The organism is Staphylococcus sp. HMSC62A08 (assembly GCF_001839105.1).
Lineage (GTDB): Bacteria > Bacillota > Bacilli > Staphylococcales > Staphylococcaceae > Staphylococcus > Staphylococcus caprae.
In genome coordinates this window covers 253259-299730 of sequence record NZ_KV840027.1, presented here as the reverse complement: position 1 = coordinate 299730, position 46472 = coordinate 253259, and the positions used below count along the sequence as shown (strand labels likewise).

Below are 46472 nucleotides of genomic sequence, written 5' to 3'. Positions count from 1 at the left end.
AAAAAAAGGACATTACAATAAAGCAACTACTCGGTCATACTAGTGGTATACCTAGCGATATCACTGAAGAAGATCATTATTCTGAAGACTATAATAGTATTAAAAATATAGTAGACTATGCGAAAGGTAAAGAACTGAATGAAACGCCTGGAGATGCCTTTGAATATTCTAATATGAACTACGATATTTTGGGTCTCATTGTTCAGAACGTTTCACACCAATCATACCAATCTTATATTAAGGAACATATATTATCACCTTTAAACATGAAAGATACGACGTTCAAAACTACAAGTAAAAAAGGTAAAAATGAGGCTTCTGGTTATGAATTAATCAGTGGTGACACTGAAAAAACCACACCAGAATTCAATATTGGGGATACACCTTCAGCGTTTATGATGTCTAGCACAAAAGATTTGGAAAATTGGATTAAAATGCAATTGGAACCTTCCGACAAAACACGATCTATTGTTGAACAATCCCATCAGTCCATTTCTAAATCTGAGGGTATAGCAGATGCAAATGGTTATGGTGCAGGTTGGTTTATTAATTCGAATGACCATACTATTTATCACACAGGCACTTTAGACAATTTCTCATCTGAAATTTTATTAAATCCGAAAAAATCATATGGCATTGTCGTATTAGCGAATATGAATTCTTCACAAGTTACAAATTTAACTGACAATTTAAATTCGCAAATTTTAAATAATGAGCATTATACAACTATTGAGCAAAAAATTGATCAATCAGCAAATTTTAATCACACAATTACAATTCTTTCATGTATTGGCACATTTATATTTCTGATACTGAGTCTAAGTCGCTTAAATAAATTGAAACTTAAACGAATCGTATATGATAAAAGAAAAATTGCGTTTATCAGTTTTTTACTCCTACTGACACTCTTTGTTTTATTTAGTATCGCCATTTACTTGCTTCCATTATTTATTTTAGGTAATGCTAGCTGGACATTCGTATTATCATGGTTACCGATACATGCTAAGTGGCTCATCGCTAGTTTTTATATTTTCATGCTCATGATTATGATATGGCTTTCTGTTGTTATTTTGACACGTCAGCCAAAAACATAGATTGCATTTTATTGCATCTAAGCAAAGATTTTTAACATTTAGGAACGATTGCACATTCAAAAGTACGTATTTTGTTACTTTTAGGATGTGCAATTTTTTGCTTTTTTTAATACTTTGTATGTAATTTTTTGATAAAATTTAGTTACCCAAATAGAGATAGAAAGAAGAAGGAAGATGACGATGCATAAACGACTCACTCTAGTATTGTTAAGTTTGATTATATTTTTAACTGGTTGTGATTATTCTAAGAAAGAAAATCAGACCGGCATTTTCTACAATACATTTGTTAAACCTATGGATGGTTTACTTCACTTTTTAGGGAGACTTTTTCATGATAATTATGGTTTAGCCATTATTGTGATTGTACTCATCGTTCGGTTTATCTTACTTCCTTTAATGCTGATTCAAGTGAAAAATATGCATATGATGCGCGAAAAAACAAAAGTAGTAAAACCTGAATTAGATGCAATTAGAGAGAAAATTAAAAATGCTGATTCACAAGAAGAACGTAACACTGCAAACCAATTACTAATGAAGAAATATAAATCATATGGTATTAATCCATTTAAAAATATGATCGGATGCTTGCCTGTCATAATTCAAATCCCTATTCTTATGGGACTATATATGAGCTTAAAATACCCTACTAGTGATGGTATTACAAAATATCCTCATTTCTTATGGTTTAATTTAACAGAACCTAACTTAATTATGACTATTATCGCAGCGAGTATGTATTTTATTCAGCCGTTAGTCAATTCAATACATTATCCTAAAGATCAACGAACAACGTATTATGTCATCATGGTTGTGTCGCCCATCTTTATTACATATGCTTCATTGACTTCAGCTTCAGCTTTAGGGTTATACTGGAGTATAAGTGCTGGTTTCTTAATTATTCAGATGCATTTTGCCCACTCTTATTATGGTAAGCTGGCACGTCAAGAAGCTGCTAATCTTAAAAAGCATTTAAATCAGAATCAAGAAAAGGAAATAGAATAAATAAAAAATTAAAAAAGCACGATTTAAAGTGAAACGTAAACGCAATCAATGATTGCGATGTTTTACTTTAAATCGTGCCTTTATTTTATTCTATAGGGTCCATACCATCTTTCCAACTTGGATAGATTAAAGTACCACCTTGTGCTTTAAATTTATCATTTGCTACGCCTCTTTCAAATGGTTGCGCAGGTTGAATATTGATTTTTGGATCAACTTGCAATTGATTTTTATACCATTCTGCAAAATCAGATCCTTTAACTGGCTCATCATCAGCAACATTATAAATACCACTATCAAAATGAATCGCTTGAATTGATGTTTCTACAGCATCATCAAGATGAACGAATGATGTTACACCATCACTTAAAGTAACATCTCCATCAATAAATTGATTATAAATCATACCATCTTTACCGTACCAAGTTCCAGGCCCATATAACCAACCGAAACGTAGTACCACATATTCATCAATACGTGCAGTTTCTTTTTCAAGGCCCTCAACACCGTCTACAGTAATCTTTCTGTCACCTGTTGAATTATAATCTAAAGGCGTCTCCTCAGTCGCTAAACCTTCCCCAGGTTCATACGTAAATGCAATACTTTGAGCAATGACTTTTTTCACATTATGTTTAAGTGCGGCATCCATAAGATTTTTAGAGCCTTCAATTCTCACTTTAGTATTAGCACTCATATCTACATTTTTTAAATCAGTAATTTGATTAATGATGATTTCAGGCTTGAATGCTTCAATCGCTGCATCAATCGTTTCAGCCTTTAAGATGTCTCCTACATAGGGTTGAACTCCAGCACTTTCTAATTTTTGTTTGCCATGTTCAGATGTTGTGAAACCAGCAACTTCATGTCCTTCCTCTTTGAGACGTTTTGTTAATCTTGTTCCAATTAATCCAGTTGCACCTGTTACGAATATTTTACTCAATTTATTCACCTTCTCTTTCTATTTTTCTGAAAATGAATTCCCAAATCTACTCTACTTTTGAGCAGATCTGACATAATCAATGGCATTCATCCAAACGATATGTCCTAATAATTCTGAAATACGTTCTTCTTTCGGTAATTCCTCAACTTTTGGAGTTAATCCCATTTGCGGTAAAAGATATTCATGGAAAAAGGTATTAACAGCAATTCCAAATAAACCACCTCTTAATGCAGTTACTTTGGAACACTTTTCAGCTAAGACGGCATACGCAAACGCATGCACAATTGAGAAACCATAATGAATACCCATGACCGTCAGAGGAATTTCATTCTGATTGTAAGTATACGAGGCATTTTTAATTTTTTCAGGTAATCCGACTTGATTTAATAATGTCAAAGGCGGTGGTTCTTCTTCACGTTCAGGTGTTCTCGGGGGCATAAGCGCTTCCCAGCCTATTTTCACAGCTCCACCAATAAAACCACCGACAATTCCTGTAACTATGATACGTCGACATGTACTGGACATGATTTCATCTCCTTTTTATCTTACGTGTATTTGTTTACCCTTTTGTAAAATACTAAAGCATGAGATAGCGTTTAAATTAATAAAAAAGAAACAGCATACGTTCAACCTTATATCTGAAATCATTAATTAGGCTATAACTTGTAAGCTGTTTCTTTAATTTTATTGTGTATTCAATTGATTTTCCTTTGAATGAATAAGATTTGTTACAAATGTATTAACTGGCGCTGGTATATTATTTTCCTTACCTAATTGAGCCACAGCACCATTAATATAATCAATTTCTGTTTTACGGTGATCTTTAATTAAATCTTGATACATAGATGGATAATGTGGTCCTACCTTCTCATTTAAATTAATCAGATACTCAAATACTTCATCTACATTAAGATAAACATTATCTGTTGTAGCCACATGAACAATTTCTTGTGTCAGTTGATAAATTAAATTTTTAGCATAACTACTATCATTTAATGTTGCTAAATTACATTCCAAGATACTACATAACGCGTTGGCTGTTCCATTGACGCAAATCTTTTTCCATATGGATTGATGCAAATTATCACTCTCAACCCCATTTAATTCAGCTTTATTTAAAATATCCACCACAACTTTAACATTATCTTTTCCTTCAGGAACGAGACTTCCTATTTCAACAGGGCCACTTCCCATGAGGTGCGTATGTCCTGGTTTGTCTATTCCTGCTGTCCATGTTGTTACGCCACGTACAATTCTATATTCTTCAACATAATTTCGAATAAGACGTTCATGCTTTAAACCATTCATTGTACACACAATAATTGTTTGATTGTGTATATGAGGTTGTATGTCTTCCAAAACATGCTTGAGTTGCATTGATTTAGGAAATAGGAAGACAATATCGTAGACTTCAGTTTGTGGAATTTGAGAGAAACGATACATAGGAATATTAAAATGATACATTGAACCGTTGATATCGATGTGTAACCCTTCTTGTTGAATTGACGTGACTTGTGGTTCCCATCCATCAATAAGTGACACATCATAACCATGTTGGAATAATTTAGCTCCGAATCCACTACCGAGTGCGCCTGAACCAGCAATTGCTATTTTCATGCAAGCCATCCCCCTTTAATTGAGTGATTTTGTTTTTAAAGTACAACTTTTGTTACTGCGCGTCAATGCATCATAAGTATTTTTTCTAAATTTTCTGTTAATTTTATCTAAAAATAAGACTAGGAGATTCAATATAGTTTCACAGTTCCTAAAAGGCTCATGCTATTCAGCAGGCAACTTGCCTTCAATGCTTTGTTTACCTTTTAGAAACAAAACTATTTTTCCTAGTCTTAAATCACTTATAAATTTGATTGTTTTTTCGGTACTAAAATTAAAATCGACACTAGAGCAATGAATGCAACAATGGCATTGAAAATAACGCCGGTAAAACCGCCTAATGATAAGTTTAATTGAGAAGCAAGCACACTATAAACTGTACTTGAAATTGCGACACCAAAGGCATTACCTAAAGAGGAAGCCATTTTATATACACCTGAAGCAACACCAACTTTATCGTCTGGTGCTTGAGCTACTGCAGTATCTGTTGATGGCGTGGCATAAATTCCTAAACCTGCACCAAATAGTAAATATCCTACAACGCTTGCTGTGATATACCAGAAATCCGGGAGAAATGTTAACGATAGTAAAATTAACCCTAACACCGTTAGACCGCTTCCCATGAGTAACGGGCGCTTAGGTCCTAACTCTTGCAAAATTTTCTCGCCCACACGAATCATAATTAAGACGGCGATTAAATATGTAAGTGAAATATAACCCGTTTGTTGAGAATTAAAATCTAATTCTTGTTGGTAGTAAGTATTAACTACTATTAAAGCACCGCCAGCTACACCATTTAACATAAAGTTAGAAATCGTCGCGCCGGTATAGCCTTTATTTTTAAATATCTCGAAATCAACAAGTGGATGTTTAACTCTATTTTCATATATCACAAAGGCAATTAAAGAAATGATAAACACGGCGATTAAACCCAAGATGATTGGAGAAAATAGACCATAATTCGATGTTTGCGTAATAATAACATTAATACTTAACATACAAACGACAAGAATGACTAAGCCTATGACATCAAACTTCTTAGACTTGGATGGTTGGTTTCCAATAGGTTCTGCTTTCGTTTCAGGTGTGTGTTTAATTAAAAACATAGCAAGTATAGTCAATACAATTGAAACGATAAAGATAGAACGCCAACCTAAATTGGTAGCCATCATACCACCAAATAAAGTACAAACGCCACTACCGCCCCATGATCCAATTGACCAATAACTTAAAGCACGTTGTCTAGCAGTACCAATATAATATTCATTGATAATTGCTAAGGTTGCCGGCATAATACAAGCTGCTGACAAACCTTGAACGGCGCGACCAATGATTAATAGACTTGGTAAAGGCGTGATGATAATAAGAACTGAACCAATGATATTTAAGGCCAAACCAATATATGTGAGTTTGACACGCCCAAATTTATCCGCAAAGTCTCCGGCCCCAACAATAAATAAACCTGAAAATAGCGCTGATAAACTTACGGCGATATTTATCGTACCAATATCACTGTTATAAGATGATTGCAACGGCACAACCAAATTAACCAACGACTGTGCAAATAACCAAAATGTAATAACTCCTAATATGATACCTAATAATAAGCGGTTATCTCCCCTAAATGCTCTTGAAGTATCCATCAATCACTTTTCCTCCTATTGAATTAGAAACCCTATTCATGAAAGACTAACTCATCTTAATATAATTTCCCGAAACAACTTTCTAAAAGTTTCCCCTGCTTTTTTAGAAATAATACATTAAGAAACTTTATCACACATCAATTCTCTTTTTAAATCATATAATACTTAATAATAATTAGCTTAAATAATGATGTGTCACGTGAGTTATCTTAATTTGTACATTAATTTCTTATAATTTTTAGAAAATTTGTAAATATAGAAACATATTCTACACTATCTACTTTGATTTTTCCATACTCTACTGAATACGTATGCCGACATATTTAATCATCCATACCAGTCTTTATAGGAATGTAAGTGCTTTATTCAACGATCTTGAAAATTTTTCCACGTCACTATACATGATGAAATAAGTCTAAAAAATATATTTTTTATGGCGATTTATTAACGTTTTGAATATTTGTATAAATTAAACACCACTTAAAAAATAATAAGTATTACAATGTGTTTTATAGAAAGTAAAGGAGGAATTATTGTTTTGATAAACTCTAATTCGAATAATGAAGATACGAAAGTTCAACAAGGAAAAACATATCATTTTTTCCAACAAGCTTTAACATTAGCTGCCGTCTTACTTATTGCTAAAATTATCGAATCATTTATTCCGATTCCAATGCCAGCTTCAGTGATAGGTCTCGTCTTGCTATTTATCGCATTATGTACTGGCATCGTCAAACTAGAACAAGTTGAAACAGTAGGAACAGCACTAACGAATAATATCAGTTTCTTATTCGTTCCAGCTGGTATTTCAGTAATCAATTCTTTGCCTATTTTAAGCAAGAGCCCAATATTAATTATATTATTGATTATTATTTCTACTATCTTGTTACTCGTCTGCACTGGTTTCGCCTCTCAACTCTTAGTGACGAAATCATTATTCCCTTCTAGAGAGAAAAATAAAGAAACGAGTCAAATCGGAGGTTAAACAATGATTGAACATTTAGGAATCAATACACCCTACTTTGGAATTTTACTGTCCTTAATTCCATTTGTGATTGCTACATATTTCTATAAAAAGACGAACGGATTCTTTTTATTAGCACCTTTATTTGTCAGTATGGTTGTAGGGATTGTATTTTTAAAAGTAACTGGCATCAGCTATCAACAATATAAAGTTGGTGGTGACGTTATTTTCTTCTTCTTAGAGCCGGCTACAATTAGTTTCGCTATTCCGTTATATAAAAAACGTGAAGTATTGAAAAAATACTGGCTTGAAATCTTTGGTGGCATTGCAATAGGAACAGTGAGTGCACTGATGCTCATCTACCTAGTAGCTAAAATATTCCAATTTGGTTCACAAATTATTGCATCAATGTTACCTCAAGCTGCAACAACAGCTATCGCCTTACCTGTATCTGAAGGTATCGGTGGGGTTAAAGAATTAACGTCATTAGCCGTTATTCTTAATGCGGTTGTGATTTCTGCGCTAGGTATTAAAATAGTTGAACTATTTAAAATTTCTAATCCTATAGCGAGAGGTTTAGCATTAGGGACAAGTGGTCATACGTTAGGTGTCGCTGCTGCTAAAGATTTAGGAGAAACGGAAGAATCAATGGGGAGTATTGCCGTAGTTATCGTAGGTGTTATTGTGGTAGCTGTTGTGCCTATACTCGCACCCATCTTACTATAAAAAAATTCATATCATTTCTTATATAACATCTTAAGATATTAATCACATGATAATAGCTCCTAAAATGAAGTTTTGTAATCACTTCTTTTAGGAGCTATATTTTGTATTAAGTATTCATTTTTTGATATTAGCTTAATTTTTGAACTTGGTGTTCTTGTCCTTTATTTTTACGGGTTGGGTCTAAACGTTTTTCTAAGAAACGTAAGCCAATATCTATAATAATTGCTATTAATGCGATTGGAATGGCGCCAGCTAAAATGAATGTTGTACCATCAGTTGAATTCGTACCGCGAATAATAATATCTCCGAGTGTAGGTGCCCCGATAAATGAACCGATCGCTACAATACCAATGGCTACGACAAGCGCAATTCTAATACCTCCAATAATTACCGATAATGAGAGTGGTAATTCAATCATACGGAGTACTTGGTTACCTGTCATCCCCATTCCTTTGCCAGCATCTTTAATATTGTCATCTACTTCAACAATACCTGTGTACGTATTTTTAATAATAGGAAGTAATGAATATAGGAAAACGGTCACTACCACTGTCGTTGGTCCAAGACCCATTGCTAACATTAAAATGGCTAACATCGCAATGGCTGGTACAGTTTGAATAACATTTGCAATTGTTATGACGATCCATGATAAACGTTTATATTTCGCTATAAAAATACCAACCGGTATACCAATAATACATGCAAATAAGACGCCATACACTGACATCAATAAATGCTTAAAGAATAACTCTAAAAGGAAGGCCCAGTTGAGAGAATAATACTCTAATATTGAATGTAATAAATTACCTTTCATTATTTTTGACCTCCTTTTTCATCATCAAAATAATGATGTTTCTTCAGATACTCTTCTGCAATCACTGCTGGTTCTTTCCCTTTACCATCTGCTTCATAATTTAATTTCTGCATTTCTTTCGTCGTAATTCTACCTTGTAATTTTTCCAAAGCTTTATCAATTTTTGGATTATCTTTCACAAGTTTTTCTGTAGCTAACGGACTGCCGTCATATGGTGGGAAGAATTTACGATCATCTTTTAAGATTTTCAAATCATAAGCAGCGATACGACCATCAGTAGAATAACCAACGGCTACATCTAACTTTTTATTTTTGAGTGCATCATATACAAGTCCGATTTGCATAGGACGTGCACTATCAAATTTAAATCCATAATCTTTAACGAAAGCAGGATAACCATCACCAGCACGGTTCATCCATTGTGTGTCCATACCTAAACGTAATTTGTCTTTATACTTTTCTAAATCGGACACTTTTTCTAAATGATACTTTTTAGCAGTTTCTTTTGTGACCATAAATGCATAAGTATTCGCAAAACCTAAAGAATTGTAATATTTTTGGTCATATTTCTTTTTAAACAAACGTTGTGTTTCTGACATCGCTTTTTTAGGATCTTTAGTCGGTTTCGCATCAAGTACACTCGTAAGTTCTGTGCCAGTATAACGAACCGCTGACATATTAACATCTCCACGTTGCAACGCATTATGTTGGATAATACTAGATCCTAAGTTACCTATTAAAGTTGGCTTAATTTTACCTTTTGTTTCATGTTCAATCATTAACTTTTCCATATTAGCTATAATCTTTGTTTCACTTGTTTCAGTTGTTGTAATTTTGACATCATCTTTTGCATTGCCATCACCAAGGCCTGGTAAACTACATCCAGATAATACTAAGAGAGACAATGCAATGAGAATAACTGTATATTTCAAATGTTTCATCAATGACGTTTCCTCCCTTTTTAATTATCTAGATACTTTAAGACCTTTAGGCACTACCCACTTTTCAACTAATGAAAGTAAAAAGTCGACGATTAATGCTAAAAGTGTAACCAAAATTGCTGCACTAATAATCATAGGTGGTTGATACAGATTTAAACCATTAAATACAAGATCACCTAAGCCACCTGCACCAACGTAACTTGCAAGTGTAGCCCAACTAATGACATACACACTTGAGAGACGTATACCACTGATAATTAAAGGCAACGCAAGTGGTAACTCCACATCTTTCATTAACTGCATTTTAGTCATTCCCATACTTTGACCTGCTTGAATGACGTTTTTATCAATATTTTTCACACCTAATACTGTATTATTTAAAATCGGTAATAATACATAGATAAATAAAGCTACAATTGCGGGTGTTTTACCTACACCGAAAATCGGAATCATAATAGCTAACACTGCGAGCGTAGGAATCGTTTGAAGCACCCCTGCGATTGTTAACACGACATTAGCTGTACGTGTCGTTTTAGATAACAAGATGCCTATAGGTACTGCTACAACAATTGCGATGAGTAACGCAATAATAGAAATATAGAAATGTTCTATCGTTTTTGATACTAGTTGACCGCCATACTCATGGAAGAATGCACCCATTATTGATCAACTCCCGTTTTCTGAGTATCGTCAGGCTCGTTGGCTCCTTTATGTTGTAACTCCGATTCTTTCGCAATATTCTCTTCTTGCTCTTGTTGTACACGATTGTGGGAACCATTTTCAGAAGAGGTCTCAGCCTTAGCAGTCTCACTTTCGTCTTCACCCCAGATAGAATCGTAAACGATATCTACTAAGTTGGCGCGGGTAATCAAGCCAATGAGTTGGTTATGATCATCGACGACTGGCACATTTCTTACATTACGTTTAAGAATGGTACGCACAGAGTCTTGCAATTTCGAATCAATATGTACTTTATATACGTCACGTTGCATTGTATCGATAAGTTCTTTACCTGTTCTTAAACCTTGATTAATGTCTTCGATATCTAAGAACCCTAGCAACGTGTTGTGATTATTCACAACGAAAATCGTATCTACACGACGTTGTCTCATCACATTGACCGCATCATTTAATGAATCATCTGCATGAACAGTTACCGGCTTAATCATGGCACCTTCTACTGTCTTCATGTTCGGACGATCTTGAATAAGACGATTTTGACCAATGAAATCTTTAACGAAATCATTAGCTGGATTTCTTAAAATATTATCTGGCGTATCGTATTGAACGACTTGCCCTTTTGACATGATACAAATTTTATCTGCCAATTTGATGGCTTCATCCATATCATGTGTGACGAAAATAAATGTTTTACCTAATTTTTGTTGCAATTCTTTAACTAAATCTTGTAACGTGTCACGAGTAATTGGATCCAGTGCTCCGAACGGTTCATCCATTAAAATGATGTCTTGTTCAGCAGCCAGTGCACGTACGACACCGATACGTTGTTGTTGACCTCCTGATAATTGTGCAGGATAACGATCCAAATATTCCTCAGGTAAATCTACTAATTTAATTAATTCTTTCGCTTTAGCATCTTTCTTTTCTTTAGACCATTTTAAGAGTTTAGGTACTAAAACAATGTTCTCTCTAATAGTCATATGTGGCATTAATCCAATTTGTTGAATGACATAACCAATACTTCTACGCAATTCAACAGGATTCATATTACGCACATCTTTCCCATTCATCGTAATTTGGCCGTCAGTTGCCTCAATCATACGATTAATCATACGTAAGGCAGTCGTCTTACCACTACCACTTGTCCCAATATATGCGATAAATTCTCCTGATTCAATATCCAAAGTGATACTATCAACCGCTTTTTTATTCCCTGAATAAATTTTGGTTAAGTTTTTGATACTTAACATAGTTGTGTTCCCCTTTCTTGTGGTTAAAGTAACGAAGCTCATTTTCAAAAATAAAAGACCTCAAGAGCAGTTGTTAAACAAATAGTTTCATAAGTTAAACAAGAGCGCAGAGGCCTTTGCTTTTAAAATTTTAAATATGTAATCATACACGAGTAATAACAAAGCTTGCTCAAAACTGTATACTCATGGGCTAGCTTGAACTTCGACCGTTACATAACTATATACCCTATATTATTTTATTAAACATTGCTCACGGGCACATAGTAACAATTTTTTAAGTTAAAGTTTTTATAAAAAAGCAATGATATCTACATTTATAACATTGGAAAATTAATTTTCAGTGAGAAAAAATAGGAAATTAAAATTTAGTGAATTATTTCACATAATTTTGTCATAAACTATTGAAATCCCATAATAATAGTATTATTCTCAAAGTGTAATAAGAATTATTACGCTAATCAAAAGACTGAAGAAGTTTCGGATGTCAAATTTACAATTGAGGGGTTGTTAAATATGAAGGCAGCAGTCTGGTATGGACAAAAAGATGTACGTGTAGAGGATCGCGAACCTAAAGCATTAAAAGATAATGAAGTTCAAGTGAAAGTATCATGGACAGGTATTTGTGGCACAGACTTACATGAATATTTAGAAGGACCTATTTTCATTTCAACAGACAAACCCGACCCACTATTAGGTCAAAAAGCACCTGTGACGTTAGGTCACGAATTTTCAGGTGTGGTAGAAAATGTCGGTAAAGACGTTACGCGTTTCAAAAAAGGTGACCGTGTTGTTGTAAATCCTACAGTTTCTAAACGTGAAAAAGAAGAAAACATCGATTTATATGATGGTTATTCATTTATTGGTTTAGGCTCAGACGGTGGATTTGCTGAATTCACTAATGCACCTGAAACAAATGTATATCATTTACCTGATAATGTAACAGCACGTGAAGGCGCACTTGTAGAACCAACTGCCGTTGCAGTACAAGCAGTTAAGGAAGGCGAATTATTATTCGGTGACACTGTCGCAGTATTTGGAGCAGGACCAATTGGTTTATTAACTGTTATCGCAGCGAAAGCGGCTGGCGCAAGTAAAATCTTTGTCTTCGATTTATCTGAAGAACGTTTAGAGAAAGCGAGAAGCGTTGGTGCAACACATACCTTCAATTCTGCAAATGTAGACCCAGTGAAAGCAGTTTACGAACATACTGACAATGGTGTAGATGTATCATTTGAAGTCGCTGGCGTAGGTATTACATTACAACAATCTATCGAAGTGACACGTCCTCGAGGCACATCAGTGATTGTGGCTATTTTCGGTCATCCGGTAGAATTTAACCCACTACTACAAATGAATAAAGGTGTTAAATTAACAACTACAATTGCTTACATACCTACAACGTTCCAACAAACTATCGACTTAATCGCAAACGGTAGCTTAAATGTTAAAGATGTAGTTACTGATGAAATTGAATTAGATAATATCGTTGAAAGTGGATTTAATCAACTTGTAAATGACAAATCTCAAGCTAAAATTTTAGTACGTTTGAATGGCGACCAAAAATAATTCTATACGAATTTAGAGTGAAATAAAAAGAGTGAACAAGTTGGAATCTGTTCACTTAGAACTGTCGATAAAGTCTTTGGCTTTATCGGCAGTTTATTTTGATTCGGGTTGAGTCGATGTGATTTTGTCGTGCTGTCGTGCTATAGATAAATTCCGTTTTATTTATCTTGCATACCTTTTCCATTTAAAATATGTTCCACATACTTTTCAATGCGATTAATACGTGTTTGACTGCGTTTTGCTTGTGAGAAATGGTACAGGTATTGATGTTGTCGTCCAGGTGTTAGCTGATAAAAAGCTTCTTTAAGTTGTGGATTTTCTGCAAATTTCTGTTCTAATTCTTCAGGTACTTCATAGTCTTCATTTTTCTTCATCTCAACTTTTTTACCTGCTTTTTCAGTTTTAGTTGCTTCATTTAAATAATATTTAATTTCTTCTTCGCGATTTTTAATTTCATCTAAACTTTCGAATCGTAGTTGACGTGCTGCTTGTACTTTTTCAGTTTGTTGAATTAATGTCCCATATTTGTCTTCTAGTATGGCACCTTTATGGAAAAGAAGCGCTACATAATGTTTAAAGCCATGAATGAGAACCACGTTCTTTCCATTTAATGTATAACACGGGTGCATCCATTTATAAGTTTCTTCAAGTTCTGTATCTTGAAAAATTAAATCTCTAAGAAATTGATAACATTCTTGCCATTGACTATCTTTATTTAAAAATTCTTCTACTTTTTCATTTTTTTGTTTATTCACCATTATTTAATCTTTCCAATCCTTTTATTTAGTATTAAAGCCTATTATATAATTAATTTTCAGAAAAATCGAATTATGCAAAGTTTATTAAATTTATACAAATACACAATTTGACTATTAAATAATCTAGCGTATAATTGTAGCGTAGTAATTTGTTGAATTTTTCAGCATATAAAAAGGAGTAATTATGGAAAAAAATAATAAATCGAAAAGTAGTAAGATTAACCTCTCGCAACTCGTCTTACTAGGACTTGGTTCTCTTATCGGTTCTGGTTGGTTATTCGGTGCATGGGAGGCTTCATCTATCGCGGGTCCAGCCGCCATCATTTCTTGGATTATTGGTTTCGTAGTTATTGGTACGATAGCTTACAACTATATCGAAATCGGAACAATGTTCCCTCAATCAGGCGGTATGAGTAACTATGCACAGTATACTCACGGATCACTACTTGGATTCATTGCAGCATGGGCCAATTGGGTTTCACTCGTAACAATTATCCCAATTGAAGCTGTTTCTGCTGTACAGTATATGAGTTCTTGGCCTTGGGACTGGGCTAAACCTATGGGAGCTTTAATGAAAGACGGTTCCATCAGTACGATTGGTTTATTTGCCGTTTACATCATTATCGCAATCTTCTCACTTTTAAACTACTGGTCAGTTAAATTATTAACTTCATTTACAAGTTTAATTTCAGTATTTAAATTGGGAGTACCTTTATTAACAATCATTATGTTAATGATTTCAGGATTTGATACAAACAACTATGGTCACTCAGCAAGTACGTTCATGCCATATGGTAGTGCACCAATCTTTGCTGCGACAACAACTTCAGGTATCATTTTCTCATTTAATGCATTCCAAACAATCATTAATATGGGTTCTGAAATTAAAAATCCTGAGAAAAATATTGCACGTGGTATTGCGATTTCGCTTACATTAAGTGCAGTATTATATATCATTCTTCAAAGTACATTTATTACTTCAATGCCAAGTTCTATGATTCATGAACATGGTTGGAATGGTATCAACTTCAATTCACCATTCGCAGATATGGCGATCTTATTAGGAATTAACTGGCTTGCTATTTTATTATATGTTGAAGCCGTAGTATCTCCTTTTGGTACTGGCGTATCATTCGTCGCAGTTACTGGTCGTGTATTACGCGCTATGGAAAAGAATGGTCATATTCCTAAATTCTTAGGAAAAATGAATGAAAAATATAATATTCCGCGTGTTGCCATTGCATTTAACGCGATTGTAAGTATGATTATGGTTACATTATTCCGTGATTGGGGTACATTGGCAGCTGTTATTTCCACTGCAACACTCGTTGCTTACTTAACAGGTCCAACAACAGTTATTTCATTACGTAAAATGGCACCTAAGATGACACGTCCATTCAAAGCGAACATCTTGAAATTTATGGCACCATTGTCATTCGTTCTTGCGTCACTTGCAATTTATTGGGCAATGTGGCCGACAACTGCAGAAGTTATTTTCATTATTATTTTAGGTTTACCAATTTATTTCTTCTATGAATATAAGATGAATTGGAAAAATACTAAAAAACAAATCGGCGGTAGTTTATGGATTATCATTTATCTTATCGTTCTAGCCTTCTTATCATTCATAGGAAGTAAAGAATTCAAAGGTATGAACTGGATTCATTATCCATGGGATTTCTTAGTGATTGCAATCGTCGCATTAATCTTCTATCAATTAGGTACGACAAGTTATTTCGAAAGTATCTACTTCAAACGTGCTAATAAATTGAACAAGAAGATGGGCGATAAATTAAGAAAACGCCGTAGAAAAGCAAGACATAAAGATTGGAAAGAAAGAGACCGCCAAGAACAAAACAACTAAATCACATGACCTAACGCTCGAGATCAATGTCTCGAGCGTTAAGTTTGTCAACAAAGTAAAATAAATTAAGCAGACTGATAGAAAACCCTTGTCAATGGAGGATTCGTACTTACTTAAAGGAACGTCTGAATTTTTAATTCATACGTAAGTTTCACTAACTTCTATAGAAGTAGTGAAGCTTTAGATTCTACTACTAGTAAATGAGCTAGGCATGCATAAGACGACGATGAGTGAAAGGGTTTCTCTACAGTTTGCCGCTCGAGATCAATGTCTCGAGCGTTTTTTAATGTTACTATTTAAAATAAGATCATTAAGGAGATGAAGAGATGGTAGAAGTTAACGTTAAGGGTGGAACGATTAATGGAATCAGTGATGGTCAAATTGATAGATTCTTAGGTATCCCCTATGCGCAACCATTCAATGCAACTTCACGTTTTAAACATTCTCAATTGAACCATGGAATCAGCAACTCATATATTGATGCAAGGAAGGTCCAACCTATTCCACCTCAACCTTATAATGCGCTTGAAGATTTCTTTTCAACTCAACAAAATGGTTTTAACAGTTTTATACAAAATGAAAATTGTCTGTATCTCAATATATGGAGAAAAAGTCATAGCAATAAGATAAAACCCGTAGTTGTTTATTTTTACGGGGGTGGATTTACACAGGGACATGGAACAGCAGAGTTATATAATCCTTACCATATCGTTGAAAAAGAAGATATCATTGTCATTACATTTAATTATCGCCTAGGTGCATTAGGCTTTCTAGATTGGTCAGCGCTAAACCCTCAATTTGATTATAACAACGGGCTTTCTGATCAGATGAATGCTTTAAAATGGGTGCATCATTATATTGAATACTTTGGTGGTGATCCTAACAATGTCACTTTAATGGGACAATCTGCAGGGAGTATGAGCATCCATGCTTTAATGCAAGTACCTGAATTAGATACGTATTATCATAAAGTCATGTTGTTGAGTGGTGCGTTATTTAATGAAACTAAAGAGAACGCTCAATTAAAGGCGAATCATTTTTCAACGTTGATTAATACCTATTACCCAGGAAAATCTCTTGAATCTCTTACTCACGAAGACATCTTACGCCTTATGGATTTACATGAATCAGAACGAGGTAAATCGAGAAGTCTAGATTTAATTTATCGTCCTATTCAAAGCTCTATAATGACAAGAACGATAGATGACTTTCCGAAACCAGTATTCATGAGTTTTACAAGTTCTGAAGGTGACATTTATATTGAAAATGAATCAAGAACACTCTCACCTTCACGTTTTGTCGAAGTAATGAAATTGTATGATATTGAAATCTCTGAAAATCATGCACGAACTGCACAACAACAAAGAGAGCTCATCACTCAATACTACTTTAAAGAACCAGCCATCCACCTTTTACAACACATCCAAATACCTCATAAATGGCTCGCACGTTTTGATTGGTGCCGTCCGAATAGTACACATTTTAAAACTGCTTATCATATTCTCGATATCGTGTTTTGGTTTGGCCATTTAGATATTTTAACTACAAATCAATATGACATCATTAAAAGTGATATAGACTTAAGTCAGCGCATGATATCAGATTTAGCATATTTTGCAAGATATAGTGAAATGCCTTGGTCTCCGTATCAACGTGATACGCAATCTACTTTTATATACAAATAAAACTGGTACGCTCATCTTCTCTATTCATGAGCGTACCAGTTTTTAATTTTTAGCATAATGAATATTCTTTAAAGTTAAAACAACAATCAGGCCTAATAATCCAATAATTGCACTTGTATACGTCACAGCTTGAACGGATAAATGTGACATGACTAATCCACCAACGATGCCACCAAATCCAATTCCTGCGTTAAGACTGGACATATTCCAACTCATAACCTGACTCGTATCACCTTCAACATGTTCAATGATACCGCTTTGAATAGCTGGATTCGTACTCCACTGCATAATATTCCAAATGAATAACCCAATCAGTAATATCACAGTTCCAGCTAGAATTTGATTTAATATAAGCATCATGATGATAAATATCGATACTGAGATGATTAACCATCGCTTACTTGTAATCTTATCTGAAAAAACACCACCAAGTGATGTGCCAATGACACCCGCAACACCGTTAACGAGTAATGCGAGAGAAACAAATGACAATTCATGTCCCTTAGATAATATCAATGGATTGATATACACAAATGTCACTGAATTTGCTACAAGTACGAGAAATGTGATAATGAGATATTTTACTATTTCAGCAGGTCGTAAAATACGTGATGGTGTTTGCGTTTCATTTTCAGAAGAAGGATTGGCATGTGCTAATTCATGATCTTTAGGAAGATACATCATCATTAATAAACCAACTACAACGCTGACCAACATAATAAATAAGAACGTGAAACGCCAACCAACCCAGTCACCTATCATCGTTCCAATAGGTACACCAAAGACATTCGCACCACTAAATCCAGTATAAACCACGCCTATCATCTTACCTCTATTCTTAGGTTTAGTCAGCATGGCTGTAAGTGCTAAGACTTTTACGATGATTAGCGACGCTGCTGCTGAAGATAAAATTCGTCCAACCACTAGAATTGGAAAATTTGGCGCAATCGCAATCATACCATTACCAATAATAAAGACGAATAACGTCCACAATAAAACCGGTCGTACTGAAAATCGGTTTGTCAGCTTCACTAAAATTGGACCACAAATTGCGAACGTGAGGGCGTACATCGTAACGAGCTGTCCAATGACCGCCTCTGAAACATGAAGATCTTGACTCATCAAATTCATAATTCCAGCAACCATCATTTCGACCATTCCCACAATAAAAACACTCAATATAAAAGTTGCAATTCGCACAATAGACATAATTAATCTCCTTTCACAAAAAATAGATTGTCTTAGAAAGATTTGTAGCCAAAAATAAAAACAGCTACAAACTATTTTAAAGATTCGTAACTGTTTCATTATATAATATAAAATTCATTTTTGGTGTCTATTACGTTAATTTTTATTTTCATCTTCATTTAAAAAGTGATGTCTTATATACTCTTCGATAATAATGCATAATACCATACTTATCATCAGTGTGTACATTAGATAATCATTGTAAATGAGATCTTTATATACAATATTTAAATGATAATATTGATTTAGTAATATACAAATAAATCTTGTAAATAAAACGACTCCAAATAGTGTCGCTATAATACTTAATACATTTGCAAGTCCTCTCATCTTATTACCTCTCTTTTAATTATTAATGCCAGTATAGAGAGGTAAACTTAAAATCATTTTATACTTACCTTAATTCTTCCTTAAATCTTGTAATATTCATAGTTTATTTAAGTATTTAGAATTAAACTAAAGTTGAGGTGTCTATATATGAGTAGAATTTTAATTATAGAAGATGATAGAGATATCCAAGAACTAATAAAGCTATCTTTAAGCAATCAGGGTATTACAAATATTGATTGTGCATCAGAAATTAGTAAAGCAAAAGAAATGATTGAACAAGCACATTACCAAGTTATTTTGTTGGACTTAAATTTAAACTCTGAAGATGGTTACCAACTTATTAAATACGTGAATTTAAATGAAACTGCCATCATAGTAGTTACAGCCAAAAACACTTCAATTGATGTGTATAGAGGGTTTGAAAATGGAGCAGTAGATTACATAAAAAAACCATTTGATCCAATGGAATTATACTATAGAGTAGCACTACATTTAAATAATGATAAAACGAGTTATTGTTATAAAAATCTTAAAATTGATTTTAATTCTACAGAAGTTAAGGTAAAAGATAAAACTATAAATTTAACTTCAAGAGAATATGATTTATTGCTTTTTCTTGTAAATAATAGAAATCAAGTTCTTTCTAAAGACCAAATTTATGAGAAAGTTTGGGGATTTCACACGAGTGTGGATGATAATACTTTAATGGTTCATATTAGAACGCTTAGAAAAAAGATTGAGTCCGATGCCAATCATCCTCAATTAATAAAAACAGTGAGAGGCAAAGGATATATGTATAAGGAAGTTAAAGATGAATAAGAGATTTACACTTAAGTTCTTTAAATACTTGGCGATATTTTTATCAATCAATTTAATATTAACCCTTACTACTATTATATTCGTTATATTTTTTTCATTTAAATATATTTACGGTGATTTTAGAAATTTAGATCCTGATTACTTCAATTTGTTTTCAAACAAAACTGAACCAGATAACCACTTAAAAAGCTTAGCTAGTAAAACCAATACTAAGATTTATATAATTAATAATAAAGAAAAAGTAATATATCCAAAAAATAAATCAAATATATCCATAAAAAATGAAATATCAAAAAATATCAATTACGCTCATTCTATCCCCTTCTATAAAGGTGGTTACTTCGTATTTATTTATAAGAATAAATCTCATACTTCAATAAAAAATATTGATGATGTTAGTACAAGTAAATTATTAGATAGCATTGCAACTCAAGACTTTAATAAATATCGTTATAATCTAAATAACAATCAACAAATAAGTTTTTATAAAAATACCAATCAAAGACCTGTACTAGGTCCTGATGAAGTTTCAACTTCAAATGATATTAAAGGCTATGAGCTTTATATCGTATTAGCTATATTTATCATATTAGATATCATCTTAGCATTAATTACAGCCTATTTTGTATCTAAGCGACTAACTAAACCTTTATTTTTCTATACAGACTGGATAAAAAATTTATCCAATGGAAAGCTGTTCAAGCCTGAAGAAGGTAAAATCAAGAAAAGATCAAAAAAATTATACACGGAACTTAATGAATCTTTGTCTAATCTCAATGATCAACTTTTGAATGACAGAATCTATCAAAATCAAATCAATTATTATAAAGAAAAATGGTTAAACCAGATATCTCATGACTTAAAATCTCCTTTAACTTCGATATATGGATACTCTAAATTAATTAAAGTAGCAGATACCCAAAAGCATTATCAGAATTTAATTATTGAAAAAGCTCAATATATGAATAAATTAATTGAGTCTTTAAGTACCAATTTTGATGTGGAAACTTCTCAAATGAAAAGTGACAAACAATCGTTTAATATACAACAAACTATTAATAAACTTATTTCTTCCTTGAATTACTCAAAAATTCATGTGGGCTATTTATTCGAAGCTAAAACAAATTTTTATGGAAATAAACTATATTTTGAAAGGTTGTTCATGAACTTAATAGATAATAGTATTCAACATAATAAATTTAATCCTTCAATTGAAATAGAACTAGAGAAAAGTGAGTCTCAGTTAATCATAAATTATAAAGATAACGGAGAGGGATTTGATAAAAATATTAATCTAGAGGATGTTTTGGAACGAAGTGTTACAACAAAAAGAGATAAAAAGAATCATGGCGTAGGATTCTCAGTTATCAAAGAAGCAATTAATTATCATGAAGGAGAAATTCAAATTTTACAATGTTATGATGCTATTCATTTTAAAATAACACTTAAAGAAAATATCTAAATAAGGCAAAAAATGGAACGCTTAAATGCAAATTCAAATCATTATATAAGGCGTTCCATTTTTATTTATTAATCATCTTCTTTAACATCTGCGGTTCTTGCGATGAGTTGGTGTCGTGCATTAAAGAATTGTCCGTAACTCATGTAAGTTGCGATTAATGCTGACATAATCGTTGCAGTTGTATGTATAAATACAACTAACAATTGGAATTTTATAGCCTGTAAAGGTGGTACACCCCCTATAATCAATCCAGTCATCATACCAGGAATTGAAACAAGACCATACGTTTTAACTGAATCAATCGTAGGAACAATAGCTAAACGTATACTTTCTCTAATAGAAGATTTCGATGCCAACTTAGGTGTAGCAGCAAGGGTTAACTTCGATTCTATACCTGAAATATCCTGAACAAATGCCCTATCTAAATTCTGATAAGCTAGGTTAATCGCAATTAAGCCATTATTCGCCAACATTCCTCCGATTGGAATGACTTCGTTAGCTGTAAACTTAATCGCGCCAGTAGCAATCGTGCCCGCTAATGGTAATGCAGTACCTACAAAGATGGCTACGAATGAAATCCAAAACACATGATGCATCACTGGTGAAGCACGACTAATTGTGTTCCATGATGCATTAATAATAATCACTAACACACAAATCATTAATAACCATTTTTCATTAATTTTGAAAATATAATGTAGTAAGAAGCCTAAAATTATTAATTGTATAGCAGCTCTTATAGTAGCTATAACTAAATCTTTAATAATATGTAAGCCTTCCTTGTACGAAATAAATATTGGAATTAATAATAACAGTGCTGTTAAACACAATGCTGTACTACTCATACCCGCTCAACTCCTCATCATTCGAAATTTTACCATCAGTGATTGTAATCCTTCTTTGAAAATGACGCATACTTTGGTCATCACTATGAGTAATCCAAAGAATCGCTATCCCTTTTTTAGCGAATTTAAAAATAATCTTTTCGATGTTTTCTTTATTTTTAGTGTCTAAAGCACTTGTTGACTCATCTAACAGTAAGACTTCAGGTTCATACATAAGTTGACGTGCAATCGTAATTCTTTGTCGTTCCCCACCTGACATGTGTTCTATCTCAGCATCTAAATCATAATTACTTAAACCTACTTGATTGATGAGTTGCTTTGCCTTTTCCTTATCAAACTTATCCCCTCTCGCTTCACAAGGAAATTTCATATTATCTTCAATGGTTGAGCCAATCAATTCACTCTGTTGCATAAGATAACTTACACGAGATCTTAATTCTTCTGGAGAGTATTCTTCGTACAACTTATCATGCAAATAGAGTTTCCCTTTTGTAGGGCTAATTAAATTGTTAAGCTGTTTTAACAACGTACTCTTCCCACTTCCAGAAGGCCCAATGATAGCAATCGTTTCTCCTTTTTCAATATTAAGGTTGATGTCGTCTAATATTGTTCGCTTATCCACTTCATATGTAAGATTTTCTACTTTTAATAGCAAGACTAACGCTCCTTTCTCTGAACCCATTCGTATTTATATTCCCTAATATAAGATTTTTAACTAGAGTCATTAAATATTTATATTTTCTGATTATTTAATTTATCTTGAAAATAAAAAAGCACACGCCTCAACGTGTGCCCTCACTCTATAAAGTAAATACCATCATAATAAATGATATTGTATTAATCGTCATATGCATAGTAATTGTAGTAGCAAGGTTCCGACCACTAAAGTGATAAGCGGCCACGATACCTGTCGCAATAATTAAGTATGGTCCTATTTCAAAAGGTGATTTCGCATCAATACAATGTACGCCCGCAAATACAACGATAGATATCACGTACGTCACACCATACGTCAGTTTCTTACCTAATTCGTGAATCAGTAAATGTCTAAATAATAATTCCTCTACAAATGGTGTAAGAATTGCGATATCAATATATAGAAATGGAATTAACCATCCATGCGTGAACATTTTCGCTATTTCTTTATTATTTTCAGTATCTTCAAATTGGAACCTTTCTGGTGAAAATTCCATAGCATATCCGTATAATGCACTGAATAAATAAATGAGTACGATTGTGCCTATAATTAATATAATATGTTTTCTAAGTGCTTTAAAACGAGATATCGCAATGGGTACAATTGTTTTACGATGCATAAGATAAAAAGATAATAGGAAAAGTAATTGTCCTATTATTGTACAAACTGATGTCGCGTTCATAAAGTAGTCAAATAGACATTTCTCTGATAAAAGCGGATTTAATGCTCCCCAAAAAATAGTAATTAAAAATCCTAGTATTATCGGTAATACCATGTACGAAAATACATAAATTGGGATTAACCAAAAATCTCTTTTAACTATTCTTTTTGAAGCAAATTCATTATTAAATGAAGGATAAGCTTGATGATGTTGTTCTTGTGATTCGCTAACCATTTCATACTCCTTTTATTTTTTATAAGACAAAATGTTTATATAGCATTTCTATAAAAATGAGCAATTGAATGCTCGCCTGAAAAATATATGATGAAGCCAGATTTTCACCTGATTTCACATAAATATATGTCGCACCGCTCGCAATTAACAAATAAGGTAACAATTCAAGTACAGATGCCATATCGTAAACATGAACCAATGCTTCCGCAACAATTGAAACAGCAATCGCTAATTTTTTATTCAATTTCTTACCTAGTTCATGAATAACAAGATGACGATAAATCAACGCTTCAACCATTGGGCGTAAAATAACCATAGAAATAAATGTGAAACCTATTGCGATAGGATGTAAAAATAAGCCTTCCACGCGACGTTCATATTGTGTCGCATTATAATTCAATGACAGTGGTAAGAATTGTACTAGCCACTCAATAAGTAACATTAGCACAAATACAATCATCACCACAATAACGATGCGATTTACATGCTTTTTGGCAAAATAAAATTGTCGGCGTGCAATATCCGCAATATATCGTTTATGTATGGCATAAAATAAAAATAAGACTAAAAATTGTGCTAGTACAAAACTGATACTTAATGAAAGATTATAAAACCACTCTGGCGGTGCATGTTGTGTAAGCATCGCAGTAACGCCAAGTGTTCCGAATACAATGATAATAGGTATGATACTTTGAAAAATGATAAATGCTGGTATGAGTATGAAGTCTTTTTTGACTATATGATTACTTCTCCATAACGGCGCAGGTTGCTCTTTCTTTGTCGACTGTTGTTCCCTATTCATAGTTCACCTCTAATCATCCATTATCATTACATTACCATTTAAATGTACTTAAGTAATAATTTCAATCTAATTTTTAAAATAATTTTACTCTCTTTCATTGTAAAACGCATACATTGTTGTATCATAAAACTATATAAATTGTTTTAGGGGGAATGTTTATGTCTTTATTGACTACGATGCAATTTATAGTCAATATCATTATCATGGTTGTGCTATTAAGCGTCGTTATTATAGGGTTAATCTGGCTATTTAAAGATAAAGGTCAAGATCAACATAGTGTACTTAGAAATTTTCCTGTTTTAGGACGTATTCGTTATATTTCTGAAAAAGTCGGTCCTGAACTACGTCAATATTTCTTCGCTGATGATAATGAAGGAAAACCATTTTCAAGAAATGATTATAAACACATTGTGCTTGCAGGTAAATATAACTCTCGAATGACGAGTTATGGTACTCAGACTGAGTATAAAGATGGATTCTACATACAAAATACAATGTTTCCACTCCAAGCAACTGAATTACATGTCGATAATTCAGACTTAATTTCAACATTTTTATACAAAATAGAAAATGAAAGATTATTTAGTCGTGATGAACACAGAAAAAGATCAGAAATTGATCCTTTCTTCTTATCAGATGAACATGCAGTTGTATTAGGAGCTGAGCTCAAACATCCATTTAAGATTAAACGTCTCGTCGGTCAATCAGCGATGAGTTATGGTGCCCTAGGGAAAAATGCCATTACTGCATTATCTAAAGGCTTATCTAAAGCAGGCACATGGATGAATACAGGTGAAGGCGGCCTTTCTGATTATCATCTTAAAGGTGATGGTGATATCATTTTCCAAATTGGGCCTGGACTTTTCGGCGTGAGAGATAAGGAAGGACGCTTTAACAAAGACATGTTTTTACAATTGGCAGATCGTAAAAATATTCGTGCGTTCGAATTAAAATTAGCTCAGGGTGCTAAAACGCGTGGTGGCCATATGGAAGGCAATAAAGTCACAGAAGAAATCGCTAAAATTAGAAATGTTAAACCACACGAAACAATTAATTCACCTAACCGCTTCGACTTTATTAATAATCCAGAAGAATTACTTAATTTTGTACAAAAGATTAAAGATTTAGGTCAGAAACCTGCAGGATTTAAAATTGTCGTAAGTAAAGTTGAGGAAATCGAAAGTCTTGTAAAAACAATGGTAGAACTCGATATTTATCCAAGTTTTATCACTGTAGATGGTGGCGAAGGTGGTACAGGGGCTACCTTCCAAGAACTTGAAGACGGCGTTGGTTTACCTTTACTAACTGCCCTTCCAATTGTTTCAGGTATGTTAGAAAAGTATGGTATCAGAGATAAAATTAAAATTTTCGCTTCAGGTAAATTAATCACACCAGACAAGATCGCTATCGCATTAGGATTAGGTGCAGATTTAGTTAACGTCGCAAGAGGCATGATGATTAGTGTAGGTTGTATTATGAGTCAACAGTGCCACCTTAATACATGTCCTGTAGGCGTAGCAACAACAGATCCTAAAAAAGAGAAAGCACTTATTGTGGATGAGAAACAGTACCGTGTGACGAACTACGTGACAAGTTTACATGAAGGATTGTTCAACATCGCAGCGGCTGTCGGCGTAACAAGCCCAACTGAAATTTCAGCAGATCATATCATTTATAGAGAACTTGATGGTGCTACACAAAAAATAAAAGATTATAAACTTAAATTAATTTCATAAATAAAAAGAAAAAGAGTGCGGTGATTCAACTGAAACATCGCACTCTTTCTATAACTATAGGTTTATTGTATAACCTATTCTTCATCATTCATTTTACTTTTTTCTTTTAGACCATTACGTTTGAGCTGTTTAACAATTTTATGCATACTCACATGATCATCTTTAACAGCCTTAGCAGACTCAAATCCTAAATTTTTCTTCAATTTATCAACGTCTACGTCTTTATAATCAATTTCAATATGCTCTACAGCCTTTTGATCTTTATAATCAACCTTGTATGTCACACCTTTAAGACCTTTAAACGTTTTCTCATCTTTCTTAAATATCTCTTTCGCCTGTGACTTATCAATTCCTAAATCGTCGTACTTCAATGTTCCAATCGTAGACTGCTTAAGTACTTCATCATCTTTATATGTCAGTGATGTAATGACGTTCTTACCATTGACATCACCTTCATATGTCTTCGTACGTTCTTTACTACATGCTGTAAGTGCAACAGTACTTAAGACTATCACTACTAAAAGTGAAATCACTTTTTTCATTGTTGTCGCCTTCTCTCGTCTATTTTTCTTATATAAATTATACCACCTTCCCCTCGAATATGTTACTTATTCACTCCATTCATTTTTTCGGGAAATTAAATTCAAAACATCACAATCACAAATAGCAATTCTCACAAATGTTATACTATATTCAAAGACTTATTATTGGAGGCAATGGTTATGCCAGAATCTAAAGCATTACTCAAGTCATTAACCGATGTTAATGGCATTGCTGGACATGAACAGCAAGTAAAATCATTAATGAAAGACTATTTAACACCTGTGAGTGATAACATCATTGAAGACAATTTGGGTGGCATTTTCGGGAAAAAGAACGCTCAAAATAGCTCAAAATCTTTAATGATTTCCGGCCACTTAGACGAAATTGGATTTATCGTAACTCAAATTGATAAAGATGGCTATATTTATTTCACGCCTATCGGTGGTTGGTGGAACCAAGTGATGTTATCTCAAAAAGTGACGATCACGACTGAGGATGGTAAAGAAATTAGAGGTCTCATAGGTTCAAAACCGCCACATGCACTTACACCTGAAGAACGTAAGAAACCCGTTGAAATTAAACATATGTATATAGATATCGGTGTGGCAAGTAAAGAAGAAGCTGAAGCAGCAGGCGTGGCACTCGGCAATATGATTACACCTTATAGTGAATTCGAAACGCTAGCGAATGAGAAATATTTAACTGCGAAAGCGTTCGACAATCGTTACGGTTGTGCATTGGCTGTAGACGTTCTCAACCGTCTTAAAGATGAAAGCATTGATATTAACTTATACGCTGGCGCAACAGTTCAAGAAGAGGTTGGTTTACGTGGCGCCAAAGTTGCGGCCAATCTTATCAAGCCAGACTTAGCCATCGCAGTAGACGTTGGCGTGGCCTTCGATGTTCCAGGTATGACAAATGAAAAGAACGAAGGTAAATTAGGGGATGGACCACTTGTGATTATGATGGATGCCACTAGTATTGCCCACGATGGTTTCCGTAAACATATTAAATCGGTAGCTCAAGCTCACAATATTCCTGTTCAATGGGCTACAACTCCAGGTGGTGGAACGGATGCAGGTAGTATCCATGTTGCCAATGAAGGTATACCTACGATTACAATAGGTGTCGCACTCAGATACATGCATTCTAATGTTTCAGTTTTAAACACGGATGACTATGAAAATTCTGTCCGTCTTATCACTGAAATTGTCCGTTCACTTAATGATGAAAGTTATCAAGCATTAATGTGGTAATTCAAATTGATTAAGGAGGCTAATCATGTTTTCTAAAAATGATGATAAAAAAACATCAATTTTTGGAGCAATGAAATGTTCAAATTGTGGAAAAGAGATAGGTAAAGAGGAACAACTGACACTTAAAGTAAAAGCAAAGGATTTGAAAGGTTATACGCATTTAGCAAATTGGGCTGACGCACAATACAAACTATGTGAAGATTGCGGCCAATAACTACAGAACTCAATATTCAATATCATATATAAACCCCAGTCATCTGAACATTGACTGGGGTTTTGACTATAGACAAATCCTTTTAAATATAAGGTTAGTATACCAATACTGCGTATTGCTTAGCTCCCTTGCCGCGGGCATGGCTTGAGCCTGTAGTCTCAAGACGCATGCTATTCCTGCAGGCGTGTCGCCATCAATACTTAGTTAAGCAAATGGGTTTCTTCTTTTGAGAAGTGTATTCTAACAATTTGCTTAATTAGTTTTTAGAATAATATTATTTCGTTGATTTTTTCCAACTGTCGTCACTGAGCATTTCTCCTGGCCATGTGTATGCCATGACGCCGCCATCGATACGAATAGTTTCACCTGTAATGAATGAACTATCATCTGAAGCTAAGAATGTGACAAGTTTACCCACTTCATCTGGTGTACCTAATCGTCCTAAAGGTGTCACCCATTTTTGATTTTCACGGAATGTGCGCCCCGCTTCATCTTCAGAAGTACCTGCCAAGTTATCAACAAGCGGCGTTTCTATCGTACCTGGAGCTATCGCATTTGCACGAATATTTTCACGACCATATTCTATCGCAATCGATTTCGTAAAGTTAATTACGGCACCTTTTGCGGCATTATAACCTGAGCGGTATAAGTCTGCAGCTTGTCCTGAGAAAGAAGCCGTATTAATAATAGAACCGCCATGATCCATCATCAATGGTAATAAGAATTTAGTGACTAAGAACGTCCCTCTCATATCTACTGCCATAATCTTATCGAACACCTCTACTGGGTATTCATGAATACGTCCTGCTCCGTTATCCACTCCGGCATTATTAAATATCACATCAATACGACCATATTTCTCTTTCGCCTCATCTGCGAATTGTTGCACTTGTTGATCGTCAGATATATCTACTTTGTAAGCTGTTGCTTGTCCACCTGCGTCATTAATTTCTTGCACCGTATTGTCCAACTCATCAGAGATGTCTAAAGCTAGTACGTGCGCACCCTCGCTCGCTAATACCATTGCAGAGCCTCGTCCGATACCTGTACTTGCACCAGTCACCACTGCAATTTTGTTCTCTAATCGTTTCATTATCTGTCACTCTCCCGAATTTTTAGATTTCTACATGAAACTTTTTCGTTAATTACAATGTATATTCCACATTTAAATTTACCTTAAACGCCGACATCTCAATGATAACGCTTTAATATGTGATATCCATTTTCCGGAAAATGAACTATCAAATTAGTGGCAACGTTTACATATCATCAATAATCCTGTATGCTAAGTTTTAAATTTCAGAAAATTCTTACCTAAAAATGGCAAATATGGGTATGGTTGTTATAACTAAACAAAGGGGGCAGTCATTGATGGTGGCAAATACAAAGGAGAAAAAGTCTTTTGTAAGTAAATTTTTAAATGGCGTTGAATTTGTAGGAAATAAATTACCTGATCCAGCAGTACTCTTCTTCTTAATGTGTGTAGGGCTCGCAATCATCACTTGGATTGTTTCTTTATTCAATGTGTCAGTCAAACATCCAGGTGACGGAAAGACCATTCACATTAAGAGCATTCTGAGTCATGATGGATTTGCTTATATCATGAACAACGCGATTAAGAATTTTTCCGAATTCCCAGCACTCGGTTTAGTATTAGGTGTCATGGTTGGTATCGGTGCAGCTGAAAAGTCTGGCTACTTCGATAAATTAATGATTTCAGTCGTCAACAGAGCACCAAAGAAGTTGATTGTTCCAACAATTATACTTATCGGAATATTAGGCAGTACCGCAGGAGATGCAGCAACAATCATCCTGCCACCACTCGCTGCAATGTTATTTATAAAGATTGGTTACCACCCTATTGCAGGTTTAGCCATGGCATATGCGTCTGCCGTTGGAGGATTCGCGGCGAACTTAGTCGTAGGCATGCAAGATGCTCTAGTCTATTCGTTTACAGATCCAGCCGCACGCATTGTATCCAAAAATATTAAAACCAATGTCGCTATGAACTGGTACTTCATCGCTGCGAGCGTAGTCGTTCTATTGCCAACGATTCATTTAGTTACAACGAAATTGATCATCCCTAGATTAGGAAAATATGACGACAGCCAAGCACACGAAGATACAGAAGAAACCTCTTCACATATCACACCCAAAGAAAATAAAGCGCTCTTCTTTGCAAATATTAGTTTTGTCGTACTTATCGTGTTACTTATTATATGCGCAATACCTGAACATAGCTTTTTGAGAAATGCGAAAACAGGCAGTTTGTTAGATGATGCGCCACTCATTAATGGCGTGGGATTAATTATATTAGTCGTGTTCTTGGTACCGGGCACGATTTACGGCATATTAAGTGGAGAAATTAAAAATACTAAAGACTTAGGTAGCATGATTGCAGATTCTCTAGGTTCGATGGGTTCCTTTATCGTGATTGTATTCTTTGCTGCACAATTACTTGCCTTTCTAGAATGGAGTCATCTGGGTGTGATTGCGGCGGTTAAAGGCGCGAAATTATTACAACATCAGAATGGGATTGTGTTAATTATCGGCATTATTATTTTAAGTGCAATGGTCAATATGTTGGTTGGTAGTGCTTCTGCAAAATGGGGTATCTTGGCACCTATCTTTGTACCGATGCTCATTTTAGTCGGCTTCCACCCTGCATTCACTCAAGCCATTTATCGTGTAGGTGATTCCATCACCAATCCTATTACACCTATGATGCCATACTTACCTTTATTACTTTCTTACGCTCAAAAATATGATAAAAAGATGAAGCTCGGCACATTACTATCAAGCTTAATGCCGTACTCTATCGCACTTACAATTGTTTGGATTGCCTTTACCCTCATTTGGTTCTTACTCGGAATCCCTGTTGGACCAGGTGGACCAATTAAAATGTAAAGCAAAGAGAATTTCTTTTTACGAAATTCTACAAACATTGCAAGTTGGGTGTGGGACGATGAAATTAATTTCGCTCAATGCTATTTCTCTCCCACGCCCGCTTTTATATTTACTTCTAGTATGAAATCTTCGATAAATTAATCGGACAATGATGCCCTTCATCCTATCTTCTTTACTCCTTTTTATATACATATTGCTTAAAATATTATAATTGTCTCAAATTACATTAAATCTTTAACAAAAAGTTTCTTAAAAATCTTTTCAATTTATCTATATCATGTAAAATAAAATTAAACAGGGGTATTTAGAACTTCCCGTATCAAACACAGGAGGCAGAGATGGAAGAAAGAATTGGATTAATAGATATTGGTTCAAATACAATTCGACTTGTGATTTTTGGTTTCACTAAAGAAACGGGTTTGAATGAAATCTTAAATATTAAGACGCCCGCACGTCTAAGTCAGTATTTGACCAGTGACACTGAAATGAATGATGACGGTATTGCCGTTTTGAAAGAAGCACTTTTAAGTTTCAAAAAAGTTGCTAACAAATTTAAGGTTCAAGAGCTACATCCTATTGCGACAGCTGCGATTCGTCAATCTAAAAACAGTAACGACATTATCAAACAAATCAAAAAAGAACTAAATATTGAAATTCAAATCGTCCCTGAAGAAGACGAAGCATTTTATGGTTATTATGCGATTTCACATACCACAGATATTGAAAATGGTATATCCGTTGATATCGGTGGTGGTTCTACCGAAGTGACACTTTTTAAAGATAAGAAATTAAAAGAAGCACATAGCTTCCCATTTGGCGTTGTCACATTGAAACGTCAGTTCTTCGGGGATAAAGATCATAATGATAAACCAGCAATTAAAAGTATGGAAAAATTCTTATACGAACAATTCAATCAATTAGATTGGTTGAAAGATCAAGAGATCGCGCTTGTAGGTGTAGGTGGCTCAGCACGTAACGTTGCTCGTATACATCAATCTGAACATTCTTATCCTATCGGTGGCGTTCACAACTATACCATGTCATTAAAGGATATAGATGAAGTTTACGATATCATTCGTAAAAGTTCTCGCGATGAATTAACCAATCTAGACGGTTTAAGTCGAGATCGCGTAGACATTATTCTACCTGCCGTGTCTGTGTTTAAGACACTTTTCAAAAAAATAGATGCGACACAATTCACTTTCTCAAGAAATGGTATTCGTGAAGGATTTGCCATGAATCTGATTCGCAAACGTCATCCTCATGAATTTAAAAAAGAACATGTACGTAGAGATGCTTTAAAGCATTTAGCCAATGAATATCACATTGAGGAAGAAAGTGCGAAGCGTCGCTTAAAATTAGCACAATCCCTACTCGACCAACTATTAAAACATAGTGATTTGAAAATTACAGATCATGATAAACACTTATTCGTTGAAGGTGCGTATATGTATTACTTAGGTAGCTTTATCGATTCAGATTCAAGTTCACCACACACGTATTACTTAATTGCGAATTCAATGATTAACGGTTTCCCTCATAAAGATCGTGTGAAGTTAGCACTTCTCGCAAGCTTTAAAAATAAATCATTACTTAAATTTTACTGTAAAGAAACGCAATGGTTCAGTGGAAAAGAAGTTGATACCATTCAAGCCTTAGGTGGCATTATTAAATTCGTAAACGCGTTAAATATCTCACATACCAGTTTTGTAGAAGAAGTTAAACTCAAAGAGAAAAAAGACGATAAATACGAGCTCTATGTTTACTACAAAGGAGAGCCTATTGCTGAAGAGTATCAAGCGAATAGGCAGAAGAAACATATTGAAAAGATTTTAAAGGGGAAAGTAGCAATCATCTTTACAAAATCTTAAAATTCGTATGATATTTTTAGACTACACAAGAACAAAGATTAAATAATGAGGTGTATTGAGAGTATGCAAACTCAATTGGGAGAAAAGGATATTAATTTACCACAGTACTATAATAACAGGGAGTTAAGTTGGCTCGATTTTAACTATAGAGTCCTTCAGGAAGCTTACGATAAGAATAATCCATTACTCGAAATGTTAAATTTCGTCTCTATTTTTAGTTCGAATTTAGATGAATTCTTTATGGTGCGCGTAGCTGGTTTAAAAGACCAAGTGAAGTTAGGCTATGACAAACCTGAAAATAAAGCTCAAATGACGCCTCAAGAACAACTTGATGCGATAAAGATAAAAAATACAGAATATGTTCATACTCAATATCAACGCTATAATGAACTGATTGAAGAGTTACGACATTATGATATTGAAATGGTCAAACCCGACTGTTTATCTGAAACGCTCATCGAAAGATTAGAAAAAGAGTTTAAATCACGCATTCTACCTACACTTACACCATTAGGTATTGATGCGTATCACCCTTTTCCAAAATTAAACAATAAAAGTTTAAACATATTTGTCGATATCGATACTGAAGATGCCATTAACTCAGCAATCGTACAAATTCCATCATTAATTCCTCGATTTCTAACACTTAATGAAGGTGCTAAACAATATGTTGTAATGGTCGAAGATGTCATTACTTACTTTATCAACTATCTATTTACCGGTTATGAAGTTTTAAATACTTTTACCTTCAGAATCACAAGAAATGCAGATTTGACGATTCACGAAGATGGCGCCGAAGATTTACTGATAGAAATCGAACGCTTCTTAAAAGAACGTAAAAGTGGCTCAGCTGTGCGCTTAGAAGTCGATGGTCGCACTGCACAAAGAGAGAATATCGAATGGCTGATTGACCAATTAGAAGTTGAAGAGAATGACGTATACTTCTTAAATGGTCCGCTTGATTTAACATTTTTATTCGGTTTAGTGAGCCATCTCTCTAATAAACTCAAATATCTAACGTATGAGAAATATACGCCCCAAGTACCGAGATCTTTAGGAAATAACAATATTTATAAATTGGCTCTAGAAAGAGATATATTCTTCCATCATCCATATGAATCATTTGAACCTATTGTAGACTTCATACGTGAAGCGGCCGATGATCCAAACACCATTGCCATTAAGCAAACATTATATCGTGTAAGTAAAGATTCACCGATTATTAACAGTTTGAAGGAAGCTGCTGAAAATGGTAAGCAAGTCACTGTACTTGTAGAATTGAAAGCACGTTTCGACGAAGAGAATAACGTTCATTGGGCACGTATGTTAGAAGATGCAGGTTGCCACGTGATTTACGGTATGACGCATCTAAAGACTCATAGTAAGATTGCGCTTGTCGTTAAACGCATTGGTGGAGAGCTAACATCATTTGTACATCTTGGTACAGGAAACTATAATGACAAAACGGCTAAACTGTATACAGATATGGGGATGATTACTACAAATAAAGACATTGCTGAAGATGCGATTAATTTCTTTAATTATTTAAGTGGTTACTCTATCAAACCTGAGTATAATAAACTGATTGTAGCGCCATTTGATATTCGTGACGTCTTTATTGACCGTATCGATAAAGAAATTAGTAGTCATTTAGAACATGGAAATGGCAAGATTATGATGAAGATGAATTCACTCACCGATAAAACGATTATTGAAAAGCTCTTTGAAGCTTCTCAAGCCGGCGTGAAGATTCAACTTATCATTCGTGGCATTTGTTGTCTTAAACCAGGTATACCTGGCATCAGCGAGAATATCGAAGTCGTAAGCATCGTAGGACGACTACTCGAACATTCACGTATTTATTATTTCCATAATAATGGTGATGAACGTATCTACCTATCATCAGCAGACGTGATGACACGTAACATGATTAAACGTGTCGAAATCTTATTCCCTGTTGAAGATAAAAATATTGGAAAACGTTTAGTAAATTACATGAACTTGCAACTTTCAGATAATGAAAAAGGACGTTTCCAAGATGAAAATGGTGTCTATCACTATGTTCAAAACAATTTATCGCCATTAAATTCTCAAGCTTACCTCATGCAAGAAGCAATTAAATACGGTAAAGAGCTAAAAAAGCAGACTGCTCAGCCAACAGGTCAACCCGTTCGTTCAAAACGTGGCGGTAGTTGGATGAGCAGATTAAGAGATACATTTAAAAGATAGAATGAATAACCTTATAAAATAATATTAATAAGCGAGAGCGGGATAGAAATAAAATTTAGCAAAATTATTTTCTATCCCACTCTCTTCATAAATAATAGTTTCCTCATTTACTAGGCGTTTCATACCAATGTTTCAGAAACTCATATAATACATTGCTATACTGTTCTAATTCACTTTTTTCAATCTTTTCATCAACGCTATGTGCCTCTTCTAGACTACCTGGACCATATAATATAGTAGGAATATCAAAATGAGCAATCCAACCGCCATCAGTAACTGTCGTACTCATGCCATGTTGTAATGAACGACCATGAACGTGTTCATGCGCATTTTCTAACTGTTTAAAGCCTGGATGTTCTACCGGCACTGTAAAGCTTGGGAAGATCTCTCCTTTATCTTCAATCATAGATTCTCCACCCCACTCAAACTCAAGTGGATTCTCTCTCAACCAAATATCCGCTTCTGCCACGCGATTTAAGTCATTTTCAATTTCTTTAACAACATCTTCATATCGTTCGTTAGGTAAATAATGAACCGTAATCCATAAACGACATTCATCAGCGATAAATGCTGGATGGCGACCACCTTCAATCACTGCTGGATTAATCGTATTCGCACCTGGAGGCATACCTGGACTTTCTTTCATCACAGCCCAATGACGTTCAAGTTCGTTTAACGCTTGGATCACTTTCATCATTTTTTCAATAGCACTGGCACCGAATAATCCACCGCCCGCATGAATCGTCTGACTACGTGCGCCATCGTGTATCGTATTTTTACTTTTCACTGTAATCCAACCAGTGATCACGCCACCTTGGCCTAGTGCTTGATTTTCACTTGTATCCAGAACCAATGCCAAGTCGCCTTCAGGACCTATTTCACATGCGCGTTTGGTCCCTGCCTCGCCAACTTCTTCACCGACCACTGATTGTACGATTATGTCACCTTTAGGTTGTCGGCCTTCTTGTTTTAACCTTTCTAGAACATAGAATAATGATGACATGCCGCCTTTCATATCACTCACGCCTCTGCCATATAACCAGCCATCCACTTCCGTTAATTGAAAAGGAGGATACTGCCAATACTGATCATCATCAACTGAAGCTACATCTACATGACCGTTGAGAATCAACTTCGGTGCGTTTGAATCTTCACCTTTCAATGTCGCAACAATCACACTATCATTGTCATATAAATGTTCACGTTGAATTGAAAACCCTAAATCTCTCAATAAAGATTCAATTTCATCTTGAAGTGGATCCGTGTTACGACCTGGAGGACTTTCAGTATTAAATCCAACAAGCATATCTAAAATCTCAAATTGACGATTATCCAATTCAAATCCCATCCTTTATGTAAAATAAATGAATCTAAACATTTACAATTCAAGTTTAACATTATCTTTTCTATTGTGATTTTTCGCTTCTGACCTTGTGTCCATTTTTCTTAAACAGGTCTAACCGTTACTTCATTGACATTTACATGACTTGGTTGCGTCAATGCATACACCACTGCTTCAGCAATATCTCGTGTTTCTAACTTCTTACGATCTCCGAAATCCATATGTTCTGTCATTGGCGATTTAACCATACCTGGTGAAATGCTTGTCACTTTGACACCTGTACGGGCGAGCTCTTTTTCAAGCGCTTGAGTAATTGTATGGACGGCTGCTTTAGTTGCACTATAAACCGCATTCGATTTTGTAACTTCAAATCCTGAAATTGAAGCAATGTTTATAATATGTCCACTTGATTGATTTAATAAGTACGGTAAGGCTGCTTGTAACACATAAAGTGTACCTTTCACATTGACATCTATCATCGTATCCCACTGTTCGAGATCATAATCTGTAATCTTTGAAGATAAGCTTTGACCAGCGCTATTTACCACGATATCGACTTTTCCAAAGTGCCCTTTCACTACTTGTAGCATTTGATCCACACTATCTTTTTTCGTTACGTCGGTTGGAATCACCTTGGTGTCGACGTTAAGTTGTTGTGCAACAGCTTGTAATTTATCTTCATTACGTCCGGCAAGTGCAACGCTTACCCCATTATTGCTTAAGACCTTCGCGATGGCTTCACCTATGCCACTACCTGCGCCTGTAATTACTGCTACTTTATTTTTTAACTCTACCATTTTGTTCGACTCCTTTATAGCTGAAAATGAATTTCAACGTAGTTAAGTTCATCTTAACGCTTTTCGTTACTTTAGAAAATTGAAGTGATTACCTATATTAAAAAGTGTTATAATTTCATTGTATGTTCTTAATAATCATTATAAAGTAGATATGTAACTTACATATATGGGCATATATGAAGAAGATAGAGGGAGGTAATGTAAGAGATGTCTTATCATGATCGTGTTTTAGAATTAAGAGAAATGAAGCATCGTACTGCATTTGAATTTCATTTTGAAGATTTGTTTACTGAAGAAGAATGGTTAAATATGTCTTTGAAAGAGAGACAAAAAGAGGAAAAAGCTTTTAGAAGCGCAGTTGAGAAAATGAGTGATGTGAGATTACCATTTGCGAGTAGAGATGCTGCGAAGAATAAGTTATTCAATATCACATATGCATACAATGGCATTAAAAAGAACTTTAAACAAAATGATAAAAAAGAAAACCCAAGAGGTCGAATAGTTCAATAGTTTAAATGCTAGGATAAGTATATTCAATTATTCAATGAACATCTCTCAATCTTGTTGCGACGCTTTCTTGCGAGGGAGGTTCGTGCCTGTAGTCACTCTCACTTCCTTCTCCGCCAAGCGTCACGCAACGGTTTTCGATGAAACATTTTTTAGGTCATCACGCTTTCCGTGGGGACAGTCTCAACCTTGCTATGCAAGTTGTCGACTTGTCCTGTTCCCACAGGAGTCGGATGACCTTATTTTTTTGTTCGATTTGTAGAAGTCCTTGTATATCTAAATTCAATTGAATAACAAAGCATAGTGAAAACCACATCTCACGGGGAAGTAAGATGTGGTCTTCAAACACATTATTCTAGATTTTAGGGGTATATAGAGTATGTTTGCCCTCAATTACTCTTTGAGAGCAAGGCGCGTTTTCATCATTTTCGGGAGTTATCAATAGCTTAGGTTAACTAGTAACAAGGGATTTACGTTCGAGACTATAATAATATAATCTTTCGGCGTCAACATAAGGGATTGAGTCAATTGTTAAATAACCATCTTTAAGGTCTCCAATAAGACCTTGATTTACGCCAGTGTGTACATAAATGTCATAACTACTTGCATCTGAGAATATTAAATCCTCAATTATATTTCTCATAGTCATCACTCCAAAATTTATTTCTTATTCCTTACAATTCATATACTACACCTTTTCATGTAAAATAAAAGTATTTTGTGATACTTTTCACAAAATCATCACTTCTTTATTAACTAACCTTTAGGCTTAAAGATAATTGTATATTTACCTTTACTGAGACCAGACCCCCTAGTTATTGAATAATTAGTATATATTTCATCTGTTAATTGACCACTTTTAAAAATATAATGAGCTGGATAAGGCTCTTCATACAAACCTTCACCACTAAATATAGCTTTTTTAATTTCAGAATTCTCTTCAACTATATTTCTAATTTTATCATTTAAACAATTTTTTATGTGTTGTATTTGAGAATAACTTAAAATATCTAATTTTTCATTAATTATTTCTTTATTATGTAAATATTCTTCAATATCACTAACTTTCAACCCCATTCCTTCAATAATTCTATTATTATCTTTCAAGTTTTTAGTTGACAAGAATACTGCCAGGGATAACATTTTGCCATTTTCGTATTCCTTTAATAATGTATCAAAAGTATTTATTGTAAATTTTGCAATTGTATACCTTTTAGAATCTACCCTTTTTACTGAAATTCCAGTACTATCAATAATATTATATTCTTTTTCTTTAATACTATCTTCAGAGAGATTGAATTCTCTCTCTAATAGATAATTTTTGGAAAGATCGGCTTCAACAACATATGCATCTGCTTTGGGTAATACCTTTTTATTGCTAAGTTTGGATCTAACTTTTTTTGAAACTTTGACAATATATAAATTTTCATTATTGTCAGAGAGTTTTAAAACTTTCCAAAATTTATGATTTTTGTTTTTATTAAATATTTGAGAAATATTAAATTCTTCTTTATCGCCTAAGTAAGTACCTTTATTCAAACTATTTGCTATGTGCAGATCATCAAAGTCTTTAGACATTTTAGTATATTTAACTTGTAATTGACCTCTTTTATGTTCTAATTTAGGATTTCCATTTAAAGCTGGGTTCCAAGGTTGGATACTCATTCTCCCAATTGTTAAGACAGGAGATCTTCCAGTTCTGTCTAAATTATAATTGATATTATAATCAATTAGTTGATCTACAGAGATCCATCCACCGTTTTCAATAGTACCATGATATAAATAATCTACTTTACTATTATGTCTTCCTTTTTGAATAAAATGAATTAATAAATCTTTTTTGTTAGCATCTAGGAAATCTTGAATTAACTTAGTTTCACTTGGATAGTACTCCTTTATCTTCGCAAGTTTGAATCTATTTTCAGCTTTACCACTGCCATCTAATGTTCCATCTACCCAAATTGCTAATCTAAAAGCATCCTTTTATAGTTTTCTAAATGCTTCTTTATATTTTTAGTAGCTATTTCACTAATATTATAATTATCATTATCGATGGGGGTAATAACTTGATCTAAACTAAAACTTAGTTTTCTTTCCTTTGGAAATAAATTATCCAAATTAATTTCAATTTTTCCAATAGAGTTTTCTAAAATTCCTATGCAATACCATCTGTTTCTATTTTGAGGTACTCCATAATTTTTAGAATTTAATAATTTCCATTTAAACCTATATCCTACATCCTTTAAAGATTCTTCAATTATATTTAATGTTTTACCTTCATCATGGTTTACAATTCCGGCAACATTTTCTAAAATAAATGCTTTTGGTTTTTTATAGTTTAAGATTTTTAAAACTTCAAAAAATAATGTTCCTCTCGCATCATCAAAACCTAATCGTTTACCTGCTTGGCTAAAAGGTTGACAAGGAAAACCAGCACAAAGGATGTCGTGGTCAGGTATTGAATCTAAATCAATTTTGGTAATATCTCCTTTAGGAAACTCTCCAAAATTTTTTGAGTATGTTTGACATGCATATTTATCAATTTCACTTGAAAACACACATTTACAATTACTATTTTCAAGAGCGATTCTGAATCCTCCTATACCTGAAAACAAATCTATAAATTTCATTTTTTATTCACCTAAAATTTTTTTTAATTTATTGGAAATAGCTGTTATTACTGATGTTGTCACAGCATTGCCAGCTTGTTTATACAATTGACTATCACTAAGACCAGCCTCTTTTAAATTATTAAAAAATTCATCATCAAAACCTTGTAATCTAAAACATTCTAATGGTGTCAATTTTCTAATTAAGTGATCCCCATTTTTTTCTACTAATATTTTTGCAGAGTCAGTTCTGGCTAATACTGTTGGAGCAAGGCCATATACAGAATAAACGCGTCTTTGTCTTTCATTATCGTTATGTAAATATTTTGGAATATCAAAAAGCTTAATTATTCCATCATTTTTAACAGAAATTTCTTTATTCAACTTTTCTATTTCTTTAGAGGTAATTTTAGTAAAATAAAATTTATCTTCTACTTGCTCTTCATTTTCTTTGATATCTTCAATTGTAATTTTTTTATTATTTTGCTGTTCTATCTTAAAGTTAAATTTTCTTATGTCCTTATTCTTATTCATTTCTGAAAGTACTTTGACAATTCTTCTAATTGTATTGCCATTGTCATGAGAGATTAAGTTTTTCACATTTTCCAAAATAAAAACTTGTGGTCTTTTCCATTCTAAAATTCTAGCAATATCAAAAAACAAAGTCCCTCTAGTATCTTCAAAACCTAATCGTTTACCCGCTATACTAAAAGATTGACAAGGGAAACCAGCAGTCAAAATATCATGGTCAGGAATTAAAAATTCATGAATTTTTTTATATCACCTTCAGGTTCGTGCTTGAAGTTTACATTATAAGCAAATTGAGCAAATCTATCTATTTCAGAAGCAAATAAAATTTCAGTTCTTAGATTGGAATTATTTATACCTTCTTCAAATCCTCCGATACCTGAAAACAAAGAAACAATTTTCATATTTTACCTCCTTATGACATAATTAAAAGTTTTGGGATGAATTTTAGAAAAAGATTAGAAAGAGGACAAAAAAGGATTAACATAAATATAATACTAAATTACTACATTCATGTACAGGAAACATATTACTTATATAAAAGCAGATTTTATTCACTATAATATTATTAATTCTGAGAAAATGATTATTTAAATGATTAGAAACACCTCTAATTACATAATATAATATTCAGTAACACATCATTTTTAATTTTAAGTTACTTTACTGCATTGGTTTAACTTCTCAAATAATAGAGTTGCTAATCATATAGTTATATTACATCAATCCTGGATATAGCTAAACTATTTATTGGAAATTATTAATTATCAAATATACTTTTTTCTTGCTAGTTACAAATTATTGTATATAACAATTAATTTATAATAAAATATAGCAAGTAATATTTTTATTTTGGGGGAGTTAAAAATTAGTAAATTAATTTCAATTGTTGTTCCTGTTTATAATAAGGAACCGTTTATAGAGAGATGTGTGCAATCTTTAGTTGATTTAGAAATGGATCATACTCAGATTGAAGCTATATTTGTAGATGATCTTTCTTCAGATCGTTCATATGAGATTCTGCAGTATTACGAGAAGAAATATGATTTCATTAAGTGTGTTCAATTAGAAGAAAATTCAGGCAGTCCATCTCAACCTCGTAATGTGGGTATCGAGGTTGCAAATGGAGAGTATATTGCATTATTGGATGCCGACGACTGGTTAGACAGTAAAGGATTTCCAAAGTTAGTCTTACAGATGGTTGAACATGAGGCCGACTTTGGCTTTGGTCAATGCTTTAAGCATACGGATAACACGATTTCTAAACTAGCTCGTTTTGCTTCCTTCCAAGAAGCTAATGGTTTAGTTCCTTATGAAATCAACAAAGTATTCCGAGCTGTAGGTCCACCAGGAAAGATATTCAAGCGCTCTACAGTAATAGATAATGATATTAAATTTCAACATATGAAATTTGGAGAAGATAAATTATTTTTTGCGGAGTTAATAAGTAAGAGTAAAAGTGCATCAATGACTACTTCAGCCGTGTATCATATCAATAGATATACAGACAATGTTTCACTAGTAAAATCTACAGATGTTATTGAAAAATCTAAAATCAATTTAGAAGTACTTCGTCAAATAGTCAATTTGGAAATTCCAAAAATAGCTATGGAAGGAATTTTAAGTCGTATCGTTGAGATAGACTACATGCAACGTTTTCTAGTGTCTAAAACATTCTTAAAATCTGAGGATAAAGCGTTCTTCTTTAATCAATTTTCTAAAGTGGAAACTATTATTAAAGAAGCTGGGTTTAATATAGAAGATTTACTCATTACAGATAAATACAAAAATATCTACCAACTCTTTCATTCAGATAAAAAAGCATTACAAGAATATATTCATTATATGATTTATGATTCCAGTAAACAAAAATATATTAAAGATAAGATGGTTTATCTCAAGTATCCTGATAAATTCAATCATTTAATTCAACTTCAAGAAGAATGTATACCAGTTTATAAAGGAACAGAAATGATAGATGAGACGTTTTATGAAGTTATTGAATTGTTCACTAAAGCTGATGTAGAAATTGAATATGTAGAATTAATAAAAATTCATGATGAAAGATATTCTAAGAAAATCAATTATGAACTTAAGGACAACTACATTTATATAAAGTCTGAAGACATTAACTTTTATAAATACGACTTTAATATTGCAGTTCAATTTAATCATCATAAATCAGCACTCGTCTTTGCTACTTATCCAAACTTCAACGACAAAGTAAATTTAAAACGTCAAAACTTTAAATTAGAATTTGTAAATAGTCAAAATAAAGAATCTAAAGACACTAAAGGTTCCAATACGTCTACTAAAGAAACGAAAGTAAATAAATATTTAAGCGAGGCACCTAATTATGTCATTACTACAAAATCTATAAAAAGTTATATGGATGCAGATTTCAAAGAGGAATTTAATTCAATTAGTAAAGGTAGTTTGGTTGCTATTTCTGGAATGGGCCAAACATCTAAAGGGACACCAAGATTAATTACAAAAGATAATCATTTTATTACTGCTAATGTAAATTTCGTAAATCCTACCGAATTACAAAAGAAAGATGGATACGTTTCTACTATTCCTAAAAGAATTAGAATATTGAAGAAGTGTAAACTATATACTGATGTTACCTTCAAAAATGAACCGATTCGAACGATGCAACCTAATGAACAATTAAATATTATTGATATTGATTATACAAAAAACTTTACTCCAAGATTAAAAACAGTAGACGGCTACTACATTACTGCTAACATTAATTTTGTTGAAGTTTTAAATTAACGCATAACAAAGGCACGCAGAATGTTAATTTTCTGCGTGCCTCTTTATGTTATTTATTATCTAACTCTTTTAAGAAACGTTTCAGTTCATCTTTCATACTCTCATCTTTAAGTGCGTATTCTATAGTTGTCTTGACAAAGCCTAGTTTCTCACCAACATCGTATCGGTTGCCGATAAAGTCATATGCAAATACTTGATGATCATTGTTCATACGTTCGATGGCGTCAGTAAGTTGAATTTCATTACCTGCGCCTTTTTTCTGTGTTTTAAGATAATCAAATATTTCAGGTGTTAATACATAGCGTCCCATAATTGCTAAGTTAGATGGTGCAGTACCTTGTTTAGGTTTCTCCACAAACTTTTTAACTTCGTAACGTCGCCCTTCTTTTGAAAGTGGGTCTATAATACCATATCTATGCGTGTCAGATTCAGGGACTTCTTGGACACCAATAACAGAGTTGCCAGTTTCTTCATAAACTTCCATTAACTGTTTAATCGCAGGTGTGTCGGATTCAACAATATCGTCACCTAGAAGAACCGCAAATGGTTCATCACCAATAAATTGACGTGCTGAGTATATTGCATGTCCTAAACCTTTTTGTTCTTTTTGACGTACATAAAAAATATTAGCTAATTCTGTTGAATATTGTACTTTTTCTAGTAATTCAGTTTTACCTTTTTCTTCAAGTACCATTTCTAGTTCTTTTTGATTGTCAAAATGGTCTTCGATTGCACGTTTATGTTTACCTGTAACGATAATAATATCCTCGATGCCTGCACGAGATGCTTCTTCCACTATGTACTGAATTGTTGGTTTATCTAAAATTGGAAGCATTTCTTTAGGCATTGCCTTCGTTGCTGGTAAGAAACGTGTACCTAACCCAGCAGCAGGTATGATTGCTTTTTTAATTTGTCTCAATATTCAAACCCCTTTATCAATGTTATGTATCGCATTCATTGTAAAGTTTATCATTATTTAAAATGCTTTCATAGTAATTGTAGTGGTGTTTAATAAATGAGAATATTGAAATTTAACATATAAAAACACGAGGTCGGGACCTTTATAGTTTGTGCTCTGGGAAACCAATTAACGGCGTCCCAAAAGCAGGATTTTCGGCTGTAACACTCACAATTCGACAAAATTTGAGAAACAATTTTGCTCATCGTTCGGTTCTGCTCAAATCCTAAACACTTTTGTCCCGACCTCGACTTGTTTTTATACAAATAAACTAATAAATAGGATAAAGATAATGCCTGATACTGAAATAATAGTTTCTAATAATGACCATGTTAAGAAGGTCTCTTTAATCGTAAGGCCAAAGTATTCTCTAAACATCCAGAAGCCTGCGTCATTCACATGAGATAAGATGACACTACCTGCACCGATAGCGAGTACGACAAGTGCGACGTTCGCATCTGAGTGATGGAGTAATGGTAATACGATACCTGTAGTTGAAACGGCAGCAACTGTTGCTGAACCAAGTGCGATACGCAACACTGCTGCGACAATCCAAGCAAGTAATATAGGTGACATGTGTGAACCTTCGAACATTTTAGCGATTGTATCACCAACGCCGCCATCAATAAGTACTTGTTTGAATGTACCACCACCGCCAATGATAAGGAGCATCATGCCTATTGGATAAATAGCATTGGTTACTGAAGACATGATGTCTTCCATTTTATGATGTCTCATAATACCCATTGTAAAGATAGCAAAGATAACTGCGATTAACATTGCTGTTCCAGCTGTACCAATGAGGTAAATCACTTGTTCAAACCAGTTTGTTGGCTTTTCATGACCTGTGACAAGTTGAACAATAGTTGAAATAAGCATAAGGATCACTGGTAAAATAGCTGTTAATAAGCTGATGCCGAAACTTGGCATTTCTTCTTCTTTGAATTCTTTTTGTGTGCCAAGAGATGAAATGTCTCCTTCACGAGTATAAGCACTAGGTATCATCTTCTGAGCCATGCGGTTAAAGAAAGGACCTGCAATCAGTGTAACTGGGATAGCGATGATCATACCGTAAAGTAAGACTTCACCAATATTTGCTTTAAGTTCTTTAGCGATAACCACTGGACCTGGATGTGGTGGTAAGAAACCATGTGTCACTGATAAAGCTGTCACCATTGGTAGTCCAAGTTTCAAGATTGAAACATTCGCACGTTTAGCTACTGTGAATACAAGCGGAATAAGTAATACTAATCCCACTTCAAAGAACAGTGCAATACCGACGATAAAGGCAGCAATAAGCATTGCCCATTGCACGTGTTTCTGTCCAAACTTTGTAATCAGCGTGTCAGCAATTCGTGTTGCGCCACCGCCATCGGCAAGCAGTTTACCGAGAATCGCACCTAACCCAAAGATTAATGCAATGTGTCCTAATGTACTCCCCATACCATTTTCAATGGTTTCCATAATTTTATTAAGTGGCATACCAAGTAGTAACGCAGTAATCATTGAAGTAATGATTAGCGAAATAAAGGTATTTAATTTCATGAAAATAATTAAAGT

41 protein-coding genes and 1 pseudogene are annotated in these 46472 nt (G+C 33.8%); 17 read left to right on the top strand and 25 right to left on the bottom strand.

Features of this window, described 5'->3' with window-relative positions:
- Together HMPREF3264_RS02180 and yidC are read left to right on the top strand one after the other, a co-directional pair.
- The coding region (locus tag HMPREF3264_RS02180) for a serine hydrolase domain-containing protein (protein WP_070871780.1) at positions 1-1094 on the top strand (1094 nt) is incomplete at its 5' end.
- Positions 1095-1274: 180 nt separating this feature from the next.
- On the top strand, positions 1275-2096 hold the full coding sequence (gene yidC, locus HMPREF3264_RS02175; RefSeq protein WP_070871779.1) for a membrane protein insertase YidC: 822 nt from the start codon (positions 1275-1277) through the stop codon (positions 2094-2096).
- Positions 2097-2181: 85 nt separating this feature from the next.
- On the opposite strand, the gene HMPREF3264_RS02170 is transcribed toward yidC, so the two are convergent.
- The 4 genes from HMPREF3264_RS02170 to HMPREF3264_RS02155 form a co-directional block, all read right to left on the bottom strand.
- Positions 2182-3033: an NAD-dependent epimerase/dehydratase family protein gene (locus HMPREF3264_RS02170; RefSeq protein ID WP_070871778.1), complete on the bottom strand. Its 852-nt coding sequence runs from the start codon at positions 3031-3033 to the stop codon at positions 2182-2184.
- Between the two features lie 51 nt (positions 3034-3084).
- Positions 3085-3558, bottom strand: coding sequence for a DUF1440 domain-containing protein (locus tag HMPREF3264_RS02165; protein ID WP_070871777.1), 474 nt, complete (start codon positions 3556-3558; stop codon positions 3085-3087).
- A gap of 159 nt (positions 3559-3717) precedes the next feature.
- Complete coding sequence (locus tag HMPREF3264_RS02160) at positions 3718-4650, bottom strand: 2-dehydropantoate 2-reductase (protein ID WP_070871776.1); 933 nt, start codon at positions 4648-4650, stop codon at positions 3718-3720.
- Between the two features lie 239 nt (positions 4651-4889).
- The gene (locus HMPREF3264_RS02155) at positions 4890-6290 is read right to left on the bottom strand and encodes an MFS transporter (RefSeq protein ID WP_070871775.1); all 1401 of its coding nucleotides are present in this window, start codon (positions 6288-6290) and stop codon (positions 4890-4892) included.
- A 538-nt stretch (positions 6291-6828) separates the two neighbouring features.
- On the opposite strand from HMPREF3264_RS02155, the gene lrgA reads away from it, so the two are divergent.
- Positions 6829-7275 carry an antiholin-like murein hydrolase modulator LrgA gene (gene lrgA / locus HMPREF3264_RS02150; protein WP_037541652.1) on the top strand — a complete coding sequence of 149 codons (447 nt, stop codon included), beginning with the start codon at positions 6829-6831 and terminating at the stop codon, positions 7273-7275.
- A 3-nt stretch (positions 7276-7278) separates the two neighbouring features.
- Positions 7279-7980, top strand: a complete 702-nt coding sequence (gene lrgB / locus HMPREF3264_RS02145; RefSeq protein ID WP_002444173.1) for an antiholin-like protein LrgB — start codon at positions 7279-7281, stop codon at positions 7978-7980.
- Positions 7981-8107: 127 nt separating this feature from the next.
- On the opposite strand, the gene HMPREF3264_RS02140 is transcribed toward lrgB, so the two are convergent.
- Genes HMPREF3264_RS02140 through HMPREF3264_RS02125 form a run of 4 tightly spaced genes read right to left on the bottom strand, consistent with a single transcriptional unit; the run spans position 8108 to position 11666 of the window.
- Complete coding sequence (locus HMPREF3264_RS02140) at positions 8108-8794, bottom strand: ABC transporter permease (RefSeq protein WP_002444175.1); 687 nt, start codon at positions 8792-8794, stop codon at positions 8108-8110.
- Positions 8794-9738 carry an osmoprotectant ABC transporter substrate-binding protein gene (locus HMPREF3264_RS02135; RefSeq protein ID WP_176746801.1) on the bottom strand — a complete coding sequence of 315 codons (945 nt, stop codon included), beginning with the start codon at positions 9736-9738 and terminating at the stop codon, positions 8794-8796. The genes HMPREF3264_RS02140 and HMPREF3264_RS02135 overlap by 1 nt, the downstream gene beginning before the upstream one ends.
- A gap of 21 nt (positions 9739-9759) precedes the next feature.
- Positions 9760-10395 (bottom strand): ABC transporter permease, encoded by a 636-nt coding sequence (locus HMPREF3264_RS02130; RefSeq protein WP_002444179.1) that lies wholly within the window; start codon positions 10393-10395, stop codon positions 9760-9762.
- The gene (locus HMPREF3264_RS02125) at positions 10395-11666 is read right to left on the bottom strand and encodes a betaine/proline/choline family ABC transporter ATP-binding protein (RefSeq protein ID WP_070871773.1); all 1272 of its coding nucleotides are present in this window, start codon (positions 11664-11666) and stop codon (positions 10395-10397) included. Before HMPREF3264_RS02125 ends, HMPREF3264_RS02130 begins: the two co-directional genes overlap by 1 nt.
- A gap of 513 nt (positions 11667-12179) precedes the next feature.
- Here HMPREF3264_RS02125 and HMPREF3264_RS02120 point away from each other — a divergent pair.
- Positions 12180-13232: a 2,3-butanediol dehydrogenase gene (locus HMPREF3264_RS02120; protein ID WP_070871772.1), complete on the top strand. Its 1053-nt coding sequence runs from the start codon at positions 12180-12182 to the stop codon at positions 13230-13232.
- A 158-nt stretch (positions 13233-13390) separates the two neighbouring features.
- On the opposite strand, the gene HMPREF3264_RS02115 is transcribed toward HMPREF3264_RS02120, so the two are convergent.
- The gene (locus tag HMPREF3264_RS02115; protein WP_070871771.1) at positions 13391-13990 is read right to left on the bottom strand and encodes a YdeI/OmpD-associated family protein; all 600 of its coding nucleotides are present in this window, start codon (positions 13988-13990) and stop codon (positions 13391-13393) included.
- Positions 13991-14174: 184 nt separating this feature from the next.
- Between HMPREF3264_RS02115 and HMPREF3264_RS02110 the strand changes: the two genes are divergently transcribed.
- Together HMPREF3264_RS02110 and HMPREF3264_RS02105 are read left to right on the top strand one after the other, a co-directional pair.
- A complete protein-coding gene (locus HMPREF3264_RS02110; RefSeq protein ID WP_002444186.1) occupies positions 14175-15854 on the top strand; it encodes an APC family permease in 1680 nt (559 codons plus the stop codon).
- 326 nt (positions 15855-16180) lie between these two features.
- A complete protein-coding gene (locus tag HMPREF3264_RS02105) occupies positions 16181-17539 on the top strand; it encodes a carboxylesterase family protein (RefSeq protein ID WP_070871770.1) in 1359 nt (452 codons plus the stop codon).
- 42 nt (positions 17540-17581) lie between these two features.
- Here HMPREF3264_RS02105 and HMPREF3264_RS02100 read toward each other — a convergent pair whose 3' ends face one another.
- Both HMPREF3264_RS02100 and HMPREF3264_RS02095 read right to left on the bottom strand, forming a co-directional pair.
- Complete coding sequence (locus HMPREF3264_RS02100; RefSeq protein WP_070871769.1) at positions 17582-18748, bottom strand: MFS transporter; 1167 nt, start codon at positions 18746-18748, stop codon at positions 17582-17584.
- 135 nt (positions 18749-18883) lie between these two features.
- On the bottom strand, positions 18884-19117 hold the full coding sequence (locus HMPREF3264_RS02095; protein WP_070871768.1) for a hypothetical protein: 234 nt from the start codon (positions 19115-19117) through the stop codon (positions 18884-18886).
- A gap of 147 nt (positions 19118-19264) precedes the next feature.
- On the opposite strand from HMPREF3264_RS02095, the gene HMPREF3264_RS02090 reads away from it, so the two are divergent.
- Positions 19265-19936, top strand: a complete 672-nt coding sequence (locus HMPREF3264_RS02090; RefSeq protein WP_070871767.1) for a response regulator transcription factor — start codon at positions 19265-19267, stop codon at positions 19934-19936.
- Complete coding sequence (locus tag HMPREF3264_RS02085) at positions 19929-21398, top strand: sensor histidine kinase (RefSeq protein ID WP_070871766.1); 1470 nt, start codon at positions 19929-19931, stop codon at positions 21396-21398. Before HMPREF3264_RS02090 ends, HMPREF3264_RS02085 begins: the two co-directional genes overlap by 8 nt.
- Before the next feature lie 68 nt (positions 21399-21466).
- Here the strand turns inward: HMPREF3264_RS02085 and fetB are convergent, their stop codons facing one another.
- The 4 genes from fetB to lnsB form a co-directional block, all read right to left on the bottom strand.
- Positions 21467-22243, bottom strand: coding sequence for an ABC transporter permease (gene fetB, locus HMPREF3264_RS02080; RefSeq protein ID WP_070830205.1), 777 nt, complete (start codon positions 22241-22243; stop codon positions 21467-21469).
- A complete protein-coding gene (locus HMPREF3264_RS02075) occupies positions 22236-22898 on the bottom strand; it encodes an ABC transporter ATP-binding protein (RefSeq protein WP_070871935.1) in 663 nt (220 codons plus the stop codon). Before HMPREF3264_RS02075 ends, fetB begins: the two co-directional genes overlap by 8 nt.
- A 145-nt stretch (positions 22899-23043) precedes the next feature.
- A complete protein-coding gene (locus tag HMPREF3264_RS02070) occupies positions 23044-23835 on the bottom strand; it encodes a CPBP family intramembrane glutamic endopeptidase (RefSeq protein ID WP_070871765.1) in 792 nt (263 codons plus the stop codon).
- Positions 23836-23854: 19 nt separating this feature from the next.
- Positions 23855-24637: a CPBP family lipoprotein N-acylation protein LnsB gene (gene lnsB / locus HMPREF3264_RS02065; protein WP_070871764.1), complete on the bottom strand. Its 783-nt coding sequence runs from the start codon at positions 24635-24637 to the stop codon at positions 23855-23857.
- 158 nt (positions 24638-24795) lie between these two features.
- On the opposite strand from lnsB, the gene HMPREF3264_RS02060 reads away from it, so the two are divergent.
- Entirely contained in the window at positions 24796-26373 is a 1578-nt protein-coding gene (locus HMPREF3264_RS02060; protein WP_037541653.1) for an FMN-binding glutamate synthase family protein, read from the top strand.
- 74 nt (positions 26374-26447) lie between these two features.
- On the opposite strand, the gene HMPREF3264_RS02055 is transcribed toward HMPREF3264_RS02060, so the two are convergent.
- Positions 26448-26915 (bottom strand): YehR family lipoprotein, encoded by a 468-nt coding sequence (locus HMPREF3264_RS02055; protein ID WP_002444202.1) that lies wholly within the window; start codon positions 26913-26915, stop codon positions 26448-26450.
- Positions 26916-27095: 180 nt separating this feature from the next.
- Between HMPREF3264_RS02055 and HMPREF3264_RS02050 the strand changes: the two genes are divergently transcribed.
- Both HMPREF3264_RS02050 and HMPREF3264_RS02045 read left to right on the top strand, forming a co-directional pair.
- Positions 27096-28172: a M42 family metallopeptidase gene (locus HMPREF3264_RS02050; RefSeq protein WP_070871763.1), complete on the top strand. Its 1077-nt coding sequence runs from the start codon at positions 27096-27098 to the stop codon at positions 28170-28172.
- A gap of 25 nt (positions 28173-28197) precedes the next feature.
- On the top strand, positions 28198-28386 hold the full coding sequence (locus HMPREF3264_RS02045; protein ID WP_070871762.1) for a hypothetical protein: 189 nt from the start codon (positions 28198-28200) through the stop codon (positions 28384-28386).
- A 274-nt stretch (positions 28387-28660) separates the two neighbouring features.
- Here the strand turns inward: HMPREF3264_RS02045 and HMPREF3264_RS02040 are convergent, their stop codons facing one another.
- Entirely contained in the window at positions 28661-29479 is an 819-nt protein-coding gene (locus HMPREF3264_RS02040; RefSeq protein ID WP_070830200.1) for an SDR family oxidoreductase, read from the bottom strand.
- 278 nt (positions 29480-29757) lie between these two features.
- Between HMPREF3264_RS02040 and HMPREF3264_RS02035 the strand changes: the two genes are divergently transcribed.
- From HMPREF3264_RS02035 to HMPREF3264_RS02025, 3 genes are all read left to right on the top strand, one after another.
- Positions 29758-31293 (top strand): AbgT family transporter, encoded by a 1536-nt coding sequence (locus HMPREF3264_RS02035; protein WP_070871761.1) that lies wholly within the window; start codon positions 29758-29760, stop codon positions 31291-31293.
- Between the two features lie 338 nt (positions 31294-31631).
- The gene (gene ppx / locus HMPREF3264_RS02030; RefSeq protein ID WP_070871760.1) at positions 31632-33164 is read left to right on the top strand and encodes an exopolyphosphatase; all 1533 of its coding nucleotides are present in this window, start codon (positions 31632-31634) and stop codon (positions 33162-33164) included.
- 63 nt (positions 33165-33227) lie between these two features.
- Positions 33228-35393 carry an RNA degradosome polyphosphate kinase gene (locus HMPREF3264_RS02025; protein ID WP_070871759.1) on the top strand — a complete coding sequence of 722 codons (2166 nt, stop codon included), beginning with the start codon at positions 33228-33230 and terminating at the stop codon, positions 35391-35393.
- 103 nt (positions 35394-35496) lie between these two features.
- Here the strand turns inward: HMPREF3264_RS02025 and HMPREF3264_RS02020 are convergent, their stop codons facing one another.
- Positions 35497-36729, bottom strand: a complete 1233-nt coding sequence (locus HMPREF3264_RS02020) for an acetylornithine deacetylase (RefSeq protein ID WP_070871758.1) — start codon at positions 36727-36729, stop codon at positions 35497-35499.
- Between the two features lie 110 nt (positions 36730-36839).
- Positions 36840-37532: an SDR family oxidoreductase gene (locus HMPREF3264_RS02015; RefSeq protein ID WP_070871757.1), complete on the bottom strand. Its 693-nt coding sequence runs from the start codon at positions 37530-37532 to the stop codon at positions 36840-36842.
- Between the two features lie 207 nt (positions 37533-37739).
- Here HMPREF3264_RS02015 and HMPREF3264_RS02010 point away from each other — a divergent pair, with 207 nt between their 5' ends.
- Positions 37740-38042, top strand: coding sequence for a DUF1413 domain-containing protein (locus HMPREF3264_RS02010; protein ID WP_002444219.1), 303 nt, complete (start codon positions 37740-37742; stop codon positions 38040-38042).
- A 448-nt stretch (positions 38043-38490) separates the two neighbouring features.
- Here the strand turns inward: HMPREF3264_RS02010 and HMPREF3264_RS02005 are convergent, their stop codons facing one another.
- The 4 genes and pseudogenes from HMPREF3264_RS02005 to dcm all read right to left on the bottom strand — a co-directional run bounded on the left by HMPREF3264_RS02005 (position 38491) and on the right by dcm (position 41580).
- On the bottom strand, positions 38491-38682 hold the full coding sequence (locus HMPREF3264_RS02005; protein ID WP_037541655.1) for a hypothetical protein: 192 nt from the start codon (positions 38680-38682) through the stop codon (positions 38491-38493).
- A 113-nt stretch (positions 38683-38795) separates the two neighbouring features.
- Entirely contained in the window at positions 38796-39704 is a 909-nt protein-coding gene (locus HMPREF3264_RS02000) for a hypothetical protein (protein ID WP_070871756.1), read from the bottom strand.
- Between the two features lie 299 nt (positions 39705-40003).
- Positions 40004-40669 carry a DNA cytosine methyltransferase gene (locus HMPREF3264_RS01995; RefSeq protein ID WP_070871755.1) on the bottom strand — a complete coding sequence of 222 codons (666 nt, stop codon included), beginning with the start codon at positions 40667-40669 and terminating at the stop codon, positions 40004-40006.
- A gap of 3 nt (positions 40670-40672) precedes the next feature.
- Positions 40673-41580, bottom strand: a pseudogene (gene dcm, locus HMPREF3264_RS01990) (DNA (cytosine-5-)-methyltransferase).
- Between the two features lie 448 nt (positions 41581-42028).
- Between dcm and HMPREF3264_RS01985 the strand changes: the two are divergent.
- Entirely contained in the window at positions 42029-43954 is a 1926-nt protein-coding gene (locus tag HMPREF3264_RS01985) for a DUF5776 domain-containing protein (protein WP_176746800.1), read from the top strand.
- Positions 43955-44003: 49 nt separating this feature from the next.
- Here HMPREF3264_RS01985 and galU read toward each other — a convergent pair whose 3' ends face one another.
- Both galU and HMPREF3264_RS01975 read right to left on the bottom strand, forming a co-directional pair.
- Positions 44004-44873 carry a UTP--glucose-1-phosphate uridylyltransferase GalU gene (galU, locus tag HMPREF3264_RS01980; protein ID WP_002444225.1) on the bottom strand — a complete coding sequence of 290 codons (870 nt, stop codon included), beginning with the start codon at positions 44871-44873 and terminating at the stop codon, positions 44004-44006.
- A 297-nt stretch (positions 44874-45170) separates the two neighbouring features.
- Positions 45171-46466: a gluconate:H+ symporter gene (locus tag HMPREF3264_RS01975; RefSeq protein ID WP_371106820.1), complete on the bottom strand. Its 1296-nt coding sequence runs from the start codon at positions 46464-46466 to the stop codon at positions 45171-45173.
- Between the last annotated feature and the right edge of the window lie 6 nt (positions 46467-46472).

What these genes read in the sequence shown, in the direction of transcription:
- yidC (WP_070871779.1), top strand. Translation starts at nt 1,275, where the DNA reads ATGCATAAACGACTCACTCTAGTATTGTTAAGTTTGATTATATTTTTA.
- HMPREF3264_RS02165 (WP_070871777.1), bottom strand. Translation starts at nt 3,558, where the DNA reads ATGTCCAGTACATGTCGACGTATCATAGTTACAGGAATTGTCGGTGGT.
- HMPREF3264_RS02160 (WP_070871776.1), bottom strand. Translation starts at nt 4,650, where the DNA reads ATGAAAATAGCAATTGCTGGTTCAGGCGCACTCGGTAGTGGATTCGGA.
- HMPREF3264_RS02155 (WP_070871775.1), bottom strand. Translation starts at nt 6,290, where the DNA reads ATGGATACTTCAAGAGCATTTAGGGGAGATAACCGCTTATTATTAGGT.
- lrgB (WP_002444173.1), top strand. Translation starts at nt 7,279, where the DNA reads ATGATTGAACATTTAGGAATCAATACACCCTACTTTGGAATTTTACTG.
- HMPREF3264_RS02140 (WP_002444175.1), bottom strand. Translation starts at nt 8,794, where the DNA reads ATGAAAGGTAATTTATTACATTCAATATTAGAGTATTATTCTCTCAAC.
- HMPREF3264_RS02130 (WP_002444179.1), bottom strand. Translation starts at nt 10,395, where the DNA reads ATGGGTGCATTCTTCCATGAGTATGGCGGTCAACTAGTATCAAAAACG.
- HMPREF3264_RS02125 (WP_070871773.1), bottom strand. Translation starts at nt 11,666, where the DNA reads ATGTTAAGTATCAAAAACTTAACCAAAATTTATTCAGGGAATAAAAAA.
- HMPREF3264_RS02120 (WP_070871772.1), top strand. Translation starts at nt 12,180, where the DNA reads ATGAAGGCAGCAGTCTGGTATGGACAAAAAGATGTACGTGTAGAGGAT.
- HMPREF3264_RS02115 (WP_070871771.1), bottom strand. Translation starts at nt 13,990, where the DNA reads ATGGTGAATAAACAAAAAAATGAAAAAGTAGAAGAATTTTTAAATAAA.
- HMPREF3264_RS02110 (WP_002444186.1), top strand. Translation starts at nt 14,175, where the DNA reads ATGGAAAAAAATAATAAATCGAAAAGTAGTAAGATTAACCTCTCGCAA.
- HMPREF3264_RS02105 (WP_070871770.1), top strand. Translation starts at nt 16,181, where the DNA reads ATGGTAGAAGTTAACGTTAAGGGTGGAACGATTAATGGAATCAGTGAT.
- HMPREF3264_RS02100 (WP_070871769.1), bottom strand. Translation starts at nt 18,748, where the DNA reads ATGTCTATTGTGCGAATTGCAACTTTTATATTGAGTGTTTTTATTGTG.
- HMPREF3264_RS02095 (WP_070871768.1), bottom strand. Translation starts at nt 19,117, where the DNA reads ATGAGAGGACTTGCAAATGTATTAAGTATTATAGCGACACTATTTGGA.
- HMPREF3264_RS02090 (WP_070871767.1), top strand. Translation starts at nt 19,265, where the DNA reads ATGAGTAGAATTTTAATTATAGAAGATGATAGAGATATCCAAGAACTA.
- HMPREF3264_RS02085 (WP_070871766.1), top strand. Translation starts at nt 19,929, where the DNA reads ATGAATAAGAGATTTACACTTAAGTTCTTTAAATACTTGGCGATATTT.
- fetB (WP_070830205.1), bottom strand. Translation starts at nt 22,243, where the DNA reads ATGAGTAGTACAGCATTGTGTTTAACAGCACTGTTATTATTAATTCCA.
- HMPREF3264_RS02070 (WP_070871765.1), bottom strand. Translation starts at nt 23,835, where the DNA reads ATGGTTAGCGAATCACAAGAACAACATCATCAAGCTTATCCTTCATTT.
- lnsB (WP_070871764.1), bottom strand. Translation starts at nt 24,637, where the DNA reads ATGAATAGGGAACAACAGTCGACAAAGAAAGAGCAACCTGCGCCGTTA.
- HMPREF3264_RS02060 (WP_037541653.1), top strand. Translation starts at nt 24,796, where the DNA reads ATGTCTTTATTGACTACGATGCAATTTATAGTCAATATCATTATCATG.
- HMPREF3264_RS02055 (WP_002444202.1), bottom strand. Translation starts at nt 26,915, where the DNA reads ATGAAAAAAGTGATTTCACTTTTAGTAGTGATAGTCTTAAGTACTGTT.
- HMPREF3264_RS02050 (WP_070871763.1), top strand. Translation starts at nt 27,096, where the DNA reads ATGCCAGAATCTAAAGCATTACTCAAGTCATTAACCGATGTTAATGGC.
- HMPREF3264_RS02045 (WP_070871762.1), top strand. Translation starts at nt 28,198, where the DNA reads ATGTTTTCTAAAAATGATGATAAAAAAACATCAATTTTTGGAGCAATG.
- HMPREF3264_RS02040 (WP_070830200.1), bottom strand. Translation starts at nt 29,479, where the DNA reads ATGAAACGATTAGAGAACAAAATTGCAGTGGTGACTGGTGCAAGTACA.
- HMPREF3264_RS02035 (WP_070871761.1), top strand. Translation starts at nt 29,758, where the DNA reads ATGGTGGCAAATACAAAGGAGAAAAAGTCTTTTGTAAGTAAATTTTTA.
- ppx (WP_070871760.1), top strand. Translation starts at nt 31,632, where the DNA reads ATGGAAGAAAGAATTGGATTAATAGATATTGGTTCAAATACAATTCGA.
- HMPREF3264_RS02025 (WP_070871759.1), top strand. Translation starts at nt 33,228, where the DNA reads ATGCAAACTCAATTGGGAGAAAAGGATATTAATTTACCACAGTACTAT.
- HMPREF3264_RS02015 (WP_070871757.1), bottom strand. Translation starts at nt 37,532, where the DNA reads ATGGTAGAGTTAAAAAATAAAGTAGCAGTAATTACAGGCGCAGGTAGT.
- HMPREF3264_RS02010 (WP_002444219.1), top strand. Translation starts at nt 37,740, where the DNA reads ATGTCTTATCATGATCGTGTTTTAGAATTAAGAGAAATGAAGCATCGT.
- HMPREF3264_RS02005 (WP_037541655.1), bottom strand. Translation starts at nt 38,682, where the DNA reads ATGAGAAATATAATTGAGGATTTAATATTCTCAGATGCAAGTAGTTAT.
- HMPREF3264_RS02000 (WP_070871756.1), bottom strand. Translation starts at nt 39,704, where the DNA reads ATGAGTATCCAACCTTGGAACCCAGCTTTAAATGGAAATCCTAAATTA.
- HMPREF3264_RS01995 (WP_070871755.1), bottom strand. Translation starts at nt 40,669, where the DNA reads ATGAAATTTATAGATTTGTTTTCAGGTATAGGAGGATTCAGAATCGCT.